Genomic DNA, 54,752 nt, shown 5'->3' on the forward strand with positions numbered 1-54,752 from the left:
AGCCTCCTAGAACGACTGCCGCATTCCTATCGAGCCCAACCACCACTGACCCGCCCAACACGCATCCTCTGAATCCTTGGTCCGGTCAACACATCAGCAGTGACCGGCCGGCCACCGTGCGACGCGGGCCGGGTCCGGTCGGAGAGCTTCTGCTCGAGCTCCGACCAGCGGATCGGCGGATTTTGATAACCCACCGCGCAACCTCCTCAACCGTCCGTGCACCCCCGTGCAACGGTTCTGTGGCTCAGATGTTGACGCATCGCCGCCGTGGTTGGCGACCGAGTATGTGGCCGGCCCAAATCTTGCGGAGCACGTTGGCGCTCGTGGGCCACTCACGGGCGACATGCTGGTAGGACTTGCGGCGGGCATCGCCGAAGGCCTCGCCGCGATCGCACTCCGCCGGTCTGGTCCACCGCGACCTGAAGCCAGCAAATGTCATCCTCAGTGCCGAGGGGCCACGCGTCATCGACTTCGGTATGGCCCACGCGGGTGGTCGACCGACGGCAGCAGGCACTTAAGCCAGCCTTCTCTGTAGACCTGGGTCCAGAAGACGGCCTGCTTGTACTGGTGACAATGAGTGACGGGGTTGTTAGGGTCGGCTGGTTGGTTCGGACTCGCTGAGGGGGCTCACGGGGTGAGTGATCGGGGCACGGTCGGGCGGGCTGTGTTCGACGGGGCGTTCGGGGAGCGGGTACGGGCGTTGCTGCGGGTTCGGCCGGTGGCTGATGCGGCGGACAACGTCGCCCGTCAGAGTTGGGGAGCCAACTGGTACGACGTATCGACGCTGGCGTTGGCCGCGATCGACTCGGTCATCGCTCGGCAGGGGTTCGACGACGAGGTCACCTACGACGACGTCGTTACCGGACTGCGAGCGCTCGCGGGGACGGCGCGGCCTGAGCGTCCGGACGAGGAACACGGCCAGGTTGCTCAGTACGTCGTCGACGCGTTGCTGAATCGCAAGGAACGCGAGGCGCCGTACCGGTATCCGACCTCTGTCTTCAGCCGGGATGAGGGTGGGGCGGTGCGGCATCGGGAGGTGCCGGCCGAGTTCCGGCTTTTGACCGAGCATGAGGATCATGCGCGTGGTGTCAACGTCCTGCGGGCGTCAACGGATGCGATCAACGCGCTGGTGGGCGGGCTCGAATTCGACGTCGAGGATGAGCAGGCCGCGATCGAGTTGATGCTGGCCAGGCAACTCGAACGAGGGGCCTTCGGGCAGGCGGAGAAGGCGGCGGAGCGTTCGAGGCTGCTGTCTGTTCGGTACGCCGACGAGTTGCGAACGCTGCTGGCCGACACCGCGCGAGACATCCGTACGGTCGTAGACCAGTGGGCCGATCAGGTGCCGAAGCAGCTGGAGAGGAATCGTTCCCACCTCGAGGACAGGCTCGCTGCCGAGGCGAGGCTGTTGGAGCATGTCCGCGGAGCCCTGGACTCGCCGGACAATGGCGTGTCGGTGGCCGGCGCGGCGGCTCGGATCGCGGGCTTGCTCGAAGAATGCAGGCACCGGCACACCGAGTTGCATGGTCGACTCGTGAGCGCCCGGACGATCTTCCTGGACGAACAAACCCGCCAGTCGTTCAGGCCGGCCGCGGGGCTGCGTAATCCGAACATCACCGACGACGTGTTCCTGCCGCTGTTGAGCCTACCCGCCGATGTCGCCCTTGAGCCGGCCGAGACTTTCGCGATGCTGATCGCGGGCCCGCAGGTGCCGCGGATGGTCCGCTTGGCGGACCTGATCGACGATCTGTTGGCGCCGCGTCGTGGAACTGCTCTGGAAGAGCCTGTACCGGACGAGGAACTCGGTGCACCAGAGCCACCGGCTGTTCCGAGGGAGGTACTCGAAGCAGCTGCCGAGGTGGTCGACGCCGTCGAGTTGCCGGCGAGGTTGTCGGCGCTGCTCACGGCAGCACGATCCGCTGACCTGCCGGCCGGGATCGAACGCGACGCCGTGGAGCGGATCATCGCCTTGGCGGTGTTGTGGAGTTACGCACCCGAATCCGTGGAGGACTTCTCGACGGCGACGGATGCGGCCGCCCAAGTTCTCGGACCGACTGCAGCCGTCGACGCTGACGGTACGCCGCTCAACCTGGCCGGCTGGTCAGGGGACGACTTGATCATTGCTGCCGACGAGGAGGCGCTCGCGTCCTGGGCCATGACCTTTTCGGTGGCTGGACACAACGATCGGAAGCCGCTATGACCCTGAACCAGCGTGATCTGGCCGATGTGGGTGCTCTGATCGGATATAGCCTGCGACCGAAGGCTCGGCCCGGCGCGGACTCCGACTATCGGGTGTTACTGACGCGCTACAGCACCGATCTGGAGTTCCGCAATGCCGTCGACAGTGTGCTCGAAGGCTTTGACGGGCAGGTGCTCTCGGAGTCGGACCTCGGTTTGGTGGTCGGGGTACGCCGGGAGTCGGTCTTCGCGTTCCGGTTGTCCGATCTCCCGAACGTGACCGGGGTGAGGGAACGCCTGCTGGTCGGCCTGGTCAGCGTCGCGGTCGCCGCGTTCGCGTTTCCCAATCCGGCCGACTTCGACGACGACCGGGTTCGTTGGGTTGCCGTCGACGAGGTCGAACGGTTTCTCCGGGAGGTCTGTGAGCGGCTGAAACGCGACCCCGAGGTGGCGACGAGGCAGGAGGAGTCGTTCGATGAGGCTTGGCGTACCTACGACCGTCTGTCGCCGGGGTACAAGGCAGACAAGGGGAAGGGAAAGTCTCGCCGGTCGGCAGCGTCATCGCCCTATTGGGTGGCGCACGTGCTGACCTGGATGGTCGACCAAGGGCTTGCCCGGCAGGCCACGTCCCGGGGTCCGGAGGCGTACCAGTTGCTCGAACGCTTTCGGATCCAGGCGCGGGAGCTAGCCGGCAACGCCACCTACGAGGTGCTTGCCAAAATCAGGCGTGATGATGGCCGTACGGAGGGGATCTCGTGACCTATCAGCTGTCGCGGTTCCGGCTGGCGAGCGTCGGGGACCGGGCCGCCCGCTTCACGGACCTGACCCTCGATCTGAGCCCTGGCCTCGACGGTGAACCGTCCGACACGATCCTGTGGTTGCGCAACGGTGGCGGCAAGTCGAGTCTGCTCTCGTTGCTGTTCGCGCTGTTGCTGCCGTACTGGAAGGACTTCATGGGGAAGTCCATGAAGCGCCACCTGGAGGACTACATCGGATCCGGCGACACCAGCCATACGGTGGCTGAGTGGGTGACGGAGGTGAACGGAACACCGCAACGTCTGATCACCGGGGCGGTCTATGAGTGGACGGAACGGCGCAAGCCGGTCGATCCCGATCGTGATCGCGACAAGCTGCAGGGGCGCTACTACGCGTTCTTTGCGGTACCGGGTGTACTCGACCTCGATCAACTGCCGATCGAGGACGAGACCGGTCGCCGCCGATCGATGTTGGACTTCGTCCGTTGTCTGCGTGAGATCGCCACCGCCCGGCCGCGCGATGCCGTGTTGGTGGTCCACGACCGCAACGAGCGGCGCGACTGGACGAGTACGCTCACCGCGCGCAACCTGGACCCGGCGCTGTTTCGCTACCAGAAGGAGATGAACCACTCCGAGGGTGGCGTCGCCGACCTGTTCGACTTCCCGACGACGGCCAGGTTCATCGACTTCCTGATCGACCTGACCGTCGACACGACTCAGCCCGACCTGGTGGCCGCCAACCTGCGCAAGATCATCGATGTTCTCGGCCGTAAGCCGGAGCTCCTGGTCGACCGGGAGTTCTGTGCCGAGGTGGCGGACCGGCTCGACGTACTGGCCGATTCGCACCGCCGGGCCAAGGCCGCAGACGTTGAGGCGTCCTCCGCCCGCCTGGCCGCCGCGCGGTTGGCCGGTGCCTTCCGTACCTCAGCCGCCGCCCAGCAACTCGAGGCGAAGCGACTAGCCGGGGAGAAGGAGCGGTTGGCCGGCGAGGCGACCAGCCTCGACACCGAACGCAATCGCCTCAACGACGCCGCGAACGAGCTGAACCGATTGGCCGCCATCTACCGAAGGGCAGCAGCGCAGTCGGATTGGGAGATCGCTGGGAAGTCTGCCGCCTCGGCCAAGCACGAGAACCTTGCCTGGGAAGCCGTTCACTGGCTGGCCGAGCGTACCGAGGCGGAACGCGCAGCGGTCGAGGTCCGCAAGCAGTTGTCCGAGGAGGAGCACAAAACCGCTCCGCTGCGAGCGGCACGCGACGACGCGGCGGCAGCGTTGAAATCGCACTATGCGGCGTTGGTGGAACAGGAGGTCGTCGCCGAAGAGGAAGCAACTGCTGTCGCGACTGAGGCGGAAACGTCGGCCCACAGGGAGGCCGACGCCGCCCAGCGTCACCGCGATAGTGCGACCGCTGCCCAGGTTCGGGTGGAGAACCTGCAGGGCCAGGTCATCGAGATCGAGCAGGCTGTCGATGCTGCCGTGGAAAACGGTGACCTGCCGGACGCCGACGCGAGTCCGTCGGCCGTGCTGACCGGGTCGCGGATTTTGCAGCGTGACTTGGACGAGCAGTTGGGGTCCGTTCAGGCAAGGCGCGCTGCCCGACCCGAAGAGCGCAAGACTCTGCAGGCGGAGGGGAGTCGGCTGGCGGCTGCCCGGATCGCCAGGATCGCCGAGCAGGATCAGGTCGATACCGACCGCCGACGACTGGTCGAGCGGGTCGACGAACTGGTAGCGGACAGTAGGGTTGCCGAGCTGCTGCAGATCGCGGACGGCGGGCGGTTGAACCTCTGGGCAGAGGCGGCCGACCTGCGCGCTGCCCTGACTCACGCGGCGGTGACGGCCGACGCGGCCATCGTCGACACCCGGGTCGATGCCGCCGACGACGACCGAGCTCTGGAAGGGCTGCGAACGGACGATTTTCTGCCGAGCACGCGCGATGCTCAGCGCGCCGCCGAAATGCTGGTGCGAAAGACGATCTCGGCGCGACCGGGATGGGAACTGCTTCGTGACCTGGTGGCCGAGCCGAGTCGATCTGGTGTCTTGATGAATCCCCAGGTAGCCGAACTGGCTGCCGGTGTTGTGGTCGCGGACGGCGATGCTGAAGACGCCAAGGCTCTGGTCCTGTCTGGTGGCTGGCACGCCGTCGCTCATGTGACGGTGTGCACAGCGACCCAGCTGGAGGAGGCGCTCGGTTCCGCTGCACCGCCTTGGTGCGCCGTCCGCAGCGACCCCGCCTTGTTCGACCCCGTGGCTGCCGAAAGCGCACGGACGGAACGAGAGGCGCGACGGCAGGAGCAGGATCTGCGGATCAGCGTGCTGCGCGACGAGGCGATCGCTGATCGGGCGTTGCTCGCCACGATGGAATCGCTGCTACTCGATTGCCCAGCCGGACATCTCGACGACCTCGAGCGGGCTGTCGCGGCTGCCGACGAAGAGATCGAGCAATCCAGGATGGTGGAACGGTCGGTGCTCGACCAGATCGACCAGCTGGACCGCGAAGAGGCGGCCGACAGCCAGCGCCAGTCCGATCTGTCTGGGGAGCTCGCAGTACTTGCCGGCAAAATCGAACGACTGTCCGCGCTGGCCGGCCGCGTCTTCGGGCTGGCAGGACTTCGGCAGACAATTGTTCAGTTGGAGAAGGAGGCTGCTGATCACAGTGGTTTCGCCAAGGCGGCAGAGGAACTCGTCGCCGGGTATCGCGCAACCGAGAGGGCTGCTCGTGATCGAGCTGCTCAACACAGGTCGAACCGCCAACGGTACGCGACTGAAGCAGGCCGGATCTCACTGCTCGACGACGATCGGGCACCGGTTGTCAGCGAGGCCGGCGAGTCCTTGCCGGCGTTGCAGGGGCGGTTCGCTGAGCTCGATCAGCAGTGGCACACAGCTGCCGCCCAGTCCGTGCTGGCCGAACGGCTGAACAACCTGCTCGCTCGCGCGGGGCAAGCAGCCCAGTCCCTGGCCGCCTACGAATCCGCGGTGATCGGGCAAGCCGCGGAGCTGTTCGAGACCAGCGATGGTCAAGACGGTGAGAGGCGAGGCGCGGCCCGGATTCGTTCGCGCGCTGAAGCTGATGCGGCGCAGGGTGACCTGAGCCGTCGAAAGGCGGAATTGGATGCGGCACAGGACGAGGTAGAGAAGCGGACGCCGCGAGGCCGGGCCCGGTATGCGCAGTTGGAGGTCGAGCCGGCGACCGAGTCGGAGGCGCGGGAGTTGGCGGAGCGCGAGGCCCTTCGGGCTACCGACCTGAGCGGCAAGGCTACCCGTCTGAAGGCGGAAGCAGGTGACGCAGGTGTAGCCGCCACCGCTGCCGGTACAGCGGCTCGGGTCTTCGAACAACAAGCCAACCGGCTCCAGGATGCTGCTGCGCCGGTAGTTGTGCCCGACGACATCCCACCGTACGTCGAGGAGGACGCCGAGGGAGCACTGACCGAGGTGTTGAACCACCTGAACAAGGCGGCCGGTACCGCGAAAGCCACAGCCGAGGCCGCTGACCGAGCGGTAGGAGGCGTACGCCGTGTGGCCGCCGGCAGCCGGTTCGCAAAAATCCCCGATGCGCGACGGGACCGCTTCACCGCCGACGACGCCGAGGTGCTGGGGGAGCGGGCCGCCCTGCTGGCTGCCGATCTGCGACTGCGACGTCAGACCATCGAAGGGCAACTCGCCGATATCGGTCGGGACCAGCACCTGGTGGTTGTCGAGGTCGCGGCGATGGTGCGGGACGTACTGGCGATGCTGGAGTCAGCGAACCGGCATTCGAGGCTGCCTGGCACCTTGGGGAACTGGGGCAACGAACACTTCCTGCGGATCAGACTGACCCGGCCGAGCAGCGAAGAGGATTTGCAGCTGCGGATCGACAGCGTGATCGACCGGATCGTGAGCGAGAAGTCGAAGCCGGAGGGGCTCAGCCTTCTCAAGCGCTGTGTGCATGAGTCGGTGGCGCCTCGTGGCTTCAGCGTCAAGGTGCTCAAGCCCAACAGCGATCTAGCGGTAGAGCCGGTCGAGGTCACTCAGCTAGGCAAGTTCTCTGGCGGGGAGAAGCTCACTGTGTGCGTCGCCCTCTACTGCACCCTTGCCCGCCTCCGCGCGGTCAACCGGGGTCAAGGCAAGGGCGCGTTGGGTGGCACCTTGGTTCTCGACAATCCACTCGGTACGGCGAGCCACGTGGCGCTCCTTCGGCTGCAGCGAGACGTCGCCGCCGCGCATGGAGTGCAACTCGTCTATACGACCGGGGTCGAGGATCTGGGGGCAGTCGGGCAGTTCCCCAATGTCCTGCGGCTGCGCAATGCTCCGGGTGCTTTGCGGACGAGGCGGTACGTCGTGCTGGACGAGCAGCAGGCCGCTGACGGCATCACGGGGGCCCGATTGAGCAAGACCGATGAGGCGGACGGTACCGAGCCGTGACGCTGACGGCCCTTGCGCGCCATCTTGCCGACCACTTGGCGGCGTCGGCGACGCAGCGGGTGGAGATCGATGTCCTGTACGACGCTGCCGTTGCTTTCGACCGCAGCCTGGCGACCACGCCGTGCGCGCGGACCGACATCAGGTCGGCACTCGACGAGTTGGCCGCGGCCGGGCTGATGACATTGCCGAGCTCCGCGGGACAGTTTGACCGGCGAGCCGACCCACCGCTGCCGTTGTGGGTGCGGCGGCCGGTCCGCCGCCGTGAGGCTCGTGAACCGCGTGCTGCTCGAGTCTGGCCGGCAGCGCTGGAAGAGGCAGGTCGGATCGCCGACCGTGAGGACGAGTTCGCCGTGCTCGAGACCGTGGCCGCTTTCCTGCGAGATGGCGGCAGCGGGCGTCCCAGCGTGCCGGCGCGGGAACGATCGCTGGAGCTTTTCGGAGACGAGAAGCGGCTCGACAGCCTCAGCCTGACCCGCCTGTTCACTTCCGGTGCACTCACGTTGGACCTGCTCCGATGTCACGCTGTGCCTATCCCGTTCGTGTCGCAGTGGGTGCCGGGGTATCCAGATTCGCGTGGAGCGGCGCTGCTCATCGCCGAGAACCATCACACCTACGCGTCGCTGCTCGAAGTCACCCGAGAGCATGCCGCCCAAGGTGGCTTCGCGAGGCACGTAGGCTATGGGACCGGAAGTCAGTTCCCGTCAGCAGTGCTGACCGTACCGCTTCTGGTGCCGACGGCTGAGCGCATCGTCTACTTCGGTGACGTTGATCTGAAGGGCTTGCAGATACCCGCTGCTGCGAATCTCAGCGCTGTCGGGGCCGGCCTCCCGCCGGTACTGCCTGCGGTTCCACTGTACGAACTGCTGTTCGCGGCGCAGAAAACGCATCGGGCGACCCCGGTTGCTGCGGACGCCATAGCTGCCGCCGAATGGTTAGGCCCCCTGGCCGACCAGGCCCGACAGGCGCTGATCGACGGTTACCGATATCCCCAGGAGGCAGTTGGCTACGAACTGCTAGTAGACAAGCAGAACGTTCTCGACCGAATCTGAACCGCGACCGCACGTTGTGTCGCGTGGCCGCCAAAATGATGCAACGCTGACCGAGGGAGTGAGAGCCGATGAGCCAGCTGGCAGGCGTAGATACTCAGCGGCGGGCGGTGTTACGGCGTTTGCCTGGTAAAGCCCGGCCTGCCAGGGAGACGTTGGAAGAGTACAACCGCCACAACGATGAACGACGGCGCCACATCCCGAACGCCCTTTGGTCTTTCTTTGCGCCATCTCCCGACAAGCTCTACCGGTGGCGCGTTCAGTTGGACTGTGAGTGCGTCGTCGAGGTCTTGACAAGCGGCAAGGATTCTCGGCCTGACGAGCAGCGATGGCGTGATCCGGTTTCCTCGGCGCTCCTGCCCTGTGGCCAGATCAGCTGCTGGCACGACGCGGCTCCGCCCGCTCCGTACCGCGAGATCATCGACTGGGGAGACCGCCGTCTTGTTTCGTTCGAGGCCGATCCCGTTGAGCCGCCGGACTGGGCCGGCGAGGAGATTTGGGCCGCGCTTCGCCGGGACGAGCCCCGTAGGTCGGCGTTCTGGACGGTAACTCTGTCATGCGGTCACGTGACCGACGCGGTTTGCGACCCCGCCTGGAAACCGAGCGATGGCCCCAAACTTGCCAGTATCGAGCGAACGCGTGAAATGAAGCGTCAGTTCGAGGAGTACTGGTCAACCCATCCGGGCGAGCAGGACGAGCGAGAGCGGATGCATTGGGAGAGGATGCTCCAGCAACGCTGGCCGAGACCCAGTCCAGAGGCCCTCTGCAGCACCTGCACCCACGTCCGGCAGGTCGTCGCCTGCCAACGAGCTGGTTGGCTGGTGCCCCGCATGCCACAACCAGAGCAGCCGAAGCCGCCTTCCAAGGAGGCACTCAGGCGCCGATTGAAGAAAGCAGAGGCTGAGGCAGCCCGACTGCGCAGCCAGTTGGCTGAGATCGATGGAGAAGATCAATAGACGTCATCACGGCCCGTGTATCAGGCCTTAGGCGTTGGCGCGGCTCGAGAGACTCGAACGCCGAGACGTGACGGCGTCAGGGTAGAGGATGCCTCGATCGATCACATCGAGGGTGAGTGTCGGGGAAGGTCGCCTTCGGTCCTCGCCGGACTCCCCGTCGTCGGAGAGTCCAGCTGGTCAGGTCGGATGATCAGCGCTGGTCGACGGGGAACAGTGCGGCCAGCCCGTGGACCGACTCGACGCCGTAGTAGACGCCACCCACCGGCACCTTTCCCTCAGTTGCCGCGAGGACCTCAGTCACTACCGACGGCCGCAGTCCTCCGCACAGCTCGATGGCCTGTGCGCCGTCGGCCACCAGCTTTTTGGCAACTCCCGCTGCCAGCGCGCAGTCCGGAACCGGCACGATTGTGGTGGTCAGACCTCCGACGCTGATGACCGCCCGGTCTCGGACAGGATCCTCTTCGCCGAGGACAAGTAGATGAAAGCCCAGTTGCTGAACGACATGCGATCTGGAGGTGCGAATCCGAGCGACCTTGCGCCGTCCTCGCTGATCACGACCGGCGCAATGGCGTCCCGTCTGAACCGGCTCGAGGAAGCCGGATTGATTCGTCGAACTCCTGACTCTGAGGACGGGCGAGCGATCCATGTCCACCTGACGGCCAGCGGCCGCAGCCTGGCGAAACGGTCACTGACGAAGGTTCTTGCCGTGGACGAGGAGTTCCTGTCCCCGTTGACTGCTGGGCAACGTCGTCAGGTGGCCACGTTGCTCCGGGAGCTCTTGATTTCGCGTCGAGGATTGATTTCGTCCTTGGATCCGGACCCGCTCACGCGGGGGCGGTGGGGTGGATGGTGGGGAACTCGGCTATTCGGAGGCGGGCTGAGCCGTAGGGGAGTAGGCGCATTGGCAGGATGGGCATGCTGGTAGGGACCGGGCTTTCGGGGAGTGGGCCGGCGGAGTCGTCTTGCATTCGCCACTGGTGGAGCTGTGCGCCTTTGCCGTGGATGATGACGGGCGCGCCCGATGCGGTGAAAGGAACGTCTTCGACCGGTTTCCGTTCGATCGGCCACGAGGCGATGCCCTCGGGGTCGTCGCTCCACAGGCCGAGGTTCCAGAAGGAGCGTGGGGTGATCTCCCACTCGGCCAGGCCGGCGTGATCCGGTACCGGTCGCCAGACCTCGCCGATCGCGTGGACCATCACCAGTGGTCCCAGTCGCAATCCGACAGCGCCCTTGTCCCGCGGCACTGCCCGGAGTTGCATGGGGAGTTCGAGTCGTACGACGTCACTGTCGGCGAAGGTACTGCGAACTGCTGCGAACCCGTAGTCGTCGATGGACACCGGAACCTGTGAACCCTGGACCACCAGGACCGGATCGTCACACCACTGGGGAATCCGCAGGCGCAGGGTCAGCTCGGTCGGCTCGTCGACGCCGATGCGGATCTCGATCGTCTCCTCAAAGGGGTAGGAGGTCTGGACGTCGAGTTGTACCGGCTGGCCGTCGACCGCAGCCCGCACCGTGCAGGGTGCGTAGGCGATCGCGGTCAGCGCATCGTCGGCCGAGCTCCGCATCCACAGCGATCGGACCAACTTGGGCCAGCCCTGATGCAGGTTGGCGGTGCAGCAGCCGAAGTGCGGTTCCAGGCCGAAAACGTTCGCGTCCGGACCGCTGAAGCTCCAGTCGCGGGTGGCGAAGGACACGAGTACCTGGTTGGCCTGTTGGTGGTACTGGTGGGCGAGCATCCGGGGATCGTTCGCCGCGGCCAGCAGGTTGAAGGCGACCTGCTCCAGTTGATCGCCGTACCGGCCGTCGCCCAGCACCCGGGCGAGCTGTTCCAGGGTGAACATCAGCTCGACCACCTGGCAGGTCTCGACGCCGTGATGAGGATCCCGCCCGCCGAGCCATTCATCGCCCGAGAACACGCCGTGCACCTGTCCGTGTAGCCGTTCCAGGCTCGTCTGCATCTGCTGGAGCTTGTCGATGTGGCCGAGGTCGTTGTCGAGCAGGAGCGCGACCGCCGGAGTCTTCAGCCCCATCGCGACGTTCACCCCGTGGGTGAGGTGGCGGAACGTCGACACCGGACCGGGTGGGAGATCTCTGGTCACGAATGTCGCCCAGTCGTGAGTCTGGTCCAGGATCAGCCGGGCCAGCTCGAGCAGCCAGCCCTCCTCCATGCGCTCGCGGAGCCAGAGGATGGACAAGATGTTGTCGGCTCCACGTGCTTTGCCCCAGCTGTCCAGGGGCCGACCGGGAAGTTCGGCCCGCTGGTACTGGAAGTACCGGTACAGGAAGGGCGCGACGCGGTCGTCGGCGGTGGCGTCGGCGTACTGCGTCAGTACTTTCAGGGCGACCATTCGCGGCCACCAGTCGTCGTTGCCGGCCGGTCCGAACTGGCCGTCGGCGCGCTGACTGTCGAGGATGGCCTCGATCCACTTCTGGGCCTTGGCCTGCAACTCGGCGTCGTCGAGAACGTAGGCCAAGGGGACCAGCCCGTCGAGGTAGTACGGTGCCCGTTCCCAGTTCTCGCCGTCGCCGCCGAGCCAGCCGTTGGAAGGGCCGACATCCGGCCAGATCGCTTCCAGGCGGCCGGTTTGGCCGTCGGCCTGCAGCCGCAGTTGGCGTTCCAGCCAGCCCTGCGGACGGATGGCACCGAGCGGCAGTTCACGAAGGCGAGGCGTGTACTTGGTCAAGGTGACCTCTCTCTGCGAGATCGACGGCGGTTGCCCCTGACCCGGCGAGGTCAGGGGCAACCGGGTGGTCAGGCTGCGCGGATGTTGGCGGTGATACGAGTGTTGGGACCGCTGTTCTGTAGGTGGAAACTAATGCTGGCACGGCCGGTCCAGCCGGCTGGGGCGAGGCCGGGGAGGTTGACGGTGAAGTCGGAGAAGTTGGGGACGGTGATCACTTGGTCAGGTTGTCGTTTCGTGCCCCACGGCTCGGGTGCTGATCTGCCGCTGTTGTAAAGCCCGCCGTGGATCAGCACACCCTTGGTGTAGCCGCCGGCTGTCTGGAAGTCGATCCTCATGCCGAGCAGGCTGTTGGCGTCGAGTTGCTGGAAGTTGCCGCTGGCCTGGAGGCGAACACGGAGGTTGGCGGGGAGGCCGGTTGCGACCGTGCCGGCTGCGACGTCGGCCCAGGTCTCACCGGCCATCCCGAGCGCAGCTGTCCAGGTCCGGCGGTCGAAGCTGGCGTAGGACGCCTTGCTGTGGTTGGGGATGTAGCGGTTGCTGCGCAGTACGTTGGCGACGTGCAGCCCAGCGAGGGTGTCGGTGCCGCTGCCGTCCTCGGCTTCGAGGTAGACGACGCCGTGGTCCGGGATGGTTCCGGACCAGTTGAGGCCGGCGGTGCTGGTGCCGAGGCGCTGTTCGACTGGTGCCAGGTGTTCGCTGGCGTGGTTGTCCTCGTAGCTGGCGTGTTGTGAGTCGATGCGGTAGACCCGGAAGTTGCCTTGGGCAAAGGGAACGTTGTTGAGAGCGGCGGACACGGTCTGTGCCGCGCCTGAAGTGTTCCACAGCAGAATGCCGGACTTGTGCCCGTCGGACGAAGCCATTCCGTCGACCGCGCCGTTGATGTTCAGCTGTTTACGCTCCACCGGCATGTTGGCATAGAGCTGGAACGCGTTGTACGACGCGCGCTTGTGCCCGTCGCGGTCGAGCAGCCCAATGACGTCGCAGGTACTGGCGCAGATCGGGTCTTGGAACTGCGCCCATTCGACATGCGTGATCCACGGCTTGGCCAGCAGTGCCTTGTAGCTCTTCAGCATCTGGGCCGCGCCGCGATGGGTGATGACGTCGGTCGGCGCGGTGAAGTCGTTGGTCCAGTTGTACTCGTTCAGGTTGTTGTCGACCGAGGCCATCCGGTACGACGTCAGCCCGGAGTCGGTGGCGCCGCGGTAGTTGTTCTCGAGGCTGCCGTTGGTGGCGTCGGTGTAGGCGTGGAAGGAGAAGCCGTCGAGTGGCAGGTTTTCCGACTGCACCCGGTTGACGAACGGTCCGGACCAGCTGACGCAGCACAGTGCCGGGCCTTCGACGTACGCGTCCGGGTCAGCGGCGCGCAACGCGCGGGAGGCATCGCGGTACAGGTCCAGGTACTGCGTCTGGTTGCCGGTCCAGAACACGCCGGGCAGGTCGGGTTCGTTCCAGATCTCGTACGAGCCGATCCGTCGGCCGGTCTGCTTCCAGTGGTTGGCGAACGCGGGCACGATCTGGTTGGCCCAGACCGACGGGTTGGTGGGCGGGTTGTTCCAGGAACCACCGGGCGGTTTGAGAATGCCAGGGGTGTAGGTGAGGGCGGGGACCGGCAAGGCGCCGGCGCCGTTGATCAGGTCGACGAGCTGGTCGACCTGACTGAAGTTGTACTGCGGGCTGGCGGCCGATCCGGTGATCATCGGCGCCCAATCGTGTTGCTCGTTGCCCCACATCATCTCCCAGCGCACCCGCGCCGGTCGCAGGGTCGCGAGTAGCGGGGCGTCTCGCTTCCAGCGGGCCAGCGACACGTAGCCGCTGTTGAAGACGCCGAACTTGCTCTTGATCAGGGGATAGTCGGCATTGGCGGTGAAGTCGGCGGCCACGGTTGCTGCCGCGGCCTGGGCGGGTTGGGCCACGAGGGTGGCCCCGAGCAGTGCAGCGGCTCCGAGTGCCGCGCATGCCCGTCGGAATCTGTTCATCTGCAGTCCTTCTGTTCGCTTGGGCGGTCATGCTCGAACGGGAAAGGAACTCTCACCTCCAATCAGTCAGCGCGGTGGGCCGATGACGATCCGGGCGATCAGGTCCAGATCGGCCTTGGGCTTGCGGTCCTCGGTCAGCAGGCCGTTGCGCTCCTGACCGGTATCGGCGAGCTGGGTGTAGCAGAACCCCGCGAGGCCGGTGGACGCGTGAACGGCCTCCAGCAATGCACCGAGCCGCTCGAGGAGTTGTTCCGGCGAGTCAGCGACGCCGTACCCACTCCACGTCGTCGGGTCGTCCGGCGCGTGGGTGAATCCGCCGAACTCGCTCAAAAGCACCGGTACTGCGGGCGCCGGGTCGCCCAGGGCGAGCCGCCTTCCACCTGGCCGACCCTTCGCCACGGTCGCTCGCACGCGATCCTCATCGGCGTACCGTCGCTGGACGGTCTCCGGATCGTGCGTGTAGTCGTGGATACCAAGCAGGTCGCCGGCGACGTACTCCCAGCCGTCGTTGCCGATGACCGGACGCGATGGGTCGAGCGCCTTGAGCAGACGGTAGAGGGCCCGGACTCCATCGCGCTGTTGCTCGGAGTCCGCGACCTGCCCTACGCCCCAGCTCTCGTTGAAGGCGACCCAGCCCGCGATGCAGGGGTGGCCGGCGTCCCGCTCGATGATCTCGATCCACTCGCGGGTGGTGCGGGCCAGGGACCGGCTGCTGTACGAGTAGCTCGCGGCCGCATCGGCGTACACGAGCAGGCCGAGCCGGTCGCACCAGTACAGGAATCGCGGGTCTTCGGCCTTCTGGTGGACACGGACGCCGTTGAAGCCGAGTTGCTTGATCAGTTCGACCTCGGCCCGCAACGCTTCAGTGCTGGGTGCGGCGAGATGTGTCTGCGGCCAGTACCCCTGGGCCAGCGCGAGTCGCAGGTAGTAAGGACGCCCGTTGAGCAGGAAGGACCGCTCGTCCGTGCCGACAGTTCGGAAGCCGACGTAGCTGTGCACGGAGTCGGCCCCGACCGTGACGGTTGCATCGCAAAGTACCGGCTGTTCGGGGGACCACTCGAGGCGATGCGGCTCAGCTTCGAACCTGCTGTCCTGTACTACGAGTCGTCGACGAAGCAGGGTGCCCTGGACCGTGCAGCTGTCCTCCACCAAGATCCGGCCGTCGAGCTCGAGCCGGATCGAGACCTGCACCGGATCCTTGCTCCGCTTCGCCAGCCGCACCTCGACATCGACGGTTCCCGGTAAGGCTGTGGGGGTGAAGACAAGGCTTTCCACGTGGTCGCCCGGAACCTCTTCGAGCCAGACTGGTTGCCAGATCCCGGAGGTGCGCTCGTACCAGATGACGTGAGGCCGCTCCTCCCAGTCCTGCTTGCCACGCGGCTGTTCGAGGTCGTGCGGATCGTCCCAGGCGCGGACGACCAGCACCTGTTCGCCGTCGCTGCTCAGCGCGTCGGTGATGTCAGCGCTGAAGGGAGTCTGGCCACCGTCATGCCGGGCGACGTGCTGACCGTTGACCCAGACGTCAGCGCGGTAGTCGACGGCGCCGAACCGCAGGACGGACCGACGACCGGGTGGAGGAGCGGGGACCTGCAGCGTCCGGCGGTACCAAAGAACCGGGTGGTAGCCGGTGTCGTGGATACCGCTGGCGGGTGATTCGGGTGGGTAGGGAACGGTGATGACGCGGTCGAAGACGTCGGTACGGCGTTCCCAGTGCTCCGCGAGGCCGGTATCCGAGTCGTCGTAGGCGAACTGCCACTCGCCACAGAGGTCTTGCCAGCCGTCGCGGGCGAGTAGCGGGCGCGGGTGATGGTCTTGCAGAGGCGTCGGCACAGAAGCTCCTCGTTCGGCGGCTTAGGCGAGATCAACGACGGCAAAGCTGTGGGCAGGGGCATCGCGAAGCGCAACCGTCACGCGGATCTCGCCGTCCTCGGCACCGAGCGGCGCGAGTTGCACGGTGGCCGTCTCCGTGCGGAGTTCGACTTCCTGGCTTGCCGTGGGTCCTTCGAAGCGCACCTTGAGCGCGCCGTCCGGTACGTCGTTGCCTTCGGCATCGGTCAGTTGGCTCGTGACGGTGATCGACGGGCCGCAGCCGGCGAGGTCGGCGGTGATGACCGGCACGGCCTGTGGGTCGGACGCCGTACCGAGCCGGAACGTAGTACTGGCCTCTTCGAGATCGGCCCACGCGCTGGTCCGCCGGCCGGAGTACCTGTGCCTGACCTTTCGTACTACGCCGGCTGGGCGACTGGGTTCGTCAGCGGAACCGGTCAGGTCCAGCAGTACTACGCCGCCGAGCGGTACTTCGAACGTCCAGTGCTGCTGGGTCGGGACGTGCTCGAGCTCGGTGCCGTCGTGGTCCGCGTCGATCCGGCGTACGACAGCAGCGTCGTAAACGCCATCGCCCACGTCCAGTTGGATCTGCGCAGCACGGGGAGACCTGTTCCACAAGGCCACCGCGAGTCGGCCGTTCGCAGTACCGGCAAGTGCACCGACTCCGGCTGGGCCGTCGAGTTCCAGGGCGCAGCGGTTGACCGGCATGTTCTGGTAGAACTCGTACGCGCTGAGCACGGGCTTCGGTTTGCCGTCGATGCTGACCATGCCGGAGTAGTTGCCGAGGCCGCTGTCCAGGAACTGCGCCCAGCTCACCTTGGTCAGGCCGGGGCTCGCCAGCAGGTTTGCGAAGTCCGCGAGCATCGCGGCTGCCAGGTGATGGGTGTCCTGCAGACCGCCGAGCGGGTAGTCGACCGGGTAGGAGTTGTATTCGTTGAGGTGGACCTCGACGTCGGCCAGTTTCGGACGGCTTTCCAGGTGTTGCAGCACCTTGTCCAGTGCGACCCCGATGCTGTGGGTTCCGTAGTGGTGGAAGGAGAAGAAGTCGAGCGGCAGGTTCTCGGCGGACACCAGGTCGAGAAAGGCGGGAATCCAGTGCTCGTTGGCCAGCACGGACGCCAGCGCCGGACCGCCGACCGGGGTGTCGGGATCGGCCTTGCGAATCGTGGTGGCGGTGGTTCGGTAGAGGGCGAGGTAGTCGTCCAGGTCGCCGCCGAAGAACACCGCTTCGCCGGTTCGTTCGTCGCGCAGGTCGGGTTCGTTGTAGACCTCGTGGTAGCCGACTCGGACGCCGCGGTCGCGCGCGCCTTCGACGTACGCGCCGATCATGGCGGTCCAGCCTTCGTCCTCGGCGAGATCGCGCCAGTCTCCGGACTCCGGTTGGTAGGGCGAGGGGACGTAGCAGTAGGACCAGTAGGGGCGGATGCCGAGTTCGTTGAGGAAGGCACCGACTTCGTCGAGCTCGGAGAAGTCGTAGGCGTAACCGTCGGCGGAGGCTTCACTGATCGTGCGCTCGTAGCCGATCCAGTCCGCGCCCCAGCCGACGTCGATCCGTACCGACTCCGGCCGGGTGGCCCGGAGTGCGGCGGCGTCGCGGCGGTAGGTCGCGGCGTGCACGATGCCGCTGTTGAAGACGGCGAACTTCGACTTGCTCAGCGGATGGTCGGCGCGGCGGCCGGGGAGCACCCTGACGGTCGCGGTGGTGACAGGTGTCTTCAAGGACGGATCCCTTTCTCAGTTGGCCACGCCGCTGAAGGCGATGCCGCGCACGACCCAGCGCTGGACGAAGATGTAGCCGACGATGATGGGCAGCGAGACGAGCGTGACGCCGGCCATGATTTCGCCGTACTGGCTGTTGTAGCGGCCGACCAGGCTCTGCAACGCCTGGGTCAGAACCCATTGGCTCTGGTCCTGCAGATAGATGGAGTTGACGAAGAAGCTGTTCCACAGCTGGACGAAGGTCAGCAGCCCCATCGCGAGGTACGCCGGTCCGGCCAGCGGAGCCATCACGGAGAAGAACGTCCGCCAGCGGCCCGCGCCGTCGACGGCCGCCGCGTCTTCCAGTTCCCGTGGCAGGGTGAGGAAGAACTGCCGGAAGAAGAAGGTGGGCAGGGCGCTGCCGAACAGCATCGGAACGATGATCGGCAGCGGCGTGTCGATCCAGCCGAGGTTCCGGAAGATCACGTACTGCGGAATCAGGGTCACCTGGGCCGGCACCATCAACGTCAGCAGGATCACCATCAGCAAGGCCCGCTGACCCGGAAAGGTGAACCGGGCCAGGGCGTAGCCGGCCAGTGAGCTGGACAGCAGGGTGCCGGCCGTGCCGACGACGGCGATCAGCACGGTGTTCCCGACGTACCGGCCGAAGTCCGGCAGGATGGCGAACAGATTGGCGTAGTGGTCGAAGGTGATCGGGTGCGGGATCAGTTGGTCGACGTCGAACATGTTGGCGTCGGTGCGCAAGGACATCGACACCGCCCACAGCACCGGCAGGATGTACAGGATGACGAGAACGGTCATCGCGGTGTGGTAGGCACCGGCCCTGGCTCGCTTCCGGGTGACCGGGCTGCTGGGTCTGGTGGGCGGGGTGGCCGGCGGAACGGACCGGGTGATCGGTTCGGTCACGGTCATCACCGGCCGCCTTTCGTCGAGGTGGTCTCACCGGCGTAGAAGACCCAGCGTTTGCTGAATGCCCACTGGACGAGGGTGAGGAGGAAGGTGAGCAACGCGAGCACCCACGCGATCGCGGCGGCGTACCCCAGGCCGGACAGGCGCTCGTTGTAGTTGAACATCTGGTTGTACATGTAGAGGACCACCGTGCGAGTGGAATCCTCCGGGCCGCCCGCCGCTGCGATACCGCCACCGGACGCCGTCATGGCGACCACCGGGTCGAACAGTTGCAGGGCGCCGATCAGCGACGTCACCATCAGGAACAGGACGGTCGGCGAGATCATCGGCAGCAGCACATGCCGGAACCGCTGCCAGGCGTTGGCTCCGTCGATCTTCGCGGCCTCCGGAAGGGCATCCGGCACGCCGTGCAGCGCGGCGATGTAGAGCGTCATGCCGTACCCAAGGCCCTGCCAGGTGGTCACCAGCGCGATCGACGGCATCGCCATTCCCGGATCGAGCAACCATTCAGGTCCGGTGAAGCCGAACAGCTCGACCGCGTTGTTGATCGGGCCGGACTCGGTGTTGAGCATCCAGCGCCAGACGATGCCGACGGCGATCTGCGACAGCACGTACGGGAGGAACAGCAGGGCCCGGTACACCGCGACGCCGCGCCGCGGCCGGTACGCGATCAGGGCCGCCAGCAACGAGAAGAGAAGGAAGCTGGTGGTGCCGGTGAGGATGAACTTGACGGTGTTCCACAACACCTTCGGAACCCGCTCGTCGTCCAGCAGGTGTGTCCAGTTGTCGAAGCCGATCCACGTTGGCGCGGGCGCCACCAGATCCCAATGAGTGAAGGAGTAGTAGAGCGAGACCGCGAGTGGAAGCCCGACGAACGCGACGAGTCCGATCAGTTGTGGCAGCAGGAACAGGAGGGCGGTGCCCGCCTCGCGGCGGCGCGGGTTGTGCCGCCGCGAGTCACGTGGTGTCTGCATCGCTGCTCAGGATCCAAGGATCTTGTCGACCTTGGCGCAGCTGCCCTTGAGCGCCTCCGCCGCGGACTTCTTGTTGGTGATCAGGCTCGTCAACGCAGGCCCGATGCCGTCCTGGCCGAGCACGGTCCCGAGCTGGCCGGTCGGGTCGATGTTCGTCCGGGCCAGCGGCCACTTCGCGGGATCGAGCTGGGCTTCCTTCAGGTGGGCAGGCTCACCAGGCGCCTGCAGGAAGGCCGGGCCGCTCGCCACGTCCTTGTACGCCGGGATCAGGCCCATCTGCTTGCCGGCGCCCTCGGTGGCCATGTACTTCACGAACTTCCAGGCGTTGTCCACGTTCGGCGACTTCGCGTACGCCGCCCAGCTGTGCACCTGGATGAGCGTGGCGTTGCCGGCCGGGCCCTTCGGCAGCGCGGCCATGTCGTACTGGAGTTTCGGGTTCTGCTGCGCGGCGATCGTGACCTGCTCGTGCGAACCCTGCTGCATCGCGACCTTGCCCTGGATCCAGCGCAGGTAGCCGGGCGTCTGCTGCTCCATCTGCGGCGTCACCGCCGTGTGGTCCTTCCACATCATGTCCTGGAGCAGTTGCATCGCCTGGATCGTGCCGGGCTTCTCGACCTCGCACTGGTCGCGCTTGTCACCGCCGAGCAGCCCGCCGCCGTGGGCCCACAGAACAGGGGAGTAGCCAGGTTCCGACGGGATCGCGATGCGGTTGTAGTAACCCCACTGGACGATCTTCTTCGGGTCGAACTTCGGGCTCTCCGCAGTGTTGCCGGCGGCATCCAGTGTGAGCTTCTTCGACCAGGCCCGCAGGTCTTCGTAGGTGTAGTTGCCGGTCGGGTCCGGTTCCTTGAGACCGGCTTTGGCGAACATGGTCTTGTTGTAGAACAGGGACTGGACGTTGTAGCCCATCGGCAGCGCGTAGTACTTGCCGTCCTTGGCCGCCTTGTCGGACTCGATCACGACCGGGACGAAGTCGGCGGAGTTGACGCCGTCGGCGGACATCTTGTCGGTGAGATCGGCCAGTACGCCGTCGTTCGCCATCTCGTTCAGGTTCCAGCTGCCGGTGACCAGCACGTCGGACATGTTCTTGCCGGCGATCAGCGTCTTGCAGGCCGCGTAGTCGGCGCCGCAGTCGGTCTTGTTGAACTTGAGCTTGATCGACGGGTTGGCCTGTTCGAAGCCCTTGGCGGCCGCCTTGATGCTGTCGATGTCCTCGTTCACACCCCAGACCGAGATGGTCAGGGTGTCGGACTTGTCGCCGGCCGAGTTGCTGGTGTTGGAACACGCGGTGACGGCGGCGAGGGACAAGGCCGTCGCCACTCCGATCGGCACCAGGCGCCGTCGAGAGATTCTCATCTAGTCCTCCAGGGGATCCGCCGCGTCCCGTCGTTCGGTCGATCGCGGCTCTTCCGGTGATTTTTACCACGTGGCCTGCCACGTGGTAAAGACTAGAGTTAGGGTTTGTTCAGTCCGGCCCGAGAAGTAGGAGCAGCCCATGACGGTCACCCAGGCCGATGTTGCGGCACGTGCGGGTGTGGCCCGCAAGACCGTCTCGAACGTGATCAACGACTACCCCCACGTCAGTGACGACGTACGGGCCCGCGTGCTCCAGGCGATCGAGGAGCTCGACTACCGGCCGAACCACGCCGCCCGCAGCCTGCGCAGCGGGCGGAGCCGGATCATCGGGCTGGCGGTGCCGGAGCTCGACGTCTCGTACTTCTCCGAGCTGGCTCGGCTGGTGGTGGAGGTCGCCCAGGACCACGGCCTGACCGTGATGATCATGCAGACCCTCGGCGATCGGGACCGGGAGCTCGCGGTCGTGAACGGCACCTACAGCCAGTTCGTCGAGGGCCTCATCTACAGCCCGGTCGCCCTCGGCGGCGGTGACTTGGAGCAGCGGCGCGACAAGACACCGATCGTGCTACTCGGCGAGCGCTCCAGCCAGGGCCTGGTGGATCACGTCGGCATCGACAACGTCGCTGCCGCCCGGGTCGCGACGGCCCACCTGGCCGAGCTCGGTCGTCGCCGGATCGCCTTCATCGGTACGCAGCATCGCCCCAGCTCCGAGATCGCCCGGCTCCGCACCACGGGCTACCGCGAGGCGCTCGCCGCGGCGGGGCTCGAGGTCGACGAGCGGCTGATCGTGCCGACCGCCGGTTATCACCGCAAGGACGGAATGATCGCGATGCAAAGCCTGCTGGACGCAGCGGGACCTCGCCCCGACGCGGTCTTCTGCGCCACGGATCTGCTCGCCCAGGGAGCGATCCGAGTCCTGCTGGACGCGGGCCTGCGGGTGCCGGAGGACGTCGCGGTCGCCGGTTTCGACGACATCGACGAGGGCAGCTACTCGACACCCACCCTGACCACGATCTCGCCAGACAAACGGCAGATCGCCGAAACCGCGGTAGCCCGGCTGCTCGCCCGCGCCCAGAGCAAAACCGACCTCGCGATCGAGGACACCGTCTCGAACTTCTCCCTGGTGGTCCGCGAAAGCACAGCCGGCCGCCCGCACTAGCGGGATCACCCCCTGACCGCCGGTCTCTGGTGGCTCAGGCTGATCCGCGGATGACCAGGTGGGGGTCGAAGATTGCTGAGGTGGGGCGGTGGGTTTGGTCTTGGAGGTGGGTGAGGAGGATGCGGGCCATTTCGGCGGCCATTTCTTCGACGGGTTGGGCGACGGTGGTCAGTTGGGGGTGGGTGAAGTGGGCAGGTTCGCTGTCATCGAAGCCCACTACCGCCACGTCGCCGGGGACGGTGCGGTGGTGTTGATGGAGGATGGTCAGGGCGCCGGCGGCCATCAGGTCGTTGGCGGCGAAGACGCCGTCGAGGTCGGGGTGCTCGGCCAGCAACTCGGCCATCGCCCGCGCGCCGCTCTCCAGCGTGAAGTTGCCCTTGGCAACCGGTACGTAGGCCTGTCCGTGCCGGGCCATCGCCTGGCGGAAACCGGTCAGGCGGTCCTGAGCGGCCGGTACGTCGCTGGGTCCGGCGATCGTCACGACTCGGCGGCAACCGCGCGCAACCAGCCGATCCGCCGCCAGCGCAGCGCCTTGCTCGTGGGCCAGATCGACGTAGCTGATCGGGACATCCCGGCCGGGTCTCGCAAAGAGAACAGCCGGGATGCCCGCATCCACGAAAAGACCGGGCAACGTGTCATCGGAATGAGTCGAGACCAGCAGCGCCCCATCGGCCTTGCCCTGCCGGACATAGCTCACCGCATCCGCCCGGGCCGCGTCGGAGTCGGCCAGCACCAGCGTCGGATGCACCTTCCGCGGCAGCAAACTCCTGACAACACCGGACACCACCCGGCCGAAGAAGGGGTCGCCGAGAACCTGCTCCGCGGAGCCGTCCGAGCCCGAGATCACCAACGCGATCGCCCCGGCCTTCCGCGTGACCAGCGACCGCGCCACCGTGTTCGGGATGTACCCGGTCGCCACCACCGCCGCGGCGACCTTCGACCGCATCGCCTCGTCGACCGTCGCCACGCCGTTGATGACCCGCGACGCGGTGGCGCGCGAGACGCCCGCCGCCCTGGCGACATCCTCCAGGGTCGGCGGCCGCTTGCTCGTCATGCCACCGGATCGTAGCTGGGTCACTGCCGATAGATCCCGAACTCGTACAGCGAATAACCAAAGCCCGTACCGCGCTGAGTCCCAGTCAGCCGCACATAGCGCCCGGACCCGCCCGTCGCCAGATTGTCGACGTCACCGTTCCCGTCAGCAGTCGAGTAGACCGGCCGCCAATTGTTCCCATCGTCGGAAGCCTCGATCCGGTACGACCGCGCGAACGCCCCCTCCCAGATCAACTGGATCCGGTCGAACGACATCACCGTACCGAGATCCACCTGCACCCACTGCGGATCCGCCCAGTCGCTCGCCCAGCGAGTCGTGGTGTTGCCATCCGTCACGTTCGACGGCGGGTACGGCGCGCCGTTCCCCACCTGCTGGTACGACGAAGCCGTCACCGCCTTGCCCCGGGCAACATTCGTGCCCGGCACCGGCGGAGCCACCACACGGAAGGACCTCGTCTCGATACCCACGTTGCCCTTGCCGTCACGCACATAGTCGTAGAGCTTCCACACACCCAGCCGCTCGGGCACGGTCACCGTGAACGGCCCGCTCCCGCTGAACGGCGTACCGACCAATGCGCCACTGCCGTCGATGTACTTGCCGCCGACCTTGAACTCATGCGTCAGCGGGTCCCCATCAGGGTCAGACGCGTTGACGTTGACAGTGATCGTTCCGCCGGCCGGGACGTCCGTCGTACGGCTCAGGGTCATGCTGCTGATCACCGGAGCGGTGTTGCCGCCGCCCGCGCCGCCGAAGGCCTGCCGGACAGCGTAGTACGAGAGCCGCTTCTCTCCGCCCGGCGTCAAGTTGAACCAGACAGCGCCGAAGTCGTTCTCGATGCCGTAGTGGAACAGTGTGCCGCCCAACGCGACCCCGGTGTGCCCGACGATGCAGTTCCACGCCCGCAGGTAGCCGTCGCGCTTCTGCACGTCAGTCGGCTCAGCCGGTACGCCGTTCGCGTCGTTGGGCACCTCCCACTCGCCTGCCGGTCCAGCCTCGGTCAGGATGTACGGCTTGGTGTAGCCGCCATTGATCCAGTCCTGCTTCACCTGGCAGACATTGCCGTACGAATTGACCGCCAGCAGATCCAGGTCCGGCGTGTACTGCTTGTAGTAAGGCCAAGCGCCCGTCCACGCATCGGTGGACGTGACCGGGTGGTTCGGGTCGATCGCATGGATCGCCTTGCTCGCCTCGTTCACGAAGGTCGTATAAGCGATCCGCTGCCGCTCGAGCTCAGCACCGGAGTAGCAGTTCTGCAGGCCGAGCACGGACTCGTTGCCGACGTTCCACATCAGCACACCCTGGTGATCCTTGTACTCCGTGGTCCAGCGGCGGATATCGGCGAGCGCGTTCGCCTTGTACGTCGTATCGGTCACGTAGTTCGCGCAACCTCCACTGCCGGGTCCACCACCAGGCTGGAGCCAGTAGCCCGCGACCACGCGCATGCCATTCGCAGCCGCAGCGTCAAACAGCGGCCTGGACGACGCATCGGTGCCCCACGTGCGCACAGTGTTGACGCCGATCGCCTTCAGCCCGGGCAGCCGTGCGCCTGCTTCGGAGGCCGGCGGTCCCCAGGTGAGGCCCTTGACCTGCCATGGCGCGTTGTTGACGAGCAACTGCCAGTTCCCTTGGCCACCAGCGATCCGCACGGTGCCACTGCCCTGCGGCGGCCCACCACCAGTACCGAGCACCTGCAACTCCCAGAGCGAGTAGCCGTACCCGCCAACACGCTTGGTCCCGTACAGCCGCACATAGCGCCCACTGCCGGTGACGTTCAGAGTCTCGGTACCGCCCTTGCCGACGGTCGTGCTGTAGACGGAACTCCAGTCCTGCGCGTTACTAGAGACCTCAATCCGGTACGCCGTTGCGTAGGCCGCTTCCCAGCGCAGTACCACCTGACTGAGGTCAGCGGTCGCACCGAGGTCTACCTGGAGCCATTGCGGGTCGCTGAAGTTGCTGGACCATCTGGTGTTCAGGTCTCCGTCGACAGCGGCCGTAGCCGGAGTACCGGCGCCTTCCGATGACGAAGCCGCCACCGGGCGGCCTTGGGACAGCAGGGTTGCCGCTTGCGCGGGTTGAGCCGTCAGTACTGCGCTGCCGAGCAGGACCACGGCGACTGCGGTGACGAGAGCAATTGCCGAACGGACGCGACGGGTCGCGAAATCCATCGGGTACTCCTTCACAGAGAGCGGGGGCGGGGTCAGAGAGCGCTCTCTCGCGCTCTGATCGTCACGGTGCCGAGACCGGTTGTCAACGCCTCGTTACGCTCCGCCGGTTCCGGAACCGGCCGGGCCTTGACACCACCGCGGCCCCGATCGACGCTGTGTGAGAGAGCGCTCTCCCGCGACGTCCCGCCGCGGGTTGCCCGATTCGACGCCCCGCGGAAATCCCCCGACAGGAGGAGCTCCGTGTTCAAGAGAAGGACCAAAGCCCTGTCCGCAGGCGGCCTGGCCGCCGTCACCATCGCCTCAGCCCTGACCGCCATCACCGGATCGGTGGCGCAGGCCGACGACCTCGTCACGCATCACGAGTTCCAGGTCAACTGCACGGTGCATCACCGCGCGACCGACGATCCGATCGTGTTCCCCAACCTGCCCGGCGCCTCGCACGATCACAGCTTCGCCGGCAACACCACGACCAACGCCGCGACCACGCTCAACTCGTTGACGGCCGCGGGCCCCGGCGCGACCACCTGCCTCAACCCCGACGACCTCTCGGCGTACTGGTGGCCGACGATGTTCCGGGGCAGCCAGCCGATCGTCCAGACCTGGCACCAGACCATCTACTACAAGTCGGGCATCCTGCGGTATCAGGACGTCCGTCCGTTCCCACCGGGCATCCGGTTCGTGGTCGGCAGCCCGAGCGCGACGCTGGACGGATTCCGTACCGCTCCCGGCGCCGTCGAGGGCTGGGAGTGCGGCAACAGCGCCCACAACTGGGACTTCCCGGCGAACTGCCCGCTCGGTACGCAGGCCAACATTCGCTACCAGGCTCCGAGTTGCTGGGACGGGAAGAATCTCGACTCGCCTGACCACAAGAGCCACATGGCCTACCCCGTCAACGGTGCCTGCCCAGGCAGCCACCCAGCCGCAGTACCGATGCTCGAGTTCAAGATCGCGTTCCCGGCCGACGGCGACATGTCGCAGATCAGACTGGCCAGCGGCCGCGGCTACTCCTGGCACTACGACTTCTTCAACGCCTGGGACCCGCCGACACTGGCAGCCCTGGTGAGCCACTGCATCAACGGCGGACTCCAGTGCAACTCGAAGGGTTTCGACCTCTACAAGCCCGACCGGGGCCAGATCCTCGGCGACAACTACCGCCTCCCCGGCCGACCAACCATCTGACGATCGTCCTGCGGTGCCGGAGAAGTCCCGCCGGCACCGCAGCAAACGGCAAACAGCAAACGGCAAACGGCAAACGGCAAACGGCAAAACTACAGTCACGCCCGGATGCGCCGAGCAGCGGCCGCGTCCGGGCTCGTCGCCGTCACGCTCCTCGGATCGGGCGTCGAGCAAGCCCGTCCGGCGGCTGTCACCGCGGCCGACAGTTCCGCAGCATCCTGGCGGCACTGCGGTGCGGGATCGGTGCGTGGGGCTGGCACTCGCTGCATCATCTGTGGCCAGCCGTGGCCTTACACGGCTTCACGGAGGATGACGGACAAGAAATTGCTGCGGGTGCTGACCGGCCAATCGTCGGGGGAGTGCCCTCGGCCGCTACGCGCGGTCCGAAACGCTCCGACCCGTGGGAGAGACCTGCGAGCTCGCCGCGGTCGCCGAACGCTGGAAGGCGCGTCCAGGACGCGAACGACATCGTCTACGTCCTGGGCCGGCATGCGAACCGGCGCCGGCCTGATCCTGGACGGAACCGTGCGCCGCGGCTATGGCGGAGCAGTCGGCGAGATCGGCGCGCTGCTGATGCCGGCCGCTGGCTCAGCGCACCGCCCCACCTGCACAGGTGCCCGGTCTGCCCGCGCACATGCGCCCGAACGACAAGGCCACCTGCCGCCTCCTCTACCCCGGACGGTGATGCGGTGAAGACCAGTCCTGCGTCGCTGGTCGAAGGGCGGGCTTGGGCGGCCGTCGGAACGGCCGCCCAAGCCCGGGTGGATCAGGGATAGCTGGGTAGATAGTTCACCTGGGTGGTGGTGTTCGACGTGCCTCCGGTGTTGTTGATGATCCGATTGATCGTGCCGACGCCGCCGAGTGACACCGTCAGCAGGTTGTGGAAGCGGACGCCGGGTTTGTCCGGTACTTCGAAACCGCGGCTGGCGACGATCGACGGGTTCGTCTGGAAAAACGAGTAGACGCCGACGCCCCAGGCCTCGTGGGTCGAGACGCTGTCCCCCACCTTGTACGCGGCCCACCCGAGGGTGCCCGGGCCGCTGCTCCAACTCGCCTGGTTCGGCACGTCGTACGGCATCTCGTTCTGATAGAAGTACGTTCGGCCGCCGTTGCCGTTCCAGAGCGTTTCGTACTGCTGGTAGTGCTCGGCGAATAGGCCGTACATCGTCACGTCGTTGCCGTTGACAACCAATCCGTTGGCGGCGGTGTTGAGGTCCCAGCCGACGGCGTTGCCATGATCCGCGCGCCACAGCCACAGGTGGTCACCGATGACGTTGTTGCTGTTCACCCGCAGGCTGACGGTGGCCTTGCCGACCTGGGGTCCGCCGCCGATCCGGACGAACACGTCGTGCAGCGACGTCGGGTTCGCCGCGTGGTTCGCGGTCGAGCCGGCCGGGCCGACCTCGATCAGCACGGGCGAGTTCACTGGGCCGGCGTCGACAAGGAGACCGGCCAGCTTGACCCCGTCCACGTCAGCGACCGTCAGGGCGGCCTTGCCGGTGTCGGGCTGCAACGTGGCCAGGCCCAGGCCGAGTACGACGGTGTTGGCGCGGGTCACTCGGATCGTGTCGTCGAGGTGGTACACGCCAGGAGTCAGCAACAGGTGTTTCCCTTGCGCCAGTGCGGCATTGATCGTCGCGACGGGCGCGCCAGGCTTGACCACGTAGAACTCGCTGAGCGAGATCGACGAACCCGCGGCGGGTCCGTTCGACCAGCTGGTGCCGGCGGTGTTCGGACGCAGGGCCGGCACGAACACGCGGTAGCTGCCGGTGGCGTCGACGTACAGGAACGGCTTCTCACGGATCACCGGCGTCTGACCGATGACTGTGTGAGACGGGTTCGGGAAGTGCGGCGGCGGTGCGCCGTTGACCCCGAGGAAGACCATGTTCCAGACCGATCCGGCCCAACTGCCGAACTCCGAGTTCCGGGAAAACCACTGCTGCTGCGAGCCGGAGACCACCCGGCCGTCGATCTTGGTATCGGCGAACAGTCCCCCGCTGGCCCAGCCGTCGCCACCGTTCCAGAGCTGGATCTCCGGTGCGCCCTTCAGGTGCATGCGGCGGTACGGCGCTGCCTGCGAGACGGCCCAGCGTTCGATCTGCCCAGGCGGCGTGGTGACGGCCAGGTTCTCGGCGGAGCGCCAGAAGTTCTGGGTGGCGTTGCCGAGGTTGTTCGGATTGTCGCCTTGCTGCAGCCAGTCGGCCTCCACCCGGACGTGGCCGTTGAGGTTGACGTCATCCGGCGAGAGCCCGAGACCGGCCACTTGGGTGAAGAAGCCGAGATTGACGTCCGCGGTGTAGGTGCCGGGCTTGAAGAGCGTCGCGTAGCGCTCGGAGCCGAACTGGTTGGTGTGCTGGCGCGCGGAGATGACGTTCAGCCGGTTCTGCAGCTCGGCCTGGGGCGTGCTCGGGCTGAAGACGTCCACGTTCGGACCGAAGTCCGGGTTGCGCGGATCTGTCGGCGGTACGACCGGCCCGGATCCACCGTCGCTGGTCCGCACGGCCACCTCCCAGAGTGAGTAGCCCCAGCCGGTAGCGCGCTGAGTGCCGTGGATCCGCAGATACCGCCCGCTGCCGGCGACATCCAGGGTCTGCGTGCCACCGGTGCTCGAGGTGGTCGAGTAGATCGGGCTCCAACTCGTGCCGTTGTCGGACACCCGTACCTCGAAGGCCCGCCCGTACGCCGACTCCCAGTTCAGCACGACCTGGCAGATGGCCTGGGTGGAACCTAGATCCACCTGGAGCCACTGTGGATCCGCGAAGGCGCTCGACCATCTCGTACCGGGATTGCCGTCTACAGCCGCAGAGGCCGGGGTTCCGCCGTTCTCGACGGATGAAGCCGTCGCGGGGCGGTTTTGCGCGACATTCGTACTGCCACAAGCTTGCGCGGCCTGGTGAGTTCGGGCGGTTTGGGTGGTCAGGGGGCTGGCCTGGGCCGCCTGGGCGTTGCCGCCGCCAGGAGCGACAACGAAGGCGGAGGCCAGCACGAGAGCGAAGGTTAGGGCGGACAGCCGTCTGGATCTGGACATGGCGGCACCAATCAGGAGAGGACGGGGCGGCATCCAGCGGCCCGGGATCGGACCGCTTCCTGCAGGAGAGAGAGCGCTCTCTCAGAGCCTGACCGGTGACCCGCCCACCGTCAAGGGAACGTTCCCTCAGCCCAGTTCCGGAACTTCGTCGCAGCAGTGGTCCCACCTCCACTCGCACTCGCGGCACCCGCGCGGACCGGGCACGCCCGGCCGGCCACCCGGAGACCCTCGTCATCGGTATGGACATGCTCCAACTGGCATTGGAGCGATGGTTCCTTCATTGCGCCCACCCGTCGAATCGGCGGTCGCGACGATTCCCGGCCTCGCGTCTTGAGGCTGGGAACCGTCGCATCGAACTCCGTGCCAGATCTGCCGAGAAACCCGTGGCGTGAAGACGAGGAGGAAATTAGGTGGGGCTGACGATTCGCAGCAGGGGTCACCGACAGTCGGGTAGTGCTAACTCTGGCCGGTGACGCCGACTTGTCCACCGGGTGGCAATTGCGGGATCTGGCCAAAGAGTCATCGCCGCTGACCGTGTGCATCTGCCCAGATAGTCCCTAGTTCTTCCCGCTGGTCTTACGGCAGTACTCCCTGTGCCATCGGCGTGATCAGTGCACCTGCTTCGAGGCGCACGTGTACTCCGGCCGGCCGTTGGTGGGGATGGCGCCGCAGACAGCTTTGTAGTAGGCCGTCTGCCCCTGCTTCTTCGGATGGAAGCTCTGCTTTTTCTCCACCGGTAGCTGGATTCTGCTCGGACTGCTCAGCTCGACGCCGTTGATCCACGAACTACCGCTGCACACCCGGTGCGAGGTGAAGTTGCCGCTCGAAGGCAGGTACTTGATGCGAGCTGCGGGGGTTCCTTGCAACAGCCCGTTGGCAGCGATGACGTTCTTGCGGATGGCTTCGTTGGCTTGGTCGGCGATGCCGTTGAGCCACATGGCGTCTCGGTGGCTCACGGTCAGGTCAAAACCGCGACTGCCGACCCTGCAAGCGGCCCCGTCGAGGGTCCACTCCGCGTAGAGGTTCCTGCTCTCAGCGAAGAGCCGCGGGTAGCCGGCGACAATGAGCGTGCCGTTCGGAGACATTTTTTTGAGAATGTCGGTGTAGATGTCGGCCAGCGAGGTGGGGTCAACCGATCGATGGGGGACCGGGAATCCGGTCGTCAAGGTCGGGATCTTGCTGGCAAGGGTGTTGGCTTGCCGTCCGGGCTTACGGCAGCCCCAGCGGGGTAGCCCCGCTCTCGGACGTGCAACGCAGTCTTTCAGAATGTCCGCGAAACCGACGTCGTTCCCGCCCATCGAGAGCGTGACAAGCACGGTGCTCTTGCGCACGAAGTCGAGTTGCGCCGGCTCCTTCTCACCATATTGCTGGTAGTCGAAGTTCTCCGCGTAGAGGTCGTCTGCGACCGCGCCCGAGCAGGCGACGTGGTCGACCTTCGTCACCAGGCCGGACTTGAGCGCCTGATCGGCGACCAGGTGCGACCAGGCCGTCGAGGAGCGGTGGCAGCCGGTAGTGCCACCGGGAACGCCCGGCTCCGGAAACGACGTCCCCAACTCGAAGTGCTTGTCATTCGCGCCCTCACCGGACGCGAAGGAATCGCCGAGAGCGACGTACCCCGGCTCGGGAGAGACCGAATCCTTGTTGACCATCCAGATCGGCGATGCACTCAGCACGTCACCGAAGGTGTCACGGAGGATGACGTGGACGGAATTGACACCGGGATCCACATACGCCGAGATGTCGATGGGGTCCGTCGGCGGCTGGAACTCGAAGTTCTTGGCGAAGGTGGCGATCGAGCCATTGGGACGGGTGATCGTCAACGAAATCTCGTCGTCGACGAAGAACTGCGCGGTGCCTTCTGCGTTGCCGGCGAGCAGAACCGGCCCACTCAGGGCCGTGAAATCGAACGTCCGGTCCAAGAAGACTTCCTTGGGACTCGACACAGCGCGTTGCGCCACGCCGCCCGTGATCGACGTCGGCGTATCCGGCGTTGCCGCGCCGGCGGTCGCCGGCACAGATAGCGATGCAGCCGCACAGGCCAATACCGCCAAAGCGATTGTTGCCTTCATGAAGTCCCCCCAAGGGCCATCACTGACCCTCGCTTGATGACGGCACGGACCGGACACGCCATCGCGTCCGGTCGCTCGGGTCACCGAGCGTCCCCCCGTCCCCTCAGGTGAGATATCGCGTGCTAGGGCCGAACGTTTCACCTTCCGCGTCACGACTTGGACAAGCCGGATGTACTGGCGGTGCCGGCTCGAGTCCATCTGGGCGAGCGCCTGGTCGAGCAGAGTGGGCCGATCAGGTTGGCCAGGGTCGCCGCGTCGTCTGTCGAGCCGTCCTTGACGGCGATCTACTCGTCGATCTATCCAGTTGCTCGCACGCCTCAGCAGGGCTTGATGTTGCCGTTGTGGCCAGCCGGGATGACATACCCGCGGTGGACCCAGCCCTGGGCCGGGGCGCCTGGCTCGGAGTTGAAGAATTGCCCGCCGGGCGTTTTGTTCGGCCAGTGGATCTTCAGCCAGCGAGGACCCGTGTCGAGGCTTGGGTCGGGATCGAAGTCCGACTTCTGCTCGCAGTCGGCCCACACCACCGTTCGGTTCGCGCTGGTGCCGATCTGCTGGTCCTTTGCACGAGGGCCCGACCGCACCTTGAGGCCAAGGTCGGCCGTGTCGATGACGACGAACAGGTACGGGCCGTTGCCTGTCGGTGGCGCCGTCGAGGTCGGCGCGAGCTTCTGTTTGAAGTCGGCATCACTGATCTTGCCATCGCGGAGCACGTCGTTGAGCTTGGTGCTGCACTGGCTATTCGGGCCAACCGCGATGCAGCCGTCGCCGCCGACGCTGCTGGTATTGTCGTCGGTCTTCTGGGCGGGCTCGTCCTTACTGAATGCAGCGATGCCGCCCAGCAGGCCGCCGATTGCGGCAATCACAGCCGCGCCGATCATGAGTTGGCGTCCTGTGACGCGCCTACGTGGCGGAGGGGTCGGGTTCGCAGGAGTAGAGGGGGTGGTCGGCGGTGCGGACACGTGGGTGTCTCCTATGTCGCGTCATGACGCTTCGCTGGGGCCTCGACGAATTAGCCACCAGTAGCAGGCGCCCGTCCACCGTTTTGGCGAACACTTCGGAGCCTTCCCGCGTCACACAGGGTTAGATCGCGGGAAGCGTCATCCACTCACATGCTGAGACTTGTTGATGTTCAATGACCCAGCGGTTTGATGTTTCCAGCCGTGCGGACAGGACGGTGGGGCAGAGCACCTTGGCGCACCGCGATGGCTCAGACTCACCTGCGCATCGTTCCCGTAGCAGCGCGGCCTCGGCGCAAACGCCCGCCACCGAGGCCGCCGGCTGGCAGCATCTCCTGGTGATCGACCGGCCCGAAGCAGGCCTGGGTTGGTGGTGTGCGGATCTAGTGCACGCGGGCGGTGGTGGGGGGCTTGGCGTGGCGCGCGACGCGTAGTTCGATGCGGTGGTGCAGGTCGTCGCGGCCGACTACCTGGTGGAGTTCTTGCCCGGTCTGCTCGGCTGCGGCTCGTACTGCGTCGAGGTCGGCGCCGGGCTCGAGGGTGGCGGTGATCTCGGCGACCAACTGGCCGCGGTCGAGCACGATTCGCCCGGATCCGCTGCGGACTCCGGGAGTTTGGGCGAGGACGTGTCCTGCGGCGCCGGCGGCGGCGTTCGCGTCGGCGGTGAGCCGCCCTGTTTCGTCGCTGCCGGGCAGACGTAGCCGGCCGGTGCCGTGGCGCGGAAGGTGCCGGGCGAGCCAGGTGAGTCCGAGGACAACCAGCAGTACTCCGCCGACACCAGTTGCCCAGGGCCACCATGCCGCCTGCGGGAGTTCGGCGAGTCCGTTGATTTCGAGCCGGTCGGTCGCGTCGGGGATGAGGTCGTGGCGCCAGGCGAGTGCGGCAGCTCCGGCCGCGATCAGAACGATGGCGAGGACGACGGCAGCGAGCCGGTCGAAGGCGATGAGTCCACGGCGCATGTCAGTGCTCCTCGACGGTGACCCGGGTATGGATCCGGGGTTGCGGCGTGACGGTCTGGAGGCGTTGCGCGATCGCGGTGGTCAGCTCGTCGCGGACCCGGACCGTGTCGCCGGTGGCTGCCGCGGTGACGCGGAGCTTGCGGCCTTTGGCTTTGGCGGAGGCCGAGATGACGGAGTCGATGTTGGTGGCGGTGTCGCCGGCCAGACGGGCGGCGTCGCGGCTCCGGATCCACACTCCGGAGTCGCCGACGGCCAGGTGGGTCGTCTTGCGCGGTTTCAGCGCGGCGACCAGGACGACGAGGCCGATCAGTACGGCGGCGGTACCGGCCGGGGTCATCCACCCGGCAGGCTTGAGTACTTCGGCCTTGCCGAGAACCCACTGCAGCCACGACGTACCGGTGATGAGGTCTGCGGCCAGGAGGGTTTCGCGGATCGCGACGACGCCGGCAGCAGTGACGGCGAGGGCTGCGAGAACGCCGACGGTCGCGGCAGCCGGTACTGCGACCGGCCTCTTCGCGGGGGTGCTACTCATCCGACCCTCCTCGGGTTCGCGGGGTTGGCGGTGCTGGGGAGTTCCACGGCGGAGATGTCGATGCTGACCGCGTCGATGCCCAGTCCGGTCAGGTCGGTGACCGCTCGGGTGACCCGGCCGCGGACCTCGGCGGCCAGTTCGGCCAGCGGGTAGCCCCACTCGACCGCCAGCTCGACGACGAGCCCGACCCGTTGCCCCGCGAGCTGTGCTTTCGCCTTGGGGAGGCCGCGTCCCAAGGTCGCCTCCCGCCGGAGCACACCGCGGGCCTGGAGTGCGGTGACCTCGGCGATCCGCTCGATTGCCCTCGGGGCGATCTCCAGCCGGCCCCGGTCACCGGCCCCGTCGTCCGGTACTGCGGACTCGGTCCCGGGCGTACCGGTCGGCGCGAGGGTGGCGGTGTCAGCCACGGCCGCGGCGCGACATCAGGTCGTCCAGGCCTTTGGTGCCGTCGGTCAGGTAGCTGCCGACGGCGAAGCCGACGGCACCGAGGACGATGGCGAGGAGGAAGCCGATGAAACCGCCGGCGGCCGCGGCGATGGCGATCAGCAGGCCGGTGAACAGGCCGATGGTCGAGGTGTTCACGAGTTCTCCTAGAGGGTGGTCCAGGCTCGATGCCCGGTGCCGGTACTGCGGGGTGTGTGCTGGTGGATGATCAGATGGGGCTCGGGAGTACGACGTCTTCGATCGTCACGTCGACCGGCTGCCCTGCCAACGGCCGAACCGCGGCCCGCACGGCGTCGGCCAGGTCATGCACCGGGTAGCCGGCAGCAACGGCGAGGTGAACCTGGATCCGGTCGTCGGTGATCCGTACGCCGGCGATCTTCGCGCCGGGCAGGTAGGTGGCGACCTCACCGAAGGCACCGCCGTGCAGAGCTGCGACTCCCGGTACTGCGAGGACCGCGGCGGCGACCAGTTCGGACAGATCCGGCTGTCGCTCGACCGCGTCGGTCGGGACGGTCACTGGACGCGGCGCTCGGCGGGCTCGGGCTCGGTGTCGGTGGTGTCGTCTTCGCCTTCGAGGTGGATGTCGCTGACGGCGATGTTGACCTCGGTGACCTCCAGCCCGGTCATCCGCTCGACCGCGCCGATCACGTTGCGGCGGATGGCGGTGGCCAGGTCGACGATGCTGACGCCGTACTCGACGATGATCTGCAGGTCGATCGCGGCCTGGGTCTCGCCGACCTCGACCGTGACACCTTGGGACAGGTTGGTCTTGGAGCCCGGGATCCGGTCGCGGATCATGCCGACCGTGCGGGCGGCGGTACCGCCGAGGGCGTAGACGCCGCTGACCTCGCGGGTCGCGATACCGGCGATCTTGGAGACGACCTGGTCGGCGATCGTGGTCTTGCCCTGCGCACCACTGAGGTTGCCGTCGGCAACCAGATCCTTGGCGGCCGGCCGGCCGGCGGTACCGGTGGAGGTGGTGGTCTGCGTCATCGGATCGTCCTTTGCTTCGTGGGCGGTGTGGTGGGTGTTCGTTGTGACTACGGATTCGGATGGTTCGTCACGTTCTGTGGCCAAACTTGCCAGTGTGGCCTCACCTGAACGAGGTTCTTCATCCGTTCGTGATGCTCATGGGTCACTTCCGAGAAGTGGTGCGGTGGTGCTGATGGGAAGACGACAGCGGGCAGGCCGATGTCACGGCGGGTTGGGGTGTGACCACCCTCACCGGGCTGATCCGGGCGGTACCGTGACGTCTGCGATGGTGGTGTCGTCATTACTTCAATCGGCCCGATCCCGGGCAGCTGGAAGAGAGGACATCGGTGACGGCCGCAGACCCTGCAGGAGCCGGGACACCGGTGGCGCTCCAGGGAACGTCGGTGGTCGCCGGGGCCCAGGGACTGGTCGAGCTGGACGAGGCGACCCTGGTCGCCAGAGCGCGCGACCGGGACCCGGCGGCGTTCGAGATGCTGGTCCGCCGCTACCAACGGCGCATCTACTCGCTGTGCCTGCGGATGCTGAACGGCGCCAGCGGCGAAGCCGAAGACGTTGCCCAGGAAGTGTTCCTGACCGCGTGGCGCCGGCTGCCGGAGATCCAGCACGACAGCGCGTTCGGCAGCTGGCTCTACCGCGCGGCGACGAACCGGTGCCTCACCATCATCCAGCGCCGGAAACCTGTCGACGAGCTCGACGATCACAACCCACCCGTCGAGACACACGTCGAGGGTGACCCGGCTCGCGCCGTACACAATAGTGAAGCGATGAGGGCTCTCACGCTCGCGCTGGCCCAGTTGCCGCCACCGCAGCGAGCCTGCTGGCTGCTGCGCGAGGTGCACGGCCGGTCGTACCAGGAGATCGCCGACCTGGTCGATACGACCCCGACAGCGGTCAGAGGACGAATAGCCAGAGCACGAGCAGAGCTAGCGGAGGTGATGAAGCCATGGAGATGATGCCCACTCAGGAAGCCGGACATCCGCTGCCGTGCGGCCGAAGTGTCGAGGACGTGTGGGACGACCTGGAGGGCGGCCGAGTCACCGACCACGCCCTGAACTGCCCGCACTGCACCACCGCGCGGGCAAGCCTCGACGAGCTGGCCGAAGCGACCCGGGCGTTGATCGACGACCCTGTCGAACCGCCGGCTGGGTTCCTGGACAAGATCATGACCGCGGTCCGGGCCGATCTGGGCCTGGGACATGCGATCCCGCTGCCAAGCCGGACGGCGCAGGTGGACATCTCGACGTACGCGCTCGCCGCCGTACTGCGGTACGCGGTCGACGGCGTCGAGGGGATCCGCGCGCACCGGTGCCGCATCGAGGTTTCCCCGGATGATCCACGGTCGGTCAGGGTGTGGATGTCTGTTTCACTGCGCTTCGGGGCCGGCCAGGTCAGTGCCCTGGACGAAGCCCGCCGACGGGTCGCCGCCGCTCTGCCCGAACGGATCGGACTGGACCTCGAGATGCTGGACTTCGAGGTCGCCGATGTGTGGATGGACCCCGACCGGCCGGAGGACTCACGATGAGCGCTCCCTGGGCACCCGGCAGACTCGTGCCGCCGAACCTCTTGACCGAGATCCGGGCAGCCGAGGCCGCCGCGACGGCCACCCGAGCGGTTCCCGGCGTCGTACGGCTCCAACCCGGCGTCTGGGGACTACTACGGCAATTCGTCGCCCAGGCCTGGACCCAGGCCACCGGCAAGGCGCTGCCCGACATCGCCGGCGTCGACGCTGATCTCGATGCGAACCGGGAGCTGCTCCGGATCGACGTACGGATCGTGGTCAGCATCGACTACCACGCTGCTCAGATAGGAGAAGCAGTCCACGAAGCCGTCACGGCCGCGGTGGCGGCGGTCACCGGCCAACCCGCCCAAGTCCAGATCCACATCGTCGAGATCGCCCTCGAACCCGGCCGAGCACTACCTGCGGCCGAGAGGGGACCGTGATGCTAAGGAGCCGTGCTGATGCTCAGGACGTTTTGGCAGGGGAAGAAGCCCCGCGACCGCCAGACCGGTCGATGCCGAGTTGGCCGCAGGGGCCATCTGTGACCAGCACTGGGCCGCGTTGCTCGCTCTCGCGACTGAATTGGTGGGTGATCGCCGACCAGCCGAGGCGACGGTGGTCGAGGTGATCGGTGCCGGTTTCCGGCCACTGCGATGGCGGTGCCGATGCCTGACGTCGACATGCGTCGCCAGCTCGCCCGCCGGGTATATCTGTCGTGTGGGTCTCGGTCGAGCACGGTCGGTGCGCACACTGGCTATGAGCAGGCGGCGTTGGCGCTGCGGCGGGGTCCCGGTTCTGGGCACGATTCGCGGTAGTCGCCGGCGCTGACGGCGCCGGGCATGACAGGGGACAGGACAATGCCCTCCACGGTTGAGTGGAGGGCATCTGGTGCTAGGTGGTGCTGGTCCGCCGCGCTCGTCCGCGGCGGACCATTGCGGGTGTCAGGTCAGTTGAAGATGCCGAGCAGCCCGTGGCTCCAGCCGCCGTGGCCGCTCCAGCGCGAGCTGATCTCGACGTAGAGGCCGACGACGATGTTGAGGCCGCTGTGGTAGTCCATGGTGTCTCCTTGAAGCAGTGGGGTTTGGCTTACATCTGTACTTCGGAGCGGCTGCACCGCCGGACGGGTCAAACGTTTATTTTGTTGAAGCAGGTCAGGTGTCGAGATCGGCGTACGGGGCGAGGTCTTTGAGCAGTGCGGCCTTGGGTTTGGCGCCGACGATGGACTTGACCAGTTCGCCACCCACGAAGACGTCGATGGTGGGGATGCTGATCACGCCGTACATCCCGGGGGTGGCAGGGTTCTCGTCGATGTTCATCTTGAGGAAGGTGATCTTGTCGCCGTGCTGGCCGGCGAGGGCTTCGAGGATCGGGGTGACCTGCTTGCAGGGGCCGCACCATTCGGCCCAGAAGTCGACGACGACGGGTTTGTCGCTCGTCAGGACGGTCTGGTCGAACTCGGCGTCGGTGATGTCGTTCATCGTCTCGCTCATGATCAGGCTTCTCCAGGGGTTCGGATCAGGCAGGCCGGCTCAGCCGAAGCTGAAGGTGAAGGCCGAGATGCCGGGGGTGTAGGTGAGTGTCATCGTCTTGCGCTCCGGGTTGGCTTTGTCGACCAGTTGGTAGGCGTTCGGCGTACCGGAGACCTGGATGGTCTTGTCTGGTTCACCGGGGATCGAGACGGTGACGGTGCCTTCGCCGGACAGGACGTGGAAGACCTTGGCTGCCTGGAAGTTGAGCCGAGCCCGCGACCCCTTGGTCGAGGTGACACTCTGCGTGCCGACCGCCCAGTTGCCGCCGAGGCTGAAGGTGTCGTTGGGCTGTCCGGCATTGAGGCCGAAGGCAACGGTCTTGTTCGGGGTCAGTTTGCCGTCGGTCCCGTTGAGATTCGTGGAGCGGGAGTAGCCCAGATAGGTCTCCGGGGTGGTGCCCTCCGCGCCGATGGTGTCGGCCTTGATCGTGCCGTCGACCGGCGGCGGCAGCTTCACCTCGGGGTTGGCGGCTTGCAGGAGTTGGCGGATCTGGTTCTCGGTCTGGCCGTAGTCGCCCTCGCCGAACTTGATCGACCGGACGGTGCCTTCGGCATCGACCAGGTACTTCGCGGGCCAGTACTGGTTGCGGTAGGCGGTCCAGGTGGCGAGGTTGTTGTCCTGGCCGACCGGGTAGGTGATGTCTTCCGTGCTGATCGCGGACTGGACGTTGCCCGCCGACTTCTCGAACGCGAACTCCGGTGCGTGGATGCCGACGATCTGCAGGCCGTGGGACTTGTAGGCCTTGTCCCAGGCGAGCAGGTGCGGGGTGGCGCGCTGGCAGTTGATGCAGGAGTAGGCCCAGAAATCGGCCAGGACGACCTTGCCCTTCAGCCCACCGATGGTGGCCGGCTGTCCGCCCGGGGTGTTGAACCACTTCTGCGTACCGCGGAACTCGGGTGCGGCACCGCAGGAGGCAAGCTCGGCCGCGCCGGGGGTGCAGTTGGCCAGTTCGGCGCTCGCGCCGTTGCCGATCGGCGGGGCCAGGGCGCCCTGGACGGTCTTGGACTCGGCCACCTTCTTCTCCAGGCCGCTGGTGTAGCTGGGCAGCGAGCGCTGGATGACGTCGGTGATGTTGAAGGCGAGCGCGATGGCGAGCAGGATCATCACGATGCCGCCGCCGATCCGGAACCCCTTCTGGTGGTCGCGGTAGGCCTTGACCCGCTGAGAGATTCGCGAGCCGGCGGAGGCGAAGATCAGCAGGGGAAGCGCTGCGCCGATGGCGAAGGTGACGGTCAGCACTACGGTGCGCCAGCCGACGTTGCCGGTCGCTCCGGCGACGGTGATGGCCGCGAGGACCGGGCCGGCGCAGGGGACGTAGAGGGTGCCGAGACCTAGGCCGAGGACAAAGGCGCCGTTGTTTCTGCGGTTGATCTTGGGAAGCCGGTAGAAGGGCTTCTCGATCCAGTGCCCGATGGCCGGGAAGATGAGCCCGATCCCCACCAGCGTGAGGATGGTGAGGCCGCCCCAGCGCAGGAAGCTGTCGGGGAGCCCGAGGGCGGACAAGATGACCGAGCCGGCCAGGGTGAAGAGGCTGAAGCTGATGATGATGCCGGCGATGATCTTCAACGGGCGGAAGTCGCGTCGCGGCTTCACGGTCTCGACCATGTCGGGTTCGTCGACCAGGACGTTGCCGTCCGGCGTACCGGCAGTGGCCTTCTTGCGACCGCGCTTGGCGGGTGTGGCGGTGTCCGTTGGGCCGGTGGTTCCGGCGAAGAAGATGATCGGCAGCATGGGCAGGACGCACGGAGAGACTCCGGTGATCAGCCCGCCTAGCAATCCGATGAAGGCCAGCGTAAGCATCAGGGTCACTCCAACTCGAAGATTTCGACAGGGTCATCCCCACTTCGATTCCATCCGGCCTTCCGGATGGGCCGAGCAGTGTGCCAAAGAAATCTTCTGGCGGCACCCATCCGGGCTCGGGACAGCGCCGAAGTAGGGATGTCAGCTGCGAGCCGCAGACAGCGACTCACCAGCAACTGGTGGCGACAACGCCGGGTAATCGACGGTCTTCGCCGGAATTACCAGTCGCCCCGGCTCTTTTCCCCATTCAGTGAAAGAAGGATCGTCATGTCCAACACCATCAAGCGCGTCGCCCTGGCTGCCTCCGCCGTTTCGTTGCTCTTTGCAACCGCTGCCTGTGGCGGCGGCAACGACGACGCCGGTTCGGCCCCGGCCGCCGGTACTACGACGAGCTCCGCGCCGGCCGAGACGCCGTCCGCGTCCCCGTCGATGGACAACGCAGCCGGTCTGGTCGGTCCGGGGTGCGCTGACTACGCCAAGGCGAACGCCACTGGTGCCGGTTCGGTCGACGGCATGGCCGCTGAGCCCGTGGCCACCGCCGCGTCGGGTAACCCGCTGCTCAAGACCCTGGTTGCCGCGGTGTCGGGCAAGCTGAACCCGAAGGTCGACCTGGTTTCCACCCTCAACGGTGGCGAGTTCACCGTCTTCGCCCCGGTCGACTCCGCGTTCGCGAAGATCCCGGCCGCGACGATCGAGACGCTGAAGACCAACGACGCGCTGCTCAGCAGCATCTTGACCTACCACGTCATCCCCGGCCAGCTCGACCCGGCAGCGGTCGTCGGCAAGCAGACCTCCGTTCAGAAGGGCGCCGTCACGGTCACTGGTTCGGGCGACAACCTGATGGTCAACAACGCCAAGGTCATCTGCGGCGGCGTGAAGACCGCCAACGCGACCGTGTACCTGATCGACACCGTTCTGATGCCCCCGGCGGCCTGACGATCCCGCCGGCCCGGCATCACCGGGTCGGTGTCATCAGGGCAGGACACCAGATGACGGTGACACCGACCCAGTAACAGCGGTGGCGCCTCCCTACTCCAGGGAGGCACCACCGTCCCGGCTCCGCACCATCCACCCAGACGAGGACGCGAGGCTCCACTTCACGACCGCGACGGTTCCAGGGAAGCGACATCTCGTGACACCACTGCCTGACATCCATGCCCTGACCGGTCCTTACGTCTTGCAAGCGGTGGACGACCTCGAGCGTGCCGCCTTCGAGCAGCACCTCGCCACCTGTACCGACTGCCGCGCCGAGGTCGACGATCTCCGCGAGTCCGTGACCAGACTCAGCCTGTACGTCGCCCGCCGGCCACCGGCCGCCCTCAAGACCAAGGTGATCACAGCGGTCGGCCGAGTCCGGCAACTACCGCCCGCCATCCGCGCCGAGACGAATACCGACCGCGCCACCCGAGCCCGGCCGCGAGTGCTCCGACGCTCTCTGACCGTCGCCGCCGCCGTCCTGGCCATCACGGCCACCGGGGGAGTCGCGCTCGACCAGTACCGCGAGAACGCGGCCACGACTGCGATCAGCAGCAGGGCAGCCACGATCCTCGCCCAGCCGGACACCCGCACCGTCCACGGTGCCGTCTCAGGTGGCGGCCAGGCCACCGTGGTGCTGTCTCGGCAGCAGGACGCCGCAGTTGTGCTGGTCCGCGGCCTCAAGCCGCTGACCGGCCGCAAGACCTACCAGCTGTGGCTGATCGACGGCGCGCAGAACGCACGCTCGATCGGCCTCACCGACAGCAAGTCATTGCAGCCGACCGTGGTGGCCGGCGGCGTGACCGGCAAAGTCGCCTTCGGCGTGACCGTTGAGCCGCGAGGCGGCTCAGCCCGCCCGACCCTTCCCTCCAACAGAGCGCTCGAGCCTGTACTGCGGCTGAGCGCGCCTACCGCCTGACGAACTGCCCAGTAGTCGGTCTCACCTCGCAGGTTTGCGTGGTGGGGCCGGCTCCTCTGTTTGGGTACCGCCGAAGAAAGTCGGGACCGGCACCCATCCGCTCACCGAGCAGCTCCGAACCCCCAGCGGTTGCCGTTGTGACGCAGGTCACAGTATATGCGACTCGGTCGCATCTGGGGCAGTCCGGTTGCCGGCATTCGCCGGCGGCCGCGCAGTACGGACAGAGAAGGGACAGTCAATGAGTGACGCAACACGTCGCGGTTTTCTGGTGTTCGCGGGTGCGGGGACCGCTGCTGCGGTCGGCGCGGTCGCGGCCCCGAAGATTTTCGGGGAGCAGTCGGCCGACGCGGCCCAGCTCGAGGCCGCGGACCTGGCGAATGCGGAGTCGTTCGTGGTCCATGTCAAGGATGTGAAGAAGGGCCAGCTGGCGATCATGGTCGGCGAACGCGAGGTCCTGATCACCGACCGCGAGCTCGCCGGCCGCCTGGCGGGCCTGAAGACCGTCTGACCGTCCGCGGTCCGGGCAGTGCCGCCGCGCGGCCTTCCCACCACTCGAGCTCGACCCCCTAACTGGAGGAATTTTCATGTCTTCGCATCGCGAAGCGCCGGAGATCTCGAAGGACCCGGTCGCCGACAACACCGATGTCTATGCGTTCGTCAGCCCGGACAAGCCGGACACGGTGACCCTGATCGCCAACTTCATCCCGTTCCAGAACCCGTTCGGCGGGCCGAACTTCTACGAGTTCGGCGACGACGTGCTCTACCAGATCCACATCTCCAATGGTGGTGACGGCAAGGCGGACATCAGCTACCAGTTCCGGTTCCACGCCGAGATCCGCAACAAGAAGACCTTCCTGTACAACACCGGCCCGATCTCCTCGATCAAGGACAAGACCTGGAACCGGCCGCAGTACTACTCGGTCACCCGGGTCGAGCACGGCCGCGCCCGCATCCTGGCTCGTGAGCTGGCCGCGCCGCCGGTCAATGTCGGCCCCCGCAGTACGCCGAACTACGCCAAGCTGGCTGGTGAGGCGATCCACACCATCGGTACCCATCGCAAGGTGTTCGCCGGCCAGCGCGCCGACGGGTTCTTCGCCGACCTCGGCTCGATCTTCGACCTCGGCACGCTGCGTCCGTTCCAAGCCGCGCACCTGATCCCGTCGGCGGCAGCGATGGGCGTCAACGGCCTGCAGGGCTCGAACGTGCACACGATCGCGTTGCAGGTGCCGATCTCAGACCTGACCCGGGACGGCAAGAAGCCGACTGACGTGATGGACGCCAAGTCGGTCATCGGCATCTACGCGACGGCGAGCCGGCAGCAGTCGAAGATCTTCGACGATGCGCTCGGGCTTTCGCTGTGGCACGGTCCGTACAAGCAGGTCTCCCGGCTCGGGAACCCGTTGTTCAACGAGGTCATCGTGCCGATGGCCGAGAAGGACAAGTGGAACAGCCGGCCGCCGCACGAGGACAAGAAGTACGCGGAGTACGTGACCAAGCCGGAGCTTGCCGGTTTGCTGCCGGTGCTCTACCCGGGCGTGTTCCCGAAGCTGGCGGCGTACAAGAAGCCACGGTCCGACCTGGCCGCGATCCTGCTCACTGGCATCCCGAAGGGCGTAGTACCGGGTTTCCAGAACTACACCGGTCCGGTGCAGGCCGACATGCTGCGGCTGAACGTTGCGGTGCCGCCGGCGAAGACGCCGAACCCGCTCGGCCTGGTGGCGGGCGACGCGGCCGGCTTCCCGAACGGACGTCGTGTCTTCGATGACGTCGTCACGGTCGAGATCCGGGCCGTGGCCGGGCTGACGATCCCGCTGGTCGACAAGACGTTCACGCCGGATGGTGCCGCGTCGGCGGTCAAGGACGGTACGTCGAACACCAACTCCGACTATCTGAAGGTGTTCCCGTACCTCGGTACGCCGGCCGGTGGCTACCAGTCCAAGCCGGGCATCCCGGCAGTGTCATGACCGCGCCGGCCACCAAGCCGCTGACCAATGCGGAGGAGAATCCCCATGCGGGCAAGGGATCCTCGGTGCTGCTCGACATCGGTGACGGTGTGGGCGCGATCGTGGTCACCATGCCGGCCGAGCTGGAGGACGTCGAGATCGAGCGTCGCCCGGCGGGCTGGACAGCCGAGGAATCGGTTGCCCCCAGCCACGACCACGACCACGACCACGGCGACGACGACGGCCATGGGCACGGCCACGGCCACGGCCACGGCCACGGCCATGGGCACGGCGAGCACGGCCACGGGTTTCCCCACGTCGCGGTCGTTCCCCGGTCCTCGGCCGAGGGGGAGACGGTCTACTCGGCGGTCTTCTTCGAGGTGCCCGAGGGCAGCTACGAGTTGTACGTGATGCCCGACGGACCCGTCCAGCTGACCGTCGACGTTGTGGGCGGCCGCGTCACCGAGGCCGTCTGGCAGTAGCCGATCGGAAACAGCAGACCGTCGGGCGCGGGCACAGGGGGCCACGCCCGACGGTTCCATTCGCGCTCGTGTTGGCGCCGTGCCGGCTCGAGCGTGCGATGGATGTCTGAGCCGGCCGGGCGGCCTCCAGTTCGAGGCATGATAGAAATCAGCCACCGCTCACAGTTTTCGTCGAGCAGAGAGACTGACAGTGACCGAGCCCACGGCAGCGCCCCGGCATGCCGGCCCTCCAGAGCAGCGGTCGGGCGTCATCGACGGCGAACTGATGACCCTGGTGGCTCGCGGCGACACCGCCGCGTACTCCCAGCTCCTCGACCTGGTCAGCCCCAGGGTGTACGGGCTGGTCAGACGCGTGCTGCGCAATCCGGCCCAGTCCGAAGAAGTCGCTCAGGAAGTGATGATCGAGGTGTGGCGCCTTGCGGCCCGCTACGACGTGAGCCGCGGCTCGGTGACCTCGTGGATCCTGACCATGGCGCATCGCCGCGCGGTCGACCGGGTCCGCGCCGAACAAGCCTCCACCAACCGTGACCACGCCAACGCGGTGCAGTCGGTCGACACCGACTTCGACCAGGTCACCGACACCGTCCTCGGTCAGCTTGATGCCGAGCGGGTTCGCCGCTGTCTTGGTTCGCTGACCGAGCTGCAGCGCGAGTCGATTACTTTGGCGTACTACGGCGGCAACACCTATACCGAGGTGGCCACCCTGCTGGACGCCAAACTGCCCACCGTCAAGGCGAGAATGCGTGACGGCCTGATCCGGCTCCGCGACTGTCTCGGAACCGCGGAGAGGTAACGACCCGATGTCATCGACTGAAATCCACACCCTCACCGGGCCCTACGTGCTGGACGCTCTCGCCCCGGAGGAGCGGATCACGTTCGAGCAGCACTTGGCCGGCTGCCCGGAATGCATCGTCGAGGTCACCGAGTTGCGCGAGGCAACTACCAGGCTGTCGGCCGAGGTGGCGATGACTCCGCCGGCCAAGCTCAAAGCCGACGTGATGGAAGCGATCAGCCAGGTCCGGCAACTCCCTGCGCTGGAGCTCGAAGAGGTAGCACCCGTCTCCGTCTTGCCACCGCGCCGGTTCACCCGGCGGTCCGTCCTGGCCCTGGCCGCGGCGGCGCTGGCGGTAGCGGCCAGCGGCGGTATCGCGATCGATCAGTACCGCCGCAACGCTTCGACCCGGCAGGTCAATGACCAGCTCGCCGCGGTATTGGCCGAGCCCGATGCCAGGACGGTCCACGGCGCCGTGACCGGAGGCGGGCAGGCGACCGTGGTCGCGTCGAACCGCAGGGACGCCGCGATCGTCGTACTGCGCGACCTGCGGCAGCTACCGGCCGACCAGACGTACCAGCTGTGGCTCATCGACACCTCGAAGACAGCGCACTCCATAGGGTTCGCGGGCGATATGACCCACGATCAGACGAAGATCATCGCCGGCGGCGTCACCGGCAAAGTTGCCTTCGGTCTCACCGTGGAGCCGGCCGGCGGATCAGCAAAACCGACCATGCCCGCCGCCGCGATCATCGCGCTGGTCTGACCCCCACGCCGGGCTGTAACGCTGCTCGGGGTCGTCGCGATGTAGCGGACAGGCCCCCGCCCGGGTAGCGGAGGCCTCGTGTTGAGCAGCCAGCACGAGGCACCCGGCCACTGCGTGATCGACGGCTTCGGCCGCCGCGTGGCAAGAGCGCGGAGGCCGGCCGCCCGTGCGGCCGGCCTCCGTCGTCTTCGGTCAGGCGTCCTCCGCGGTCCGGTCGATCGCGTTGCGGAGAAGAGCGGTTGCGAGCGACCAGCCGTCCGGACCTCGTCGGTGCGAAGACATCAGCAGATCGGTCGAAAACCGCGTGTCGCGCTGACCGATCTGGTCGCGGGGCCGCTCCGAAGGATTCACGTCCCCGTGTTGTCGAGCGAGAGGCTGGCGCATGTATGCACCGGCTCCACTGAAACGTCAGCTGAACCGCTCGGGTCTGCTGTTGCTCGGACCGGCCTTCGTTGCTGCGGTCGCGTACGTCGACCCGGGCAACTTCGCCACCAATATCGCGGCCGGTACGACGTACGGCTACCTGCTCTGCTGGGTGGTGGTCGGAGCCAACCTGATGGCCGTCTTGGTCCAGTACCTCGCGGCCAAGGCCAGCATCGCGACCGGGCGCACTTTGCCGCAGTTGTGCCGGGAACAGTTCAAGCGATCCATCTCGACCGGTCTCTGGGCGCAGGCGGAGCTGGTCGCCATCGCCACCGATCTGGCCGAGGTCGTCGGCGGTGCGATCGCGCTGAATCTTTTGTTCGGGATTCCGCTGCTGCTCGGCGGCGTGATCACCGGGCTGGTGTCGTTCGCGTTGCTGATCTACCAGTCGAAGCGTGGCCAGCGGCCGTTCGAAGTAGCGATCGTGGGACTGCTCGCAGTGGTGCTGATCGGATTCGTGGTGTCGACGGTGCAGCCACACCCGTCGGGTTCGGCGGTGATCGGCGGTCTGGTACCGCGGCTGGAGGGCACGGACTCGCTCGTTCTGGCCGCGGGCATGCTCGGGGCGACGGTGATGCCGCACGCGATCTGGTTGCACGGGGCGCTTGTCACCGACCGGCACGGCAAGACGCTGCGGTCGGCGGTCGGCAAGCTACAGGTGCTCAAGGCAACGAGGCTGGATGTGGGGATCGCGATGGCACTGGCCGGTGCGGTCAACCTGGCGATGGTGGTGGTCGCCGCGGCCGCGCTCCAGGGATCGGGTGCCGACACCTTGGAGGCGGCACACCGGGCGTTCGGCGAGAACCTCGGCCGGATGCCCGCGCTGCTGTTCGCCCTCGCTCTGCTCGCGTCAGGCTTCGCCTCGTCCTCGGTCGGCACCTACGCAGGATCGGTCATCCTGGAGGGATTCTGAGCGCCATGTCCCGCTGGCTGTCCGCCGGTTGATCACCCTGCTGCCCGCGCTGGTGATTCTCGCGATCGGGATCGACCCGAGCCGGGCGTTGGTGGTTTCGCAGGTGGTGCTGAGTTTCGGCATCCCGTGCGCGCTGTGGCCCCTGGTTCGTATCACTGCCTCGAAGGCCGTGATGGGGGAATTCGTCAACCGCTGGCAGACCACCGTGATCGCCTGCCTGGTGGCCACGGCGATCACCACCTTGAACGTCGTACTGATCGTCCTCACCTTGCGCGGTTGAAAGAACTCCACCAGCTGGTGAACGCGGTGCCGGCCGGCGCCGTACCCACTCGCATCATCCCACTGATTCGAGGAGCTCGATCATGAAGAGATCGTTGGCAGCCGCTGTTGCCCTTGGCGTCCTGCTCACCGCGGGCCTGACCGCAGTACCGGCGGCGTCGGCAACCAGTCGCGGTGCGGCGCCCGACATCTACCTGCTCGAAAGCAACGGGACCTTGAGCATCAGGGATTCGCAGCGGCCGTTGCTGGCCGAGCATCGGGTCAAGGTCCGCGGTCTCATGGCGCATGACCGCCTGGTAGGCATCGACGTCCGCCCGGCCACCGGACAGCTCTACGCGATCGCCAAGTCCGGCCAGCTGTACACGCTGGACGTCAGATCAGGTCGCGCTTCTGCAGTCGGTACTGCGGCCGCCGGCGCGGTGGGTACCACGGTCGGCTCGACTTCAACCCGACGGTGGACCGGATCAGACTGGTCGCGAGCAGTGGCCGCAACCTCAGGCTGCATCCCGACACCGGCGCGGTCGCGGCCGTCGATGGCACGCTCGCCTACGCGGCGGGTGGTTTCGCACCCAAGGTCGCGGCGGCGGCGTACACGGACAGCTTCGCCGGCGCGACGAGCACCGGCTTGTACGGTCTCGACGCTCGCCGGGACACGCTGGTCACCCAGGGCACCCTGCCGGGGACGACGCTAGCCGTTTCGCCGAATACCGGGCAGCTGTTCACCGTCGGCCGCCTCGGTACGGACATCTCGGCGGTCAACGGCTTCGACATCGCAGGCAAGGGCCGCCAGGCCGGCCCGTACGACCCGCGGGACTACCACGCCATTACCGCAGTACAAGGCGGCTACGGGCTGTTCGGTGGCTCGAAGCTGGTCCGGGTCGACCTGCGGACCGGCCGGACCACGCCCTTGCTGGCGCTCGGGCTGGGCGAGGTCGTGGGCCTCGCCTACGCCGCTCGCTGAGTTCACGGGCCGCCGGGACGACCCGGCGGCCCCGCCCGTGCGAGGAGACGACAAGTGCCATCAGCGCCGCGGCGACCGCTTCGGACCGTGGTCGACGAGACGCGCCGCCGTGCTGCCCGTCCAGTGACGCCGCAACCGCCGGAGCTGCTGTCCGAGCTCAGTCCGGTCATCGACAACGCCGATGACAGAGCGGTGCTGAGCTGGCTGGTCGAGGAGGCGCTGCAACGAATCAGACCTGAGGCGCGTTCGGCCCTGGTCGAAACCTATCTACGCGGCCGGTGCCGAGGTAGCGGTCGAGCAGGGCGTCCCGGTCGGTACGTTGCGGAGCAGGGTCTTCTACGGCCTGAAGGCGCTGCGGCTGGCGATGGACGAGATGGGAGTGGATCTGTGAACAGCGAGGAGCACCGCCGGCTTCGCGAACAGCTGGGCGCCTTCGCCCTCGACCAGTTGACGGCGACGGAGCGCACCGCAGTACAGGCTCACCTCGACGGCTGCACGGACTGCCGAGGCGAGCTGGCAGCGATCGGGCCACTGGCCGCGCCACTCAAGCTGGTGGACCCGGCTCGTCTAGACCGGCTGCCGGACGCGCCGCCGCAATGGCTCGAGCAATCCGTTCTCGCCGCGATCAGGGCCGAACCCAGCGGATCCGGCGCGGCCGCAGCTGGCTGGCCACGGCGGCGGCTGTCTTGGTGATCGGCGGAGCCGGTACTGGGTTGGGCTACGCGCTTGCTCCTGACCCGCCCAAAATCCCGCTCGAGCCGGTTCAGGTGACCACGGTCGCAGCCGGCGTACAGTCCACGGCACAGGTGGTTCCGCACACCTGGGGCATGGAGATCAAGCTGGCCGGTTCCGGCTTCGATGCGGGCAAGCGGTACTACGTGATCGTGGTCGGCGTCGACGGACGAGTCGCACAGGCGGGGGAGTTCATCGGTACCGGCCCCAAGCCGATGTTGTGCAACCTGAACTCTTCCGTACTGCGCGCCGACGCCAAGTTCTTCGAGGTCCTCGACGAAGCAGACCGGGTGGTACTCAAAGGTCAGGTGTGAGCAGAGCGGGCCGGTCCTCCCCCAGGGAAGGCCGGCCCGCTCTGTGTTCGGGTCAGTAGGTGATCGCGGCAACCACCTTGTTCGGATCGACGAGGAAGGGCGCGACGGCCGTCAGGACGTTGCTCTTCGACGCGGGCTTCTCGAACGAGCCGTTGTAGACGCCGCCTTCGGCCTTCAGGCCGAGTAGGTTGCCGACGACCGCGGCGTGCCTGGCCTCGACGCCGAAGATGCCGGCCGCGGCCTGCAGGATCATCTTGTCCTTCACGAACCCGGCGGCGCCGAGGTAGGCGCCGACGCCCTTGTTCTCGAAGATGTGGGCCGTGGTCAGGTAGCTCTTCCGGGTTTCGAAGGCGCCACCGAAGTCGACCGCCGGCGCGCCGATCGGCGTACCGCCAAGTTTCTGGATCGTGGCGGTGAGCGTCGCGACGTGCGAGGCTTCGTCGGCGCCGATCTGCATCAGGTACTGCTTCTCCTTGCCTTTGACAAGGTTCGCGGCGTTGCCCTGACGGTAGAACTCCGCCTCCAGGTACTCCAGTGCGAGCGCGTAGTTCAGTACTTCGATGTCGTTCTTGAAGTCCTTCGCGCTGGCCAGCGCGAAGCCGTTGTTCAAGGCACCGAGGGCGACCCCGGCCGGGACCGCGGAGGCGTTGCCGTGGATCAGGTCTGCTGTGGTGTCAGTCATCAGTTCCTCCTACTTCGCAAGGAAGGGCATGGCGGCCTGGAGGACCGGCCCCATCGCCAGGTTGGCCTCGATCGGTGCCGGGAACGGGTTCCCGCCGGTGATCTGGGCGATGATCGCGGCGTGCCGCGACTCGACTCCGGCGATGGACGCCGCGGCGCCCAGCAGTTCGGGGCTCTTCACCAGCGTGACCTGGCCGTGGTAGGCCTTCACTCCGAGCTCCTCGAAGGTGCCTGCCAGTTTCAGGAAGTTGGCCCGGTTGTCGAACGTGCCGGCCGGGAACTTCACCTTCGGCTGGGCGACCGGCTTGCCGCCCAAGTCGGTGATCGTGGTGCGGACGACCTTGACGTGGTCGGCCTCGTGCTGCTGGATCGGGTCGACCAGTTCGAGCTCGCGGCCCTTCAGCAGGTTCGCCTTCAGTCCCGCCGTGTAGAAGGCGGACTCCAGGTACTCGAGGGTCAGTGCGTAGTTCAGGATGTCGAGGTCGCTCGCGTTGGCATCCTGCGCTCCATAGCCACGATCGGCGGTGCCGAACGCCAGCGGGTCACCCGCTCGGCTCGCGACGTACGTGACACCAACACCGACCAGGGCAGCGTTGCGCAGGAAGCTGCGCCGGCTGTGCTCGTCGGCGAACTCGAGGACCGGACGGCCCCCGAAAATTGTCTTGATACCCATGACTCTCCTTGAGTTGCCACTCACCCGGCGCGCGCCTCGACGACGATGCGCTGGTAGTGAGCGGTGATGGGGTTGCAGGCAAACAGGGTGAGTACCTTGTCGCCGGGATCCGCCGGCTGCCGCAAGACGATCTTGACGTACTCCGACTGCGGCACGATCGTGGTCCGGAAGACCTTGTACGTCGTACGTTTCGCGCCGACCGTGACCGTGATCGAGTCACCGGCGCGAAGCCTGTCCAAGTAGAGGAACGGCTTTTCGTTCGTACTGCGATGACCGCTGATCACGGAGTTACCCGCCGTGCCCGGCAGCGGCGTACCGGGCCAGTGCCCGACACCTCGCACTAGGGCAGCCTCGTCGACGCCGTTGTTGAGTTCGTCATCGAGTCCCAGCCGGGGGATCGCGAGCCGGCCGAGCCGTAACTGCTCACCAGGCTTGGCCTTGATAGCCTCGATCGGTACGCCGGCCGCTGGGTTCTCCTCGCCGGGCGCGAGCTGCGACTCAAGCGGCTCGCCGTTGCGAAGCTGGTCGAGCATCCGGTTCACCAGCGCGTCCGGTTCCGGGTCGCCGGTTCCGGCCGTGGAGGGTATGGCCGACGGAGTGTTCACGCTCTGCGTGCCACCGGCCGAACTCGCTTGTTCGCCGTCTGGTCCGAAGATCACCACGCCGGCCGCGACCAGAGCCACGAAGGCGGTACTTGCCGCCAGCCACCGATAGATCGGTTTCCAGGTCTTCATGCCGCTGACCAGCTCCTCACGAGACGGTGCATCAGCCAGGACTTCGGAGGCAACCGGCCCGCGGATAGGTGATCCGGCAGTAATCCTTCGCGCGGCTCCCTCCAAGGGCGCCCTGCTCTCGACTCGCTGCTGTCACTGCACGAAACCGACCTGGAGTTCCCCGACACCGCCGACCTCCGCGCCGACCTGCGCGCGCAGGACTACGGGGCCGTTGACCTGATTTTTGTCGCCCGACTTCGACCTGGACCTAGGCATGGCACTCCTGTCAGGCCCGCTCTACTTTCAATTCCTGATCACTCAGGAACCCCTGACCCATGAGCGCATCGACCGGCTTCATCACGCCCTCTTCTCCGGCCTGCCGCAGCGGCTGCGGGTCGATGATCACAGCGCGACCCGGAGCCCCGCCGGCCGCGCACTGCCGACCGCCGGCGGAGCTGATCGTCGGGCCTCTCTGCCTGGCCGACTGGACTGCCTCGTGGGTAGCGGTCCCGGCGACGAAGGCCGTCCGGTTCGGCTTCCGCATCGAGGTGGCCGCCGTACGGGCGACCCCGCACCCTAACCGGCCATGGCCAGTTGCGGGCCGCGCTTGCCGGGTGAGCACGTGATCGCGGTCGCGGCCGGGATCGGGCATCACCGCCTCGCACTGACCACAGCGATCGTGTTGGCCGAACTGTTCCTGGAGATCGCCGACGGCACCGTACGCCGGATCGGCACCGGCCCGGATTAGAGGACTGGGCACGGACCGGCGTCGACGACTCCGATTGGCCGAAGGCGGAGCCCGCCGAAGGCCTGCGATCGTCAGCCCGGACGCGGGTCCACCAGTCTGCGTGGTCGAGGAGCTCGCCGCCACGCAGGTAGCCGCGTCGCCGGGGGCCGTGGTCGACGTAGGCCGCAACGTCGCGGGACGGCGATGAATGTGATTCGAGCCGAAGACAGAGTGCCTGGGCCAGTCAGCCGTGGTCCAAGCGATCCAGGATTCGGCGCCTGTGGATTCTGGCCGCCACGGTGGCGAAGTAGCTCAGGCACGCCGACAATCGATGTTGTGCTGAGGGGAGTCGTCAGCGCGGCCATTCGGCATCTCGCTGGTGAAGACGGCCGCCGAACGCCTGCCGTCGCGGCCTAGGATCGTTTGATGAGCCAGTACGACGGTGTCATCTACTCGGAAATCGCTGGATTTCGGCCGTTGTTGCTGGATCTTCGGGTGCCGTCTGGTGCGGGGCCCTTTCCGCTCGTGGTGTGGATCCACGGAGGCGCTTTTCTCTTCGGTGATCGGAGATTTCTCCCGGCGACGGTGCAGCCGGGGGCGGTGTTCGACGCGCTCATCAACGCGGGTATCGCGGTGGCGACGATCGACTACAGGTTCTCGGGGGAGGCTGTGTTCCCTGCTCAGCTCGATGACGTGAAGGCTGCATTGGCCTATCTGCGAGCTTCGGCCAAGGACTACCATCTCGATGCCGAGCGGGTCGGCCTGTGGGGTGAGTCCGCCGGCGGTCACCTTGCGGCACTGGCCGGCCTCACTGACAGCAGCGGGATCTCCGCTGTGGTCGCCTGGTATCCGCTCACTGACCTCAGTGCCGTCGATCCGCACAATCCCGAGACCCCGATGGCGAAGCTGATCGGTGGACCGCCCGCCGACTTGCCGACGCTCGCCGCGCAGGCCAGCCCTGTCCAGCATGTCTCGTCGTCCGCGCCACCGGTCTTGCTCATTCATGGCTCGGCTGACGAGGAACTACCTATCAGTCAGAGCAAGGGGTTGCATGAACTGCTGCTTGCCGCGGGCGCAAGCTCAACGTTCCTGCCGGTCGAGGGAGCCGGCCACACGTTCAGCGGCCACGACGACATCGCGAACCTGATCTCCGTCTCGGTGGCGTTCCTGGCTCAGATCTGAACTGGCAAAGGGATCTGGCCGCCGCGGAGGTAGTGGGAGTAGGCGGAGTCGCGGTTGGGGTGCTGGGTGTAGGTCGTGGGGATGACACGTCCTTCAAGGTCGTCCCAGGTGGTGTCGGCCAGCCGCCAGAATCGGTGCGCCAGCCGACCGGCGCGGCCGGCATGTGGGGAGTGTGGATGCGCGCGAGTCGGTGCAACTTGCTCGGCAGCGAACAGTTGCTCCGCCACCTTGTCCAGGAGCGCAGGAGTGAGTTTCGCACCGAGCAGTTGGACATACGCGGCTTCGAGCCGTTCGTGATCTGCCAGCAAGCGGTCGACCTCACGCCAGACATCGCGGTGACGGAGATGCTGCGCCCGACCGTCGCCGTACTGGCGGGCCTTGAGGAAGCGCAGCGCAGTTTCCAGCTGCCGGACCTGACGGACGTACGCCGAGACGTGGCGACGACCATCGGGGAGGCGGCGGATGTGCGGCAGCAGCACGTCTCCGGCCGCGGCGAGGTGTTGCGCGGTGATCGCGTAGAACCAGTCGGTCTCGTGCCGCCTGTCACTGCGGCCGGCTTCTGGAGAATGCGCCGGGACAGCGAGCTCCCGTACGCCGGTGTGCGTGCGGTCCAGCGCCAGTTCGAGCATCGAGTGCATCATCGCGACCATCTCCTGAGGGGGTTTGTCCAACGCCCTTGGTTCGCAGCAGATGCCGTCCCGGATGGTCGGCCGGCTCAATCGGCGGGGACCCATCCGGTCTGTTTGCGGTGCCGAAGTGCTGGTATGACTGATCCGGGCAACTCACGGCGGCTGGCCGCGCACGTCGCGCGGATGGCTGACGAGCATCCGCCGATCTCGGTGGACAGTGCCGACTACTCGATCGCGCGCCCGCGGATGCTGGCCGAGCGTTTCGGCCCGGTGCTCACTTATATGTCGAGGGTCGAGCTGGAGGTCGAGCGGAATGTGCTCGAGCTCAACCTGCTGCTGCCGGATCCGCCGCCGATCGACCGCCATTTCTATGCCGACGTGTGGCTTCCGCAGGAGATCCAGCACGGGTTGCTGCTGGATCGGCTGCAGTCGTTGGTCGGCCTGCCGCCGGCGATGCCTGATCTCACCAATGTGTCGTTCAGTTTCCGGGTACTGGGTGCGCTCGGGCGCTGGAGCCCGGCACAGGAC

The 54,752-nt window shown here is 66.7% G+C and carries 48 protein-coding genes and 4 pseudogenes; 26 read left to right on the forward strand and 26 right to left on the reverse strand.

Annotated features, from left to right (window positions below; all coding sequences use genetic code 11):
* Positions 1-356 precede the first annotated feature (356 nt).
* The 6 genes and pseudogenes from AB0F51_RS39155 to AB0F51_RS39180 form a co-directional block, all read left to right on the forward strand.
* A pseudogene (locus AB0F51_RS39155) lies at positions 357-488 on the forward strand (phosphotransferase); the annotation flags it as partial.
* A 146-nt stretch (positions 489-634) separates the two neighbouring features.
* Positions 635-2,197, forward strand: a complete 1,563-nt coding sequence (locus AB0F51_RS39160) for a hypothetical protein (RefSeq protein WP_360288856.1) — start codon at positions 635-637, stop codon at positions 2,195-2,197.
* On the forward strand, positions 2,194-2,934 hold the full coding sequence (locus AB0F51_RS39165) for a hypothetical protein (RefSeq protein ID WP_360288857.1): 741 nt from the start codon (positions 2,194-2,196) through the stop codon (positions 2,932-2,934). The genes AB0F51_RS39160 and AB0F51_RS39165 overlap by 4 nt, the downstream gene beginning before the upstream one ends.
* Positions 2,931-7,328, forward strand: coding sequence for a hypothetical protein (locus tag AB0F51_RS39170; protein ID WP_360288860.1), 4,398 nt, complete (start codon positions 2,931-2,933; stop codon positions 7,326-7,328). Before AB0F51_RS39165 ends, AB0F51_RS39170 begins: the two co-directional genes overlap by 4 nt.
* Positions 7,325-8,377, forward strand: coding sequence for a hypothetical protein (locus tag AB0F51_RS39175; RefSeq protein ID WP_360288862.1), 1,053 nt, complete (start codon positions 7,325-7,327; stop codon positions 8,375-8,377). Before AB0F51_RS39170 ends, AB0F51_RS39175 begins: the two co-directional genes overlap by 4 nt.
* Positions 8,378-8,445: 68 nt before the next feature.
* Complete coding sequence (locus AB0F51_RS39180; RefSeq protein ID WP_360288864.1) at positions 8,446-9,330, forward strand: hypothetical protein; 885 nt, start codon at positions 8,446-8,448, stop codon at positions 9,328-9,330.
* A 190-nt stretch (positions 9,331-9,520) separates the two neighbouring features.
* Here AB0F51_RS39180 and AB0F51_RS39185 read toward each other — a convergent pair whose 3' ends face one another.
* Positions 9,521-9,853 carry a DUF6506 family protein gene (locus AB0F51_RS39185; RefSeq protein ID WP_360288947.1) on the reverse strand — a complete coding sequence of 111 codons (333 nt, stop codon included), beginning with the start codon at positions 9,851-9,853 and terminating at the stop codon, positions 9,521-9,523.
* On the opposite strand from AB0F51_RS39185, the gene AB0F51_RS39190 reads away from it, so the two are divergent.
* A complete protein-coding gene (locus AB0F51_RS39190) occupies positions 9,833-10,255 on the forward strand; it encodes a MarR family transcriptional regulator (protein WP_360288949.1) in 423 nt (140 codons plus the stop codon). The two genes, AB0F51_RS39185 and AB0F51_RS39190, sit on opposite strands and share 21 nt — an antisense overlap.
* On the opposite strand, the gene AB0F51_RS39195 is transcribed toward AB0F51_RS39190, so the two are convergent.
* The 7 genes from AB0F51_RS39195 to AB0F51_RS39225 all read right to left on the reverse strand — a co-directional run bounded on the left by AB0F51_RS39195 (position 10,155) and on the right by AB0F51_RS39225 (position 20,778).
* The gene (locus AB0F51_RS39195; protein ID WP_360288866.1) at positions 10,155-12,017 is read right to left on the reverse strand and encodes a beta-L-arabinofuranosidase domain-containing protein; all 1,863 of its coding nucleotides are present in this window, start codon (positions 12,015-12,017) and stop codon (positions 10,155-10,157) included. The two genes, AB0F51_RS39190 and AB0F51_RS39195, sit on opposite strands and share 101 nt — an antisense overlap.
* 68 nt (positions 12,018-12,085) lie before the next feature.
* On the reverse strand, positions 12,086-13,993 hold the full coding sequence (locus tag AB0F51_RS39200; RefSeq protein WP_360288868.1) for a hypothetical protein: 1,908 nt from the start codon (positions 13,991-13,993) through the stop codon (positions 12,086-12,088).
* A 66-nt stretch (positions 13,994-14,059) separates the two neighbouring features.
* Entirely contained in the window at positions 14,060-15,823 is a 1,764-nt protein-coding gene (locus tag AB0F51_RS39205; RefSeq protein WP_360288870.1) for a sugar-binding domain-containing protein, read from the reverse strand.
* Positions 15,824-15,844: 21 nt separating this feature from the next.
* Entirely contained in the window at positions 15,845-17,539 is a 1,695-nt protein-coding gene (locus tag AB0F51_RS39210) for a hypothetical protein (protein WP_360288872.1), read from the reverse strand.
* A 15-nt stretch (positions 17,540-17,554) separates the two neighbouring features.
* On the reverse strand, positions 17,555-18,451 hold the full coding sequence (locus AB0F51_RS39215; RefSeq protein WP_360288874.1) for a carbohydrate ABC transporter permease: 897 nt from the start codon (positions 18,449-18,451) through the stop codon (positions 17,555-17,557).
* Entirely contained in the window at positions 18,451-19,422 is a 972-nt protein-coding gene (locus AB0F51_RS39220; protein WP_360288876.1) for a sugar ABC transporter permease, read from the reverse strand. The genes AB0F51_RS39215 and AB0F51_RS39220 overlap by 1 nt, the downstream gene beginning before the upstream one ends.
* 6 nt (positions 19,423-19,428) lie before the next feature.
* Positions 19,429-20,778, reverse strand: coding sequence for a sugar ABC transporter substrate-binding protein (locus AB0F51_RS39225; RefSeq protein ID WP_360288878.1), 1,350 nt, complete (start codon positions 20,776-20,778; stop codon positions 19,429-19,431).
* A 139-nt stretch (positions 20,779-20,917) separates the two neighbouring features.
* Here AB0F51_RS39225 and AB0F51_RS39230 point away from each other — a divergent pair, with 139 nt between their 5' ends.
* Positions 20,918-21,937, forward strand: coding sequence for a LacI family DNA-binding transcriptional regulator (locus AB0F51_RS39230; protein WP_360288880.1), 1,020 nt, complete (start codon positions 20,918-20,920; stop codon positions 21,935-21,937).
* 34 nt (positions 21,938-21,971) lie between these two features.
* Here the strand turns inward: AB0F51_RS39230 and AB0F51_RS39235 are convergent, their stop codons facing one another.
* Entirely contained in the window at positions 21,972-22,991 is a 1,020-nt protein-coding gene (locus tag AB0F51_RS39235) for a LacI family DNA-binding transcriptional regulator (protein ID WP_360288882.1), read from the reverse strand.
* A 20-nt stretch (positions 22,992-23,011) separates the two neighbouring features.
* Positions 23,012-25,156 carry a discoidin domain-containing protein gene (locus AB0F51_RS39240; RefSeq protein WP_360288884.1) on the reverse strand — a complete coding sequence of 715 codons (2,145 nt, stop codon included), beginning with the start codon at positions 25,154-25,156 and terminating at the stop codon, positions 23,012-23,014.
* Positions 25,157-25,396: 240 nt separating this feature from the next.
* On the opposite strand from AB0F51_RS39240, the gene AB0F51_RS39245 reads away from it, so the two are divergent.
* Positions 25,397-26,335 (forward strand): DUF1996 domain-containing protein, encoded by a 939-nt coding sequence (locus AB0F51_RS39245; RefSeq protein ID WP_360288886.1) that lies wholly within the window; start codon positions 25,397-25,399, stop codon positions 26,333-26,335.
* Between the two features lie 763 nt (positions 26,336-27,098).
* Here the strand turns inward: AB0F51_RS39245 and AB0F51_RS39250 are convergent.
* From AB0F51_RS39250 to AB0F51_RS39290, 9 genes are all read right to left on the reverse strand, one after another.
* The gene (locus AB0F51_RS39250) at positions 27,099-29,360 is read right to left on the reverse strand and encodes a discoidin domain-containing protein (RefSeq protein ID WP_360288888.1); all 2,262 of its coding nucleotides are present in this window, start codon (positions 29,358-29,360) and stop codon (positions 27,099-27,101) included.
* Positions 29,361-29,968: 608 nt separating this feature from the next.
* Positions 29,969-31,429, reverse strand: a complete 1,461-nt coding sequence (locus tag AB0F51_RS39255) for an SGNH/GDSL hydrolase family protein (protein WP_360288890.1) — start codon at positions 31,427-31,429, stop codon at positions 29,969-29,971.
* Positions 31,430-31,746: 317 nt separating this feature from the next.
* Entirely contained in the window at positions 31,747-32,307 is a 561-nt protein-coding gene (locus AB0F51_RS39260; protein WP_360288892.1) for a hypothetical protein, read from the reverse strand.
* A 461-nt stretch (positions 32,308-32,768) separates the two neighbouring features.
* Positions 32,769-33,344 carry a hypothetical protein gene (locus AB0F51_RS39265; RefSeq protein ID WP_360288894.1) on the reverse strand — a complete coding sequence of 192 codons (576 nt, stop codon included), beginning with the start codon at positions 33,342-33,344 and terminating at the stop codon, positions 32,769-32,771.
* Position 33,345: 1 nt separating this feature from the next.
* On the reverse strand, positions 33,346-33,876 hold the full coding sequence (locus tag AB0F51_RS39270) for a DUF6286 domain-containing protein (RefSeq protein WP_360288896.1): 531 nt from the start codon (positions 33,874-33,876) through the stop codon (positions 33,346-33,348).
* Complete coding sequence (locus tag AB0F51_RS39275; RefSeq protein WP_360288897.1) at positions 33,873-34,283, reverse strand: Asp23/Gls24 family envelope stress response protein; 411 nt, start codon at positions 34,281-34,283, stop codon at positions 33,873-33,875. Before AB0F51_RS39275 ends, AB0F51_RS39270 begins: the two co-directional genes overlap by 4 nt.
* Positions 34,276-34,458 carry a hypothetical protein gene (locus AB0F51_RS39280; protein WP_360288899.1) on the reverse strand — a complete coding sequence of 61 codons (183 nt, stop codon included), beginning with the start codon at positions 34,456-34,458 and terminating at the stop codon, positions 34,276-34,278. Before AB0F51_RS39280 ends, AB0F51_RS39275 begins: the two co-directional genes overlap by 8 nt.
* A 70-nt stretch (positions 34,459-34,528) precedes the next feature.
* Positions 34,529-34,837, reverse strand: a complete 309-nt coding sequence (locus AB0F51_RS39285) for a hypothetical protein (RefSeq protein WP_360288901.1) — start codon at positions 34,835-34,837, stop codon at positions 34,529-34,531.
* Positions 34,834-35,313, reverse strand: coding sequence for an Asp23/Gls24 family envelope stress response protein (locus tag AB0F51_RS39290; protein ID WP_360288903.1), 480 nt, complete (start codon positions 35,311-35,313; stop codon positions 34,834-34,836). Before AB0F51_RS39290 ends, AB0F51_RS39285 begins: the two co-directional genes overlap by 4 nt.
* 362 nt (positions 35,314-35,675) lie before the next feature.
* On the opposite strand from AB0F51_RS39290, the gene AB0F51_RS39295 reads away from it, so the two are divergent.
* The 3 genes from AB0F51_RS39295 to AB0F51_RS39305 are packed head-to-tail and all read left to right on the forward strand — an operon-like array spanning position 35,676 to position 37,254.
* Positions 35,676-36,266 (forward strand): RNA polymerase sigma factor, encoded by a 591-nt coding sequence (locus tag AB0F51_RS39295; protein ID WP_360288905.1) that lies wholly within the window; start codon positions 35,676-35,678, stop codon positions 36,264-36,266.
* Positions 36,257-36,835: a hypothetical protein gene (locus AB0F51_RS39300; RefSeq protein WP_360288907.1), complete on the forward strand. Its 579-nt coding sequence runs from the start codon at positions 36,257-36,259 to the stop codon at positions 36,833-36,835. Before AB0F51_RS39295 ends, AB0F51_RS39300 begins: the two co-directional genes overlap by 10 nt.
* Complete coding sequence (locus AB0F51_RS39305) at positions 36,832-37,254, forward strand: Asp23/Gls24 family envelope stress response protein (RefSeq protein WP_360288909.1); 423 nt, start codon at positions 36,832-36,834, stop codon at positions 37,252-37,254. The genes AB0F51_RS39300 and AB0F51_RS39305 overlap by 4 nt, the downstream gene beginning before the upstream one ends.
* Before the next feature lie 708 nt (positions 37,255-37,962).
* On the opposite strand, the gene trxA is transcribed toward AB0F51_RS39305, so the two are convergent.
* Entirely contained in the window at positions 37,963-38,301 is a 339-nt protein-coding gene (gene trxA / locus AB0F51_RS39310) for a thioredoxin (protein WP_360288911.1), read from the reverse strand.
* Between the two features lie 39 nt (positions 38,302-38,340).
* Positions 38,341-40,140, reverse strand: coding sequence for a cytochrome c biogenesis protein CcdA (locus AB0F51_RS39315; protein WP_360288913.1), 1,800 nt, complete (start codon positions 40,138-40,140; stop codon positions 38,341-38,343).
* A 267-nt stretch (positions 40,141-40,407) separates the two neighbouring features.
* On the opposite strand from AB0F51_RS39315, the gene AB0F51_RS39320 reads away from it, so the two are divergent.
* The 11 genes and pseudogenes from AB0F51_RS39320 to AB0F51_RS39370 all read left to right on the forward strand — a co-directional run bounded on the left by AB0F51_RS39320 (position 40,408) and on the right by AB0F51_RS39370 (position 49,619).
* Complete coding sequence (locus tag AB0F51_RS39320; protein WP_360288915.1) at positions 40,408-41,076, forward strand: fasciclin domain-containing protein; 669 nt, start codon at positions 40,408-40,410, stop codon at positions 41,074-41,076.
* Positions 41,077-41,272: 196 nt separating this feature from the next.
* Entirely contained in the window at positions 41,273-42,034 is a 762-nt protein-coding gene (locus AB0F51_RS39325) for an anti-sigma factor (RefSeq protein ID WP_360288917.1), read from the forward strand.
* Positions 42,035-42,272: 238 nt separating this feature from the next.
* Entirely contained in the window at positions 42,273-42,542 is a 270-nt protein-coding gene (locus AB0F51_RS39330) for a twin-arginine translocation signal domain-containing protein (RefSeq protein WP_360288919.1), read from the forward strand.
* Positions 42,543-42,618: 76 nt separating this feature from the next.
* Positions 42,619-43,998: a DUF4331 domain-containing protein gene (locus AB0F51_RS39335; protein WP_360288921.1), complete on the forward strand. Its 1,380-nt coding sequence runs from the start codon at positions 42,619-42,621 to the stop codon at positions 43,996-43,998.
* On the forward strand, positions 43,995-44,459 hold the full coding sequence (locus tag AB0F51_RS39340; protein WP_360288923.1) for a hypothetical protein: 465 nt from the start codon (positions 43,995-43,997) through the stop codon (positions 44,457-44,459). The genes AB0F51_RS39335 and AB0F51_RS39340 overlap by 4 nt, the downstream gene beginning before the upstream one ends.
* 190 nt (positions 44,460-44,649) lie before the next feature.
* Positions 44,650-45,252: an ECF RNA polymerase sigma factor SigK gene (gene sigK / locus AB0F51_RS39345; RefSeq protein ID WP_360288925.1), complete on the forward strand. Its 603-nt coding sequence runs from the start codon at positions 44,650-44,652 to the stop codon at positions 45,250-45,252.
* A gap of 7 nt (positions 45,253-45,259) precedes the next feature.
* The gene (locus tag AB0F51_RS39350; protein WP_360288927.1) at positions 45,260-45,997 is read left to right on the forward strand and encodes an anti-sigma factor; all 738 of its coding nucleotides are present in this window, start codon (positions 45,260-45,262) and stop codon (positions 45,995-45,997) included.
* Positions 45,998-46,379: 382 nt separating this feature from the next.
* Positions 46,380-47,613, forward strand: a pseudogene (locus tag AB0F51_RS39355) (Nramp family divalent metal transporter).
* Between the two features lie 82 nt (positions 47,614-47,695).
* Positions 47,696-48,573 (forward strand): annotated as a pseudogene (locus AB0F51_RS39360) (DUF4394 domain-containing protein).
* A 387-nt stretch (positions 48,574-48,960) separates the two neighbouring features.
* Positions 48,961-49,266, forward strand: coding sequence for a zf-HC2 domain-containing protein (locus AB0F51_RS39365; protein WP_360288929.1), 306 nt, complete (start codon positions 48,961-48,963; stop codon positions 49,264-49,266).
* A 74-nt stretch (positions 49,267-49,340) separates the two neighbouring features.
* Positions 49,341-49,619, forward strand: a complete 279-nt coding sequence (locus tag AB0F51_RS39370; protein ID WP_360288931.1) for a hypothetical protein — start codon at positions 49,341-49,343, stop codon at positions 49,617-49,619.
* Positions 49,620-49,671: 52 nt separating this feature from the next.
* Here AB0F51_RS39370 and AB0F51_RS39375 read toward each other — a convergent pair whose 3' ends face one another.
* The 4 genes from AB0F51_RS39375 to AB0F51_RS39390 all read right to left on the reverse strand — a co-directional run bounded on the left by AB0F51_RS39375 (position 49,672) and on the right by AB0F51_RS39390 (position 51,962).
* Positions 49,672-50,301, reverse strand: coding sequence for a ferritin-like domain-containing protein (locus AB0F51_RS39375; RefSeq protein WP_360288933.1), 630 nt, complete (start codon positions 50,299-50,301; stop codon positions 49,672-49,674).
* A gap of 9 nt (positions 50,302-50,310) precedes the next feature.
* Positions 50,311-50,973 (reverse strand): ferritin-like domain-containing protein, encoded by a 663-nt coding sequence (locus tag AB0F51_RS39380; protein ID WP_360288935.1) that lies wholly within the window; start codon positions 50,971-50,973, stop codon positions 50,311-50,313.
* A 20-nt stretch (positions 50,974-50,993) separates the two neighbouring features.
* Positions 50,994-51,707 carry a class E sortase gene (locus AB0F51_RS39385; RefSeq protein ID WP_360288937.1) on the reverse strand — a complete coding sequence of 238 codons (714 nt, stop codon included), beginning with the start codon at positions 51,705-51,707 and terminating at the stop codon, positions 50,994-50,996.
* A 132-nt stretch (positions 51,708-51,839) separates the two neighbouring features.
* Positions 51,840-51,962, reverse strand: a complete 123-nt coding sequence (locus AB0F51_RS39390) for a hypothetical protein (protein WP_360288939.1) — start codon at positions 51,960-51,962, stop codon at positions 51,840-51,842.
* A 310-nt stretch (positions 51,963-52,272) separates the two neighbouring features.
* On the opposite strand from AB0F51_RS39390, the gene AB0F51_RS39395 reads away from it, so the two are divergent.
* Entirely contained in the window at positions 52,273-52,434 is a 162-nt protein-coding gene (locus AB0F51_RS39395) for a hypothetical protein (protein ID WP_360288941.1), read from the forward strand.
* A gap of 405 nt (positions 52,435-52,839) precedes the next feature.
* On the forward strand, positions 52,840-53,595 hold the full coding sequence (locus AB0F51_RS39400) for an alpha/beta hydrolase (protein WP_360288943.1): 756 nt from the start codon (positions 52,840-52,842) through the stop codon (positions 53,593-53,595).
* On the opposite strand, the gene AB0F51_RS39405 is transcribed toward AB0F51_RS39400, so the two are convergent.
* The gene (locus AB0F51_RS39405) at positions 53,586-54,266 is read right to left on the reverse strand and encodes a hypothetical protein (protein WP_360288945.1); all 681 of its coding nucleotides are present in this window, start codon (positions 54,264-54,266) and stop codon (positions 53,586-53,588) included. The genes AB0F51_RS39400 and AB0F51_RS39405 overlap by 10 nt on opposite strands.
* 93 nt (positions 54,267-54,359) lie before the next feature.
* On the opposite strand from AB0F51_RS39405, the pseudogene AB0F51_RS39410 reads away from it, so the two are divergent.
* Positions 54,360-54,752: pseudogene (locus tag AB0F51_RS39410) on the forward strand (GTP-binding protein LepA); the annotation flags it as partial.

Origin of the sequence: Kribbella sp. NPDC023855 (assembly GCF_040639475.1) — a bacterium.
GTDB lineage: Bacteria > Actinomycetota > Actinomycetes > Propionibacteriales > Kribbellaceae > Kribbella.

Excerpts from the sequence above, each read along its gene's own strand:
- AB0F51_RS39200 (WP_360288868.1), bottom strand. The coding sequence starts at position 13,993 with ATGAACAGATTCCGACGGGCATGCGCGGCACTCGGAGCCGCTGCACTG.
- AB0F51_RS39330 (WP_360288919.1), top strand. The coding sequence starts at position 42,273 with ATGAGTGACGCAACACGTCGCGGTTTTCTGGTGTTCGCGGGTGCGGGG.
- AB0F51_RS39180 (WP_360288864.1), top strand. The coding sequence starts at position 8,446 with ATGAGCCAGCTGGCAGGCGTAGATACTCAGCGGCGGGCGGTGTTACGG.
- AB0F51_RS39375 (WP_360288933.1), bottom strand. The coding sequence starts at position 50,301 with ATGACTGACACCACAGCAGACCTGATCCACGGCAACGCCTCCGCGGTC.
- AB0F51_RS39240 (WP_360288884.1), bottom strand. The coding sequence starts at position 25,156 with ATGGATTTCGCGACCCGTCGCGTCCGTTCGGCAATTGCTCTCGTCACC.
- AB0F51_RS39190 (WP_360288949.1), top strand. The coding sequence starts at position 9,833 with ATGCGATCTGGAGGTGCGAATCCGAGCGACCTTGCGCCGTCCTCGCTG.
- AB0F51_RS39305 (WP_360288909.1), top strand. The coding sequence starts at position 36,832 with ATGAGCGCTCCCTGGGCACCCGGCAGACTCGTGCCGCCGAACCTCTTG.
- AB0F51_RS39255 (WP_360288890.1), bottom strand. The coding sequence starts at position 31,429 with ATGAAGGCAACAATCGCTTTGGCGGTATTGGCCTGTGCGGCTGCATCG.
- AB0F51_RS39235 (WP_360288882.1), bottom strand. The coding sequence starts at position 22,991 with ATGACGAGCAAGCGGCCGCCGACCCTGGAGGATGTCGCCAGGGCGGCG.
- AB0F51_RS39225 (WP_360288878.1), bottom strand. The coding sequence starts at position 20,778 with ATGAGAATCTCTCGACGGCGCCTGGTGCCGATCGGAGTGGCGACGGCC.
- AB0F51_RS39215 (WP_360288874.1), bottom strand. The coding sequence starts at position 18,451 with ATGACCGTGACCGAACCGATCACCCGGTCCGTTCCGCCGGCCACCCCG.
- AB0F51_RS39300 (WP_360288907.1), top strand. The coding sequence starts at position 36,257 with ATGGAGATGATGCCCACTCAGGAAGCCGGACATCCGCTGCCGTGCGGC.
- AB0F51_RS39315 (WP_360288913.1), bottom strand. The coding sequence starts at position 40,140 with ATGCTTACGCTGGCCTTCATCGGATTGCTAGGCGGGCTGATCACCGGA.
- AB0F51_RS39390 (WP_360288939.1), bottom strand. The coding sequence starts at position 51,962 with ATGCCTAGGTCCAGGTCGAAGTCGGGCGACAAAAATCAGGTCAACGGC.
- AB0F51_RS39260 (WP_360288892.1), bottom strand. The coding sequence starts at position 32,307 with ATGATCGGCGCGGCTGTGATTGCCGCAATCGGCGGCCTGCTGGGCGGC.
- AB0F51_RS39385 (WP_360288937.1), bottom strand. The coding sequence starts at position 51,707 with ATGAAGACCTGGAAACCGATCTATCGGTGGCTGGCGGCAAGTACCGCC.
- AB0F51_RS39290 (WP_360288903.1), bottom strand. The coding sequence starts at position 35,313 with ATGACGCAGACCACCACCTCCACCGGTACCGCCGGCCGGCCGGCCGCC.
- AB0F51_RS39335 (WP_360288921.1), top strand. The coding sequence starts at position 42,619 with ATGTCTTCGCATCGCGAAGCGCCGGAGATCTCGAAGGACCCGGTCGCC.
- AB0F51_RS39340 (WP_360288923.1), top strand. The coding sequence starts at position 43,995 with ATGACCGCGCCGGCCACCAAGCCGCTGACCAATGCGGAGGAGAATCCC.
- AB0F51_RS39270 (WP_360288896.1), bottom strand. The coding sequence starts at position 33,876 with ATGAGTAGCACCCCCGCGAAGAGGCCGGTCGCAGTACCGGCTGCCGCG.
- AB0F51_RS39250 (WP_360288888.1), bottom strand. The coding sequence starts at position 29,360 with ATGTCCAGATCCAGACGGCTGTCCGCCCTAACCTTCGCTCTCGTGCTG.
- AB0F51_RS39165 (WP_360288857.1), top strand. The coding sequence starts at position 2,194 with ATGACCCTGAACCAGCGTGATCTGGCCGATGTGGGTGCTCTGATCGGA.
- AB0F51_RS39400 (WP_360288943.1), top strand. The coding sequence starts at position 52,840 with ATGAGCCAGTACGACGGTGTCATCTACTCGGAAATCGCTGGATTTCGG.
- AB0F51_RS39230 (WP_360288880.1), top strand. The coding sequence starts at position 20,918 with ATGACGGTCACCCAGGCCGATGTTGCGGCACGTGCGGGTGTGGCCCGC.
- AB0F51_RS39395 (WP_360288941.1), top strand. The coding sequence starts at position 52,273 with ATGGCCAGTTGCGGGCCGCGCTTGCCGGGTGAGCACGTGATCGCGGTC.
- AB0F51_RS39350 (WP_360288927.1), top strand. The coding sequence starts at position 45,260 with ATGTCATCGACTGAAATCCACACCCTCACCGGGCCCTACGTGCTGGAC.
- trxA (WP_360288911.1), bottom strand. The coding sequence starts at position 38,301 with ATGAGCGAGACGATGAACGACATCACCGACGCCGAGTTCGACCAGACC.
- AB0F51_RS39380 (WP_360288935.1), bottom strand. The coding sequence starts at position 50,973 with ATGGGTATCAAGACAATTTTCGGGGGCCGTCCGGTCCTCGAGTTCGCC.
- AB0F51_RS39320 (WP_360288915.1), top strand. The coding sequence starts at position 40,408 with ATGTCCAACACCATCAAGCGCGTCGCCCTGGCTGCCTCCGCCGTTTCG.
- AB0F51_RS39265 (WP_360288894.1), bottom strand. The coding sequence starts at position 33,344 with ATGCGCCGTGGACTCATCGCCTTCGACCGGCTCGCTGCCGTCGTCCTC.
- AB0F51_RS39220 (WP_360288876.1), bottom strand. The coding sequence starts at position 19,422 with ATGCAGACACCACGTGACTCGCGGCGGCACAACCCGCGCCGCCGCGAG.